The organism is Nocardia testacea NBRC 100365, assembly GCF_000308775.1.
Lineage (GTDB): Bacteria > Actinomycetota > Actinomycetes > Mycobacteriales > Mycobacteriaceae > Nocardia > Nocardia testacea.
Map to the genome: position 1 here is coordinate 1 of NZ_BAGJ01000114.1, position 47,908 is coordinate 47,908.

The window sequence follows — 47,908 nt, forward strand, 5'->3', positions numbered from 1 at the left end:
CGATCTCGACGATATGCCGGACCCCGGTGTCGTCGACCGCGATCACCAACTCCGCGCCGGGCATCCAGCGGCGCCGATCGATATCGTCCAGGGCGCCGGGCACGGGCTGCGGACAGCGCAGGTCGGTCAGCACCTCGGTGCTGCGGTGGCGGTGCACACCGGCGCGGCCACCCATATCCACCGCGAGCCGGATCCGGGTGCGCCAGCCACCGGTGCGATCGCCGGACCCGGTGATGGGTTCCACCTCGACCACGCGCTCGATACCGGTGATGCGGCGCAGCTGTTCGGTCACGACCGACGCCTTCAGCTGCCGCTGCGCCGCCGCGGTGGCATAGGAGAAATCGCAGCATCCGGCCCCGCCCGGGCCCGATACCGGGCAGGTGGCAGGGACCCGGTCCGGCGACGCCTCGATGATCTCCACGGCGTCGGCCCGGCAGAACGCACCACCGCGGTCCTCGGTGACCCGGGCCCGTACGAGCTCACCCGGCAGACCGTGCCGGACGAACACCACCCGGCCCTCATGGCGCGCCACACAGAACCCGCCGTGCCCGGGCGACCCGAGCCGGACCGACAGCACCCGATCACGCCACGAACTCATCGGGCCTCACCCATTGTCGCCGTAGCCACGCCGTACCGCGCCCGGCGCCGCGGGCTCACCCGCCGCGCGGGCGCGCGCCGAAGAGCTCAGCTGCCACGGCACGCTGGTCACCATCACGCCCGGTTCGAACAGCAACCGGCCCTTGAGCCGCAGCGCGCTCTGGTTGTGCAGGACCTGCTCCCACCAGTGCCCGACGACGTATTCGGGGATGAAGACGGTCACCACATCGCGCGGCGCGTCCTTGCGCACCCGCTTCACGTACTCGAGTACCGGTTTGGTGATCTCGCGGTAGGGCGATTCGATCACTTTCAACGGGACCGGGTTATCGCTCTTCTCCCATTCCCGCACCAGGGCCCGGGTGTCGTCCTCGTCGACGTTCACGGTGATCGCCTCGAGGGTGTCCGGCCGCCCGGCGCGCGCGTAGGCCAGTGCGCGGCGCGTCGGCAGGTGCAGTTTCGATACCAGGACGATCGAATGGGTCCGGCTCGGCAGCACCCCGTCCCATTCGTGTTCTTCCAGTTCCCGGGCCACCGAGTTGTAGTGGTGGTGGATCATCTTCATGATCACGAAGATCACCGCCATGGTCACGATGGCGATCCAGGCGCCGGCGAAGAACTTGGTCACCAGCACGATCACCAGGACCGCCCCGGTGGCCACCAGGCCGAGCGCGTTGATGGCCCGGGAGCGCATCATCCGGCGCCGTTCGGCGGGATCGGTCTCCCGGCTCAGCAACCGGCTCCAGTGCCGCAGCATGCCGGTCTGGCTGAGAGTGAACGAGACGAACACCCCGATGATGTAGAGCTGGATCAGCCGGGTCACTTCCGCGTCGAACGCCACCACGAACGCGATCGCGCCGATCGCCAGGAAGAGGATCCCGTTGCTGAAAGCGAGCCGGTCCCCGCGCGTGTGCAGCTGGCGGGGCAGGAAGCGCGCCTGGGCCAGAACCGAACCGAGCACCGGGAATCCGTTGAACGCGGTATTGGCGGCCAGTACCAGGATCACCGCGGTCACCACGGCCACGAAGTAGAACCCGGGCGTGAAACCGCTGAACACCGCGTGCGCGATCTGCGCGATCAAGGTCTTCTGCTGGTAGCCCTCGGGCGCGCCGACGAGCTGTTCTGGATGTTCGGCGAACACCACGTGTGCTTGGCGCGCGAGCACGATCATACCGAGCAGCAACACGATGGCGATCGCGCCGAGCATCAGCAGGGTCGTCGCGGCATTGCGCGATTTCGGTTTGCGGAAGGCCGGCACGCCGTTGCTGATCGCCTCGACACCGGTGAGCGCCGCACAGCCCGAGGAGAAGGCGCGGGCGAGCAGGAAGAGCAGGCCCAGGCCGGCCAGGTGCTCTTCCTCGGCCCGCAACTCGAAACCCGACGATTCGGCGCGCACTTCGTCGCCCAGGACGAAGATCCGGATCAGCCCCCAGGCGAGCATGGTGAACATACCGAACAGGAAGGCGTAGGACAGCAGCGCGAACAACCGGCCGGACTCCCGTACCCCGCGCAGGTTCATCGCGGTGATCAGCACGATGGCGGCCACCGCGAAGAGCACCTTGTGGGTCGCGACGAACGGGATCGCCGAGCCGATGGTGGACGCGGCCGAGGAGATCGAGACGGCGACGGTGAGCACGTAGTCCACCAGCAGCGCGCTACCCACCGTCAGACCGGCCGTGGGGCCCAGGTTCGTGGTGACCACCTCGAAGTCACCGCCGCCGGACGGGTAGGCGTGCACGTTCTGGCGGTAGCTGGTGACCACGATGACCAGCACCACCGCGACGGCGAATCCGAGCCACGGGGCGTAGGCGTAACCGGCCAGTCCGGACACCGACAGCACGAGAAAGATCTCCTCGGGCGCATAGGCGACCGAGGACATCGCGTCCGAGGCGAAAACCGGCAGCGCGATTCGTTTCGGCAGCAGGGTGTGGCCCAGGGAGTCACTACGGAATGGCCGCCCCAACACCAGGCGCTTGGTGGCGGTCGTCAACTTCGACACTGGACGGAGCATAAGCCCCCGCGTCCCGCCGCGCTGCGAGGCATCACCACTCGGCGGTGTTTGGCAACCTCCTGCGGGGGAACGTGGCTGGAGGCGAGAACCAGCGAGTACGGTTCGTTTTCGCGGCAGCCACACGGCTGTTCCACTTGCCACAGGGCAGACCGAGTCAGGAGCGAGGTTCACGGTGTACGTGGTGATCATGGGATGCGGCCGGGTGGGGGCGTCGCTGGCCCGCGCCCTGGTCCGGATAGGTCATGAGGTCGCCGTGATCGACCGCAATCCGGACGCGTTCCGGCGGCTCGGCCCGGATTTTCCCGGCACGCAGGTCGTGGGTGTCGGGTTCGACCGCGATGTCCTGCGCCGGGCGGGTATCGAACAGGCCGGCGCCTTCGCGGCCGTGTCCTCGGGCGACAACTCCAACATCATCTCCGCGCGGGTGGCGCGGGAAATGTTCGGTATCGAACGGGTGGTGGCCCGTATCTACGACGCCAAACGCGCCGCCGTCTACGAGCGGCTCGGCATCCCGACCATCGCCACCGTGCCCTGGACGACCGACCGGTTCTTGCACACACTGATCGGTGACGCGGGCACCACCACCTGGCGCGACCCCACCGGCACCGTTGCCGTCGCCCAGCTGATCCTGCACGAGGACTGGTACGGGCGCACGGTCAGCGAACTGGAGGACGCCACCGGCGCCCGGGTCGCGTTCGTCATCCGGTTCGGGCAGGGCATCCTCCCGGACGCCAAGACCGTCGTCCAGGCCGACGACATCGTCTACGTGGCCGCCACCTCCGGCTCCGCCGGGGAGGCCGTCGCGCTGGCCGCGAAACCTCCAGCTAGCAAGGACTGATCATGAAAGTGGCCATTGCCGGAGCCGGGGCCGTCGGCCGCTCCATCGCCCGCGAACTACTCCGGGCGGGGCACAGCGTCATGCTGCTCGAACGCCAGCTCGACCATATCGACCGCGATTCGGTCCCCGAGGCGATCTGGGTCCATGCCGACGCCTGCGAACTGCAATTGCTCGAGGACGCCGGGCTGGAGGGCTACGAGGTCGTCATCGCCGCCACCGGCGACGACAAGGCCAACCTGGTGCACAGCCTGCTGGCCAAGACCGAATTCGGGGTACGCCGGGTGGTCGCGCGGGTCAACGATCCGCGCAACGAATGGCTCTTCGACGGCTCCTGGGGTGTCGATGTGGCCGTCTCCACCCCGCGCCTGCTGGCCTCCCTGGTCGAGGAAGCGGTGTCGGTCGGCGATCTGGTCCGCCTGATGACCCTGCGGCAGGGTCAGGCCAACCTGGTAGAACTCACCCTGCCGCCGGATACGACGCTGGCCGGCAAACCGGTCCGCAATCTGACCCTGCCGCGGGATTCCGCGCTGGTCACCATTCTGCGCGGCGGGCGGGTCATCGTGCCGCAGCCCGACGACCCCTTCGAGGGCGACGACGAACTGCTGTTCGTGGTCTCCGCGGCCGCCGAGGAGGAATTGCGTGCGGTACTGGCACCGCACCGTGCTGCGCAGGCACCGGAGGGTGCGGAGCCGGCGACCGGCAGCACCACCGGCCTGACACCCGCGCAGGACGCCGAATACTGACCACCCGACAGCACTCGGTCCGTGCCCAAGGTCTCAGGCGGCGACGGGCTGCGCCGCCCGCGCGCGCAGCTTGTTCAACGCCCGGTACTGCATGACCCGGACCACGCCGGGGCTGGTGCCGATCGCCGCCGCGGTCTCGGCCGCACTCCAGCCCAGCACGATCCGCATCACCAGCACCTCCCGGTGCACGGGGTTGAGCTGCTGCATCAGTTCCCGGGCCAGGGCGCCGCGCTCGGCGGCCAGCGCCCATTCCTCGGGGCCGGCCGCGGTGGATACCGCCTCGGGGACCTCGGCCATGGGATAGGCCGGATGAACCTGGGCGCCGCGGAACGCGTCGGACACCTTGTTCGCCGCGATGCCGTACACGAAGGCGAGAAACGACTTCCCCTGATCCCTATAGCGGCCGATGGCCTGGACGGTGGCCATCAGCACCTCCTGCGCCACATCGTCGGCGGTGACATGCAGATGAGCGGCGGTGCCCAGGCGGGTCCGGCAGTAGCGCTGGACCAGGGGCTGGACCAGTCGCAGGATCTCGGCCACGGCGGCGCGGTCGCCGTCGGCCGCCGCCGGGACGAGAACCTCCAGTTCGGCGGACACCCGGCGGCTCCGGGAACGCACCGGATGTTCGGATCCCCGCTCGGGGCGGGTGATCGGGTGCTGCTCGGTTCGCATTCGCCAGTCCTCTCGGGGAGATCGTCTTCGGTAACGATCGTCCGATGAACGGCGCGCGCGGGATAGACACCAAAGGGTGGGTCCTGGTCCACCCTTTCGGATGATGCCGTCCCGGCCCTTCGGCTGATGTGACCGGATAGGAGCGTCAGGCCGGGCCTGCGGAATGCCGTCCGGAGCCGGCGGGCAGATGCCCGGCGCGGCGCACCGCCCAGACCGTCACCACCAGCGCGAGGGCGGTCAGCGGCCAGCCCATCCCGATCCGCGCGGCGGCGAGCCAGCCCGTGCTGTCGGTGTCGTAGAGGTGATTCTGTACCAGGTAGCGGGCCCCGAAGACGAGTACCCAGGCCACGGTCGCCAGATCGTAGAGGCGGACCACCCGCGGATCGGAGCGCCAGTCACCGCCGTGACCGTTGAGGACGCCCCACACCACCCCGACCAGGGGCCGCCGGAGGAGTATCGAGATCAGGAACGCGGCACCGTAGATCAGGCTGGTGTAGATCCCGAACAGGAAGAAACCCTTGGCCTCGCCGACCCGCCAGGCGATCAGCGCGCAGATACCCACGCCCACGAAACCGGAGACGGCGGGCTGGATCGGCTCGCGGCGCACCAGCCGCCAGACCAGGATCGCGGCCGCGACCCCGAGCGCGGCCCAGATCGCCGCGGTGAGCCCGAACAGGGTGTTCACCGGGACGAAGACCAGCACCGGCAGCGTCGAGTAGATCAGGCCGCCGAAACCGCCCAGTTGTTCCAGCAGTGTCTGCTTGTCCGGTTCCTCAGGAGTGTCGTCGGCGGAACCGGCCCGGGCGGCGGACGCGGATCCCGGGGTGGTCGCGGCCCGGGGCAGCGGTCTGGTGGCGTACTCGTCGCTCGATGGCATACGTCAGCTGTTTCCGCGCAATTCGTAGTAGGGGTTGTACATCACCTTGCGGCCTTCGCGTTCTCCCACCCGGCCGCGCACCATGATGCGCCGTCCCGATTCGATACCGGGAATCCGGCGTCGCCCGATCCACACCAGGGTGATGGCATCGGTACCGTCGAAGAACTCCGCCTGCATACTCGCACCCGAGGCCTGCGGACAGGAGTCGACACTGCGCAAACGGCCCAGCATCGTCGCCTCCTCACCGCGCCGGCACTCCGAGACCCGGCAGGCGCCCGAAGCGTCCGCCGTCTCCGCCAGCTCCTCGGCGTCGAGCTGATCGATATCCTCGGTCAATCTGCGGCCGAGCCTGCGAAAATATCCGGTCGCGGACTTGGCGCCCGCTTTTCTTCCTGCCGCGGAAGACATCGCCTGCTCTCCTGTGCGCGGATGACATGGGTCGCACGTCATCCGAATTTCCGTACTCCGGCCCGGCTGTGGCCGTACCCGCCACTGTAGATGGGTACCGGCGGCACCGCTACGCTCGGTCCGGTGTTCGATTCCCCACGTCCGGCCGTTGTCGTCGCCCTGCCCGGAACCGGTTCCGACGCACACTTCGCCCGCCGCGCGTTCGGCCCCGCATCCGCCGCCGCCGGAATCGATTTCGTCGCCGTGGAACCCGACCCGGCGGCGGTGATCGAGAGCTACCGTAGCGCCCTGGACGATGCCGCGACCCGCGGCCCGGTGCTGGCAGCGGGTATCTCGCTCGGGGCCGCCGTCGCCGTCGAATGGGCCGCGGCCCGGGAACCGGGCGAGGTCGCCGGGGTGGTGGCGGCACTGCCCGCGTGGACCGGCCCGGATACCGCCCACTGTCCTGCCACGCACAGTGCGGCGGTCACCGCGGCCCGCTTGCGCGCCGAGGGCCTGGAAGCGGTGATCGCCGGGATGCGGGCGAGCAGCCCCGGCTGGCTCGCCGACGCGCTCACCCGGTCGTGGCGCGGCCAGTGGCCGGGGCTGCCGGCAGCACTGGAGGAGGCGGCACAGTACAAATGGCCGGAACCGGCCCTGCTGGACGCTCTGCGCGTCCCGTTGGCGGTCGTCGCCGCGTCGGACGATCCGGTGCATCCGGTGGCCGTAGGGCGCGAATGGGCGCGCCGGGCGCCCCGGTCGGCGCTCACCGAGGTGACGCTGGACCGATTCGGCGCCGATCCCGGCATCGTGGGACGGCTGGCGCTCCGGTACTTCGGCTGACGCCCCACCACGCTTCTTTCGGCTCGCCGGGCCGGGAGGACCTGTTCCCCGCCGAAGGGCGCGGCCGTGCCGCCGCAGCAGCGATACGGCCGCCACCGTGCCCGATCGGCCGCCCGCGGAGCGTGCCCGGCACGGTCACGCTCCGCGGGCCGGCCCACGAGCACACGCCGTCCGGCCGTCCCGGAGCAGGACCGTGCGATCGCTCAGTTACGTCCGAGCTGCTGCATCGCCGACCCTTCGGCACCCCGCCGCGGCTGCTGTGGCTGCTGCGGCGGCAGCACCGCCGGCGTCGGCGAGGGCCGGGCGGCGGGCGGCGGGCTCGCCACCTGCTGATGGGCCTGCTGTTGCTGCTGATGGGCGGCGGTGAGCTGTTCGGCGAGCTGCTGGGGCAGCACCACCGGCAACGGTTCACGGACCGGCAGCGCGTCGGTGCCGCGCCGGATGATCGTCTCGCTGAGCACGGTGCGCGCCGCCACGGCCAGCGGTCCGCCCGCCGCGGTGGAACCCGAGGGTCCCGCCGCCACCAGCCGGATCATCCACCGGTAGCCGTCCACTCCGATGAAGCGCAGATCGGCGCCCTCGGTGACGGCCACCAGCTCCCGGCCCCACGGGCCCTTCTCCACCGAGACCCGGGCCCCGTCCTTGCGCAGCGATTCCGCCAGATCGGCCGCCACCGTGCGCCACTGTCCCTTGGATTTCGGCGCGGCGTAGGCCGCGACGGTGATACGCCCGTGTTCGGTGGCCAGATGCACCGCCTGCGGGGTGCCCTGCGGGGTCATCTCGACCTGCAGCTGCCCGCCCGGCGGCACCGGCAGGATCACCGAGCCCAGGTCCAGCCGGGTATCGGTGAAGTTCTCCAGGACCTCGGCGACATCGTCGTAGTCGTAGGGGCCGCGCCGCTGGGGCTCGGTATCGGGATCGTCGATGGCGGCGTCGTAGGCATCGCTGTAGGCGGCGCCGCCATACCCGTCGTCGTAGCTGTCGTCGTAGGGCTGGTCGTACTCGGCGCGGTGGTACCCGCCCTCGTCGTAGTCCTCGTAGTCGCCGGTTTCGTACTCGCCGGTGGTGTATTCACCGGTGTCGTGCTCGTCGCCGGATCTGCGTCCGCCGGATTTCCGTCGTCCGAACATGTCAGGCCTCCTTGCCGTCGGCGGCGTCCGCCCCGCCCGGCGTCAAACGCGCGTGTCCCCCACTGGATCCGTAACCGCCCGCGCCGCGCGCGGACTCGTCGAGCCGGTCCACCGCCACGAACTCGACCAGTTCCACCCGCTGCACCAGCAGCTGGGCGATCCGGTCACCGCGGCGCAATTCGATGGGCGTGCGCGGGTCGTGGTTGATCAGGCAGACCTTGATCTCACCCCGGTATCCGGCATCGATGGTTCCCGGCGTGTTCACCACGGATAGTCCGGCCTTGGCCGCCAGCCCGGAGCGGGGATGGATCAGGCCCACGGTGCCCACCGGCAGCGCGACAGCGATACCGGTACCGACCAGTACCCGCTCCCCCGGCTCCAGGACGACATCCTCGGCGGTGCACAGATCCACGCCCGCGTCGCCTTCGTGGGCGCGCGTCGGCATGGGAATCCCGGGGTCCAGCCGGAGCAGCGGTATCGGTGAGAGTGCGTTCACGTCCGACCAGCCTACGCGCAGGCCCGGCGCCGGTGTCGCTTAGTGTTGAGTCGTGTCCGACCAGCCTCGACCCACCGAAACCGAGCGTCCCGCGCGACCGGAACCGACCGCCTATCGCGAGCGCCTCTGGGTGCCGCTGTGGTGGTGGCCGGTGGGCTTCGCCCTCGCCGGTCTGCTCGCCGCGGAGATCCATATGGGAGCCCCCGGCCTGCGGGCCTGGCTGCCGTATGTGCTGTTGTTCCCGGTGCCCGTCTGGGTGCTGCTGTGGACGAGCCGGCATCGTCTCGAAGTCACCCCGGACACGACGGGCACTCCCGAACTGCGGGTGGACCGGGCCCATCTACCGGTGTCGTTCGTCGCCCGGGCGACCGTGGTGCCCAAGAGCGCCAAGAGTGCGGCGCTGGGCCGTCAGCTCGATCCCGCGGCCTACGTCCAGCACCGTCCGTGGATCGGCACCATGGTCCTGCTGGTTCTCGACGACCCGGACGATCCGACACCGTACTGGCTGGTCAGCACGCGCCGGCCCACAGCGGTCCTGGCCGCGCTCGGCCTGCCGAGCGCGGGATGACCTCACCTACCGCTCAGGCCGCGCAATCCATGCAGATCATCTGACCGCCTGCCTCGCTGGCGAGGCGGCTGCGGTGATGTACCAGGAAACAGCTCGAGCAGGTGAACTCGTCGGCCTGTTTCGGGATCACCCGAACCGTCAGCACTTCCTCGGACAGGTCCGCGCCGGGGAGCTCGAACGACTCCGCGGTATCGGATTCGTCGACATCCACGACGGCGGACTGGGCTTCGTTGCGACGAGCCTTCAGCTCCTCCAGCGAATCCTCCGACACATCGTCGGACTCGGTACGCCTCGGTGCGTCATAGTCGGTTGCCATGTCGTCTTCCCCTCGTCCTTACTCCGTATATCCGGATCGGCGCACGCCGTCTCTCGACCGCGCCCGCCGCCCCGCCGGTGGTGCACTTCACACCCGCACCGGTCCTCTATCAGGACGAATCCAGTGGACTCACCTCCGATAGCGTCCGGACAACGCATGAGTTGCCCTGCTTGTTCCCGCGACCGAACGCAGATTTACTCATAGTTATTTCGGTCTGGGCGGCCAGACAATAGCGGACGGTGCGGAAAATGTCGCAATCGAAACCCGGCCGTGTCGAAACCGCTGGGCAATCGATATGCCGCCCCGAGCGTGCCGTGACCGGCCCCGGTAACGCGCCCGGAGCGGCCCGGGTAATGCGCGGCGCGCGGGCGGGGGTACGTACAGTATCGACGTGGTTTCACTGATCACCGAAGGCAGTCCGACGGATGCAAAAGGCCGTCCCTACCCCCGTCGACGGCCGCGGCCCTGGCTGATTCTCGTCGTCGTTCTCCTGGTTGTTTGCGCAGGTCTGTGGATCAAGGCCCTGACCACCAACGATGACGACCACACGCCGATGGCGTGCAATTCGCCGACCCCGGCCACCGATCCCAAGGCCGCACCGCAGCCGCTGCCCGGCCAGCGGGTCGGGACGAGTCGCCTCGAGGATGTGGAGCCCGCACCGGTGGCGGGCACCCAGGTGCGTGTCCTGAACGCCAACGGACAGCGCGGTCAGGCCGCGCACGTCGCGGCCCAGCTCGGTGATCTGGGTTTCGGCAGCCCGCCGGGGGATCCATATGGTAACGATCCGGTATATGCCAACGGCGACCTGGAATGCACCGGCCAGATCCGGTTCGGCGAGAACGGCCGCCCGATAGCGGCCGCCGTGCAGCTGGCCGTACCGTGCGCCGAGCTCATCGAGGACAAACGCTCCGACAAGTCGGTCGATCTGGTGCTCGGCTCGCTGTTCGGCGGCGATCTGCAGCCCAACAACGACGCCGAAGAAGTACTCCGGTCACTGAAGAACCCGGTGAGCGGGGAGAGCCCGGCGATCGACCCGGATATGCTCGCGGCCGCCCGAACCGCCCGCTGCTGACCACGGGCCGCCCGGGCCGGAATCAGGCGTCCGGGATCGGCGCGGCGACGCCCAGACGGTCCAGCAGCGCGAAGAGTTCCTCGGCGATACCGGGCGCCGCGGCCACCACGAGGGCCCCCGCGGCGCCCGTCGTCGCCAGCGGGGGCAGCCGCAGTACCGCACCGGCCTCGGCCGCGATCAGCGCGCCCGCCGCCCAGTCCCACGGATTGAGCCCGTGCTCGTAGTGCGCGTCCACCCGCCCCTCGGCGACCATGCACAGATCCAGGGCGGCGGCGCCGATCCGGCGGATATCACGCACATGTGGCAGCAGCTCGGCGACGCAGGCCGCCTGCCGGGTACGCCGCGCGACGCCGTAGGCGAATCCGGTCGCGACCAGCGCCAGCCGCGCGGACCGCACCGGGTTGCATCGCAGGGGCGTATCGCGGCCGTCCGGGCCGATCCGCAACGCCCCGAGACCGGTTGCCGCGGTGTAGACGGTCGACGCGGCGACATCGGCGACCGCGCCCGCGACCGGGCGGCCGCCACGCACCGCGGCCACCGATACCGCGTACGCCGGAATCCCGTAGAGGAAGTTCACGGTGCCGTCGATCGGGTCGACCACCCAGATCACCTCGTCGTCGGCCGCTGCGGCCGGGTCACCGCCGCCCTCTTCGCCGAGGATGTGGTCGCCGGGGCGCAGCCGGGCGAGTTCGTCGCGGATCAGCTGTTCGGTTTCGGTATCGACGACCGTCACCGGGTCGGTCGGGGTGCTCTTGGTACGTACCGCGGCCTCGGCGGAGGCCGCGGAGGCGAAGACCTCGCGGCGGCGGACCCGGACGTGGGCGGCGGCGATACCGGCCAGATGGGTCGCGATCCGGCGTAGCACGGTGGCATCGGCGGGGGCGGGTTCGGTGGCAGCGGTGAGAGACCAAATCGATTCCGGCACGTCCTCCATCGGAGCACAGATCCTGCGAGGAGGTCGTCCGGGCCCGCGCATTACTCTTGTCGTGCACACCACACCGGCGGAGCGCGGCCGCGGAGGAGGCAGCGCGACGCGGGTGGCCGGCCGCCGCCGTCCGGATTCCCTCGCGCGCGGCCGGGCCCACCCGGAAACCGGTGCGACGCACCATGACATCAGCCAGCACAGGGAACGAGGAACCCGCATGTCCGTTGGACGGCACGCGTTCGGTATCGATATCGGCGGTAGCGGCGTCAAGGGCGCCGCGGTCGATCTGGATACCGGGGAGCTCGTGCACGAGCGCATCAAGATCGCGACCCCGCATCCGTCCACCCCGGATGCGGTCGCGGCGGCCGTGGCGAAGCTGATCGACACCGCGGCCTGGGCTGGGCCGGTGGGTCTCACCCTGCCGTGTGTGGTCCTCGACGGCGTCGCGCACACCGCCGCCAATGTCGACAAATCCTGGATCGGCACCGACGCCCGGGCCCTGTTCGCGGCGGCACTCGGCGGTCGCGAGGTGACCGTGCTCAACGACGCCGACGCGGCGGGACTCGCCGAGGACCGCTATGGCGCCGCCCGCGATATCCACGGCCTCGTGCTCCTGCTCACCTTCGGTACCGGTATCGGTTCGGCGCTGCTCAACAACGGCACCCTCGTCCCGAACACCGAACTCGGGCATCTCGAGATCGGCGGTATGGAAACCGAGCACCGGGCCGCCGCCTCGGTCAAGGAGCGGGAGAACCTCGACTATCCCGAATGGGCGGCGCGGGTCAGCACCGTGCTGAGCGGGCTGGAGGACCTTTTCTGGCCGACGGTCATCGTCGCCGGCGGCGGGATCAGCCGCGACGCCGACCAGTGGATTCCACTGCTGACCAACCGCACCCGCGTGGTCCCGGCGAACTTGAAGAACACAGCGGGTATCGTCGGCGCGGCCATGGCCGTCGACGCCGGGATCACCCCCTGAGGTTGTCCACGGCACGGGCCAGTGCACACTGGTCGGATCGTTACAATGGAAGCACCCGGCGGTGAGCCGGACCCCCGACCGGCGTTTTAGCCGGTAAACCCGACAGACCGCTCCGCCGGAATACTACTCTGGCGTGACGCCGCACGAGACCGTCACGAAAGGGCGTACGTGGTAGCCACGAATACCCGTCAGACAGCCGAATCGGCCGACGCCGAGGCCACGGAAGTTCCCGCGGCACGCCCGGCCCGGAAGGCCGTGGCCAAGAAGGCCCCGGCGAAGAAGGCCGCTGCCAAAAAGGCTCCGGCCAAAAAGGCCGCCGCCAAGAAGGGAGCCGCCAAGAAGGCCCCGGCCAAGAAGGCGGGGAGCGCGGGCGCCCCCGGCTCGGGCGAGGAACAGCTCGACGACGATTCGCTGGATGTGGCGGATCTGGGCGACCTGGAGGTCTCCGAGGACGATCTCACCGACGAGGGCGACGATCTCGTCGCCGAAGCCGTCGAGGAGGAAGCCGAGGGCGAGGCGGCCGAGGACGGCACCTCCGAGCCCACCGCGGCCGACAAGGCCTCCGGCGATTTCGTCTGGGACGAGGAGGAGTCCGAGGCGCTGCGCCAGGCGCGCAAGGACGCCGAGCTGACCGCGTCCGCGGATTCGGTGCGGGCCTACCTCAAACAGATCGGTAAGGTCGCGCTGCTCAATGCCGAGGAGGAGGTCGAACTCGCCAAGCGGATCGAGGCCGGGCTCTACGCGGCGGAGAAGATGCGCGAGTTCACCGAGGCCGGGGACAAGCTGCCCGTCGCCACCCGCCGCGATTTCAACTGGATCATCCGCGACGGCAACCGCGCCAAGAATCATCTGCTCGAGGCGAACCTGCGTCTGGTGGTATCGCTGGCCAAGCGCTACACCGGCCGCGGGATGGCGTTCCTGGACCTGATCCAGGAGGGCAACCTGGGCCTGATCCGCGCGGTCGAGAAATTCGACTACACCAAGGGCTACAAGTTCTCCACCTACGCCACCTGGTGGATCCGGCAGGCGATCACCCGCGCCATGGCCGATCAGGCCCGCACCATCCGCATCCCGGTGCATATGGTGGAGGTCATCAACAAGCTCGGCCGTATCCAGCGCGAGCTGCTCCAGGATCTGGGCCGCGAGCCCACCCCGGAGGAACTGGCCAAGGAAATGGACATCACCCCGGAGAAGGTGCTGGAAATCCAGCAGTACGCCCGGGAGCCCATTTCGCTGGATCAGACCATCGGCGACGAGGGCGACAGCCAGCTCGGTGATTTCATCGAGGACTCCGAGGCCGTGGTCGCGGTGGACGCGGTGAGCTTCACCCTGCTGCAGGATCAGCTGCAGTCGGTGCTGGAGACCCTGTCCGAGCGCGAGGCGGGTGTGGTCCGGCTGCGGTTCGGCCTGACCGACGGTCAGCCGCGCACCCTGGACGAGATCGGTCAGGTCTACGGGGTGACCCGCGAGCGGATCCGGCAGATCGAATCCAAGACCATGAGCAAGCTCCGGCACCCCAGCCGGTCGCAGGTCCTGCGCGACTACCTGGACTGAGCCCCGGAAGCAGTACGGCATCGGCCCCTGGACACTGCGGAACCATCGGATTCCGCGATGTCCAGGGGCCGTTGCGCGTCTACCCCGCCGCGCCGTCGGATAACCGCGCGGACGGCCCCGGCAGTGTCGGGTCCCGGGAGGTGTCCTTCAGCGGCACGCCGGAGCGGCCGAGCCGGCGGGCCCCGGCCACCAGGCCGGCGACGACCTCCGCCGCCCGCTGATACCCCGTCCCCTCGGGTGGATGGATATTCGATACGCAATTGCGGTCGGCGTCGGTGCGGCCGGGTCGCGGCCGGTGGGTGAGGTAGATGCCGAGGCTGTCGGCCACCGAGAGGCCCGGACGTTCACCGATCAGTACCAGCACGGTCGTCACCCCCAGCGCGGCCCCGATATGGTCGCCCAGCGCCACCCGGGCCTGCGTCGCCACCACCGGCGGCGCGATGGACCGGTGCGGGCGCAGCTCCTCGAGCAGCGCCGCGACCGTGGGTGGCCCGTGGGTGGTGAGTGCCCGGGCGGACAGGCCGTCGGCGAGCACCACGCCGATATCGGCGCCCGAGTGCGGGAGCCGGGCGAGCCCGTCGGCCGTCGCGTCCGGGGCGTCGGCCGGGAGCCGGCCGAGGTCGGGGCGCCGGAGATATTCGGCCCGGTCCCGGGCCCGGCTGCGGATATGGATCGGCTCGCCCATACCCAGTTCGGCGAGCCGTGCGCACAGCGCCGGCACTTCCAGCGGGATGTGCACGGCATCGCGGGCGGCGGCGTGCGCGGCGGCGAATTCCAGGACGTGCCGGGTGGGGAGCGCGTCACCGGCCCGGCCCAACCCGATACGCGCCTGGGTGAACGACCGCAAATCGTTCCAGAAGGCCTGGGAGTCCGCAGGTGTCATAGCCTCGTGGCTGCTCATCGGCCCCCTGTCAGCGCGCGCAACGGTGACGCGGCCGGCGCCACCGGCAGCACCCGGCCCGTCTCGTCCAGCATGCCGAGCCGGTCCAGCCAGTGCGCGAATTCCGGGGCGGGCCGCAGGCCCAGCACCCGGCGGGCGTAGAGCGCGTCGTGGAAACTCAGACTCTGGTAGCCCAGCATCACATCGTCGGCGCCGGGAACCGCGATCACGAAGGCGCATCCGGCGGCGCCGAGCAGGGTGAGCAGAGTGTCCATATCGTCCTGATCGGCTTCGGCGTGGTTGGTGTAGCAGACATCCACCCCCATGGGCAGGCCCAGCAGTTTGCCGCAGAAATGATCCTCGAGGCCCGCCCGCACGATCTGTTTGCCGTCGTACAGGTACTCCGGGCCGATGAACCCGACCACCGTATTCACCAGCAGCGGCCGCAGCTCCCGGGCCACGGCGTAGGCGCGCGCCTCCAGTGTCTGCTGATCCACCGGTCTCCCGCCCGTGCCCCGATGCGCGTCGGCCGACAGGGCCGACCCCTGACCGGTCTCCAGATACATCACATTGTCGCCGACGGTGCCGCGTCGCAGCGACCGCCCGGCATCGTCGGCTTCGCGTAACAGCGCCAGGTCCACACCGAACGCCGCATTGGCGGCCTGCGTCCCGGCGACGGACTGGAAGACCAGATCGACCGGCGCTCCGGCCTCGATCAAACCGATGGTGGTGGTGACATGGGCGAGCACGCACGACTGCGCCGGAATGTCGAAGCGGGTGCGGATATCGTCGAGCAGCGTCAGCAGATCCGCCGCGGCGCGCGGGGAGTCGGTGGCCGGGTTGACGCCGATGACGGCATCGCCGCAGCCCAGCAGCAGGCCGTCGAGAACGGCGGCGGCGATCCCGTCGCGATCGTCGGTGGGATGGTTGGGCTGTAACCGGGTGGCCAGTGTGCCGGGCGTCCCGATGGTGGTCCGGAACGCCGAACGCACGCGGGCCGTGTGCGCGACGGCGATGAGGTCCTGATTGCGCATGATCTTGCTGACCGCGGCGGCCATCTCCGGGGTCAGCCCGGGCGCGAGCGCACGCAGCGTGGCAGCCGGATCGGTGGTTCCGTCGCCGGCGGCGACCGCGAGCAGCCGGTCCCGGAGCCCACCGACCGTGAGCGCGGCGATCGGACCGAACGCGGCGCGATCGTGGGTGTCCAGGATCAGCCGGGTCACCTCGTCGGTTTCGTAGGGGACCACCGGTTGTTCGAGGAACTCGGTGAGCGGGATATCGGCGAGCACCCATTGCGCGGCCGCCCGTTCGGCATCGGTGCCCGCCGCGCAGCCGGCCAGTTCGTCGCCGCTGCGCCGGGGCGTGGCCTTGGCCAGCACGTCCACCAGGCCGTTGAAGTGGTAGTTCGTGCCGCCGAGGCGCTGGGTGTAGACCGTCATCCGGGTCCCATCCGTCCGGGCCGCTGTGCGCGCCCGGCCGATGGACGGTGTCCTGCGGACCGGGCGGTCGCGGCCGACATACACGGTGCCCCCGCAGATTACCGCCGCCGAGGGTTCCGTGCGCGGATGACGGACTCCGTGCCGGCCGAGGCCTCACCCGAGGTGAGCGACCGGCTTGCCCGGAGAAGCCCACCACGGGCCGCCCGGCCCTCCTCGATGCACCGGGTCGGCGGCCCGATCCGCGGCGTAACCACCGCGGTGCTCGATACGTGGCTGCGACCGGGTCGCCGGGGAACCGCGTCTCGGCAGGCCCGGCGATCGGGAAATGCGCACCGATCCCGGGCAGTCCCGCCGAACCGGGAATCCGGTCGCGCGCCGGGCACGGACGCACTCCATCACCGGCACCACGCAGATCTCCGGCCGCGACCGCGGACGAACGCCGGAGAACAGCGGCGGACCCGTATGCCCGGCAGACCGCGCCGGCAGGTCCGTAGTTCGTAGCGGTGCCGCTCATCACTTCGATGGATCCGGGCCGGCGGACCGGTGTGCTGAGATGAACGAATGCAGCGGTGGTCGGCGTTATCGGCGACGACACGGGACGTCGTCGTGGCGGGCGGATGGTTCCTGTTCGGCGTGCTGCTGTACCTGGCCGGCTTCCATATGATGTTCGCCCGCGAGGCACAGGCCGGCCCGCTGTGGCCACGGATCGCGATCCTCGCGCTGGCGAGTGCGGTATTGCTGGTGCGGCGGCGGGCACCGATCACGGCGATGGTGCTGGGACTGATACCGCTGATCATGGATCTGTCGCTCGGGCCCACGCTGCCGGTCTGGCTCGTGTACACCGATCTCATCTACGCGGCGGTGGTGTACGGCACGCGACGCCAGATGCAGGGCGCGGTCGTGGCCTGGCTGGCCCTCTCGGCGACCGCGGCGGGGGTGGTGCTGGCCATCACCGGCGACTGGCATCTGATGTCGCTGGCGCTCGTCCTGGCGGCGGCCTTCGTCGGCACCTCGCTGTGGTGGGGTCTGACCGTCCGCGCGCACAAGGAGACCGCCGACGCCGAACGTGCCCGCGCCCGCGCCCTGTCGCTGGTCGCCGAACTGGACCGGCAGGCGGCGGTGGCCGACGAACGCAAGGCCATGGCCCGCGATCTGCACGATGTGATCGCCGGGCATCTGTCGGCCATCGCCCTGCAATCCGAAGCGGCACTGGGCAGCCTCGACGGCGCCGCCGATCCGCGGCTGGCCGGGGTGCTCGGCGCGATCCGCACCAACAGCGTCGAAGCGCTGCGGGAGATGCGGACAATGATCGGCCTGCTGCGCCGCGAGGACGATGCCGAGCAGACGACCGCGCCGGGGCGCCTGGCCCAGCTGCCCGGGCTGGTCACGGCGGCCCGGCAGGCGGGCATGCCGGTACGGGTCCGGCTGGACCTGGGCGAGACCGCACCCGCCGGGGCGGTGGACCAGGCGGCCTACCGCATCGTCCAGGAAGCGGTGACCAATGTGATGAAACACGCCCCCGGGCAGGAGGTCGATATCGACGTGCACACCGAGTCCGCGGCACTGGTGCTGACGGTGCGTAACCCGCTGGGTGCCGGACCGCCCGCGCCGGAGACCACCACCGACCGGCGCGGACTGTCGAATATGCGCGAACGCGCGGCCGCCCTCGGCGGTACGTTGCGGGCGGGCCCGGAGGCCGGTGCCTGGTGGGTGCGCGCGCGGCTACCGCTGGCCGCGGTGCCGGAAGCCGCTGGAGAACCGCGGTGACGCTCCGGGTCCTCATCGCCGACGATCACGCCGCGATCCGCGCCGGACTGCGCATGATCCTGGACGCGGCCGGTGATATCGAGGTGGTCGGCGAGGCCGCCGACGGGGAGGTCGCGGTGGCGCAGGCGCGGGCGCTACGACCGGATGTGGTGCTGATGGATGTGCGTATGCCGGGGGTGGACGGCATCACCGCGACCGCCCGGGTGACCGGGGAGAGCCTGGCGCGGGTACTCGTCCTCACCACCTTCGATCTCGACGAGTACGTGTTCCGCAGCCTGCGCGCGGGTGCCTCCGGGTTCGTTCTCAAATCGGCGTCCGGACCCGCGCTCGTCGACGCAGTCCGCGCGGTCGCCGCGGGCGAGGGAGTGCTGGCTCCCGAGGTCACCCGCGCGGTGATCGACGCCTTCGCCGAGACACCGTCGGCCCGGGGACCCGAACCGCCACCGGGTATGGCCGAGCTCACCGGGCGGGAGAAAGAGGTGTTCGACTGTCTGGGCGGCGGGCTGTCCAACGCCCAGATCGCGGCGCGGCTGTTCATCAGCGAGACCACGGTGAAAACGCATGTGTCACGGGTGCTCACCAAACTGGGCATGCGGTCCCGGGTGCAGGCCGCGATCCTGGCGCGGGAACTCGGCGACGGCGCCACCGGGCAGCGGTAGCCGGAGCGGGCACGGGCACGGGCACGGGCACGGGCTCAGCCGATCAGCGGCGCGAAGCGTCCGTCGGTGCCGGGAAGGTAGCTGTCCACCCCGAGCACGGCCTCGACCGGTAGCGGGCCGTACAGATGTGGGAAACGCAACGCGGGATCGTCGCTGGGCGCCCCCGGTTCCCAGCGCACCGGCGCCCCGAGCCGCTCCGGGTCCAGCCGGAGGAGAAGAAGATCGCGCCGACCTGCGAAAAGCCGGTTCGCGGGCAGGTGCACCTGCTGTGGCGCGGAGAGATGAACGAACCCCTCCGTCCGCAGCGAATCCGGCCGATGCGCACCGCGTTCCCGGGCAAGTGCCCACTCACCGGGAGTACAGAGGTGAACAAGGGTGTGAGTGTCACAGGGCACGGGTAACCTCCGATACACAACTCGACAGTCGGTACGGAGCACCGGACGTACGTTTTCCACAGCCGCCCCGCGGTGTTCGCCACAGGCGAAAACCGCTGGTCGTGTTAGGGAAAACACACTGGTTCCCCAGTGGGAACAAACCCGATGCCCCGAACGTCTGACAGAGTAGTTACACCACTGCTGGGAAGTAGCGGAAGCGAGCCCGCGGAGTGACCACGGGCCTCACACCAGGTGAACGGTATTGTGCCGGAAGCCAGGACGGAGGAGTCATGCCAGGAACCCTGACAAGCACCCCACTGACCGCGGTCGATCGCTGCGATCGCTGCGGGGCGGCGGCGCGTGTGCGTGCCGTTCTGCCCGCAGGTGGCGAGTTGCTCTTCTGCCAGCACCACGCGAACGAACACATGGAACGACTGCGCGAACTCGACGCCGTGATCGACACGGAGTCCGCTCCCGCTCTCTGACCCGTCCTCGCGTCCGACACAACAGCATCGAACAACAGAACACCGTCTCCGTGGCGGGCGTCCGATCCGGTCGCCCGCCACGGTCGTATCACTCAGGCAGGATGCCGTCGATCAGGCGTCGCAGCCCGTAGTCGAAATCTCCGGCCGGGTCGCCGGGCGCCTGGTACAGCTCCCCGACGGCCGCGCCGACCCGGGTGGACAGCGGGAAGTCGGCGGCCGGCATGACCTGCTCGAGCACCGGGCCGTGCGCCTGCCACCAGTCGGCGTCGGATTGTTCCCGGACACTGCGGGCGGCGGCGAGCGCCGTCCGTGCGTTACCGGTCGCAAACTGCGACAGCACCGCGATCACCCGGTCCATCTCGATATCGTCGAGACCCGCCCCGTCCACGGCCGCCAGGTGTCGCTCGTAGCGTCGCAGCCGGCCGGGCCCCAGCACCATCCGCCAGGACGGCACGTCGAACAGCCACGGGTGGGCCAGGTATTCGTCCCGGATCTGCCGGGCAACGGCCACCAGCCGGTCGCGTACGGGCAGGTCGGCGGGGATCGGTGCGTCCTCCAGCGCGACGGTGTCGACCATCAGGACAGTGAGCGCGTCCTTGCTCGGCACGTAGGTGTACAGGCTCATCGGTCGCAGCCCCAGCTCCGCGGCGACCGCCCGGACCGACACCTTCTCGTAGCCCTCCCGGTCCGCGAGCCCGATAGCCGCCGCCACCACCTCGTCGACGCTTACAGTCTGCCGGGGGCCGCGGCCGCCCCGCCGGGGCGGCAGCTCGTGCCGCCACAGCAGTTCCAGCAGGGCGCGGGCAGGATCGGCCGCGCCGGTCATCTGCGCCCCCGACCTGCCGTGGCCGACCGAAGCCCGTCCCGCACCGGGAAGAACCGGGCCACGGCACGGTGGCGGGAAGCCGTGCCCGCGACCCGGCCGGCGGAAGCGGAACCCCCCTCCGCGCCACCGCGACCAGGACCCTCACCTGCGGTGAACCGGTCACCGGCGAGCGGCCGGCCACGTCCGCGGTCCCCGACGGTGACGGGATGGGCGCGCCGGCCGGAGTGGGCCACGTTCGGTAGCCGGCGGTGAGCACCGTCTCGGCCGGACCGGGCCGCCACCGTCGCGCCGTTGTCGCTCATAGCACTTCCTTCACCACTGAGAGATACCACTCGAACACCGAGCGGGACGTGCCGGAACAAATCCGGTACCGTACGCGTTGGCCTATTACTCCGTACACCATACGCCGATCATAGGGGTGCACCCTGCCCACCATCGAGACCACCTATCTGCCCGACCGTCACATGTTCGCCCTGTGGACCTGGACCGGCCGGGCGCCCGGCCCCGCGCCCGCGGGACTCGGCGACACCGCGACCCTCGCACTGGCCGTACCCGGCGGTACCCGCGCGCAGGCCCGCGCGGGAAGTATCGGCGTCCAGGTGACCCCGGTCGACTGCGCGCTGCTCGACCCCACCGATCTCGCGGGGTTCGCACCTGCCGAACCGGGCCGCTCCACCCACGCCTGGCAATCGATCCTCGCAGGCGGGCGGGCCGATCTTCCCCTCGCCGGACACGCGTTCCCGAATCCGACGGGGACAGCGATGCTCACCGGCGACCACGCGCGCTCGGTGTTCCACGACACCACCGCCGTCGCCGCCGGGCTGCGCGACGATCTGCGTGCCGACCTGCGGCCCTATCAAGCACGCGGGATCGGCTGGTTGCGCGACACCGTCGCCCGCCACGGCGGCGCGATCCTCGCCGACGAGATGGGCCTCGGCAAAACCGTGCAGACCATCGGCCTACTGCTCGGGCGCGCCACCCAGGGCGCGCAACTCGTGGTGTGCCCGACCTCACTGGTGGGCAACTGGGTACACGAGATACAGCGCTTCGCCCCCGCCCTGCGGCCGGTGGCCTGGCGCGGCGGCGAGTTCGGCACCGCGGCCGGCGATATCGTCGTGATCGGTTACCCCGGGCTGCGGCTACACGGTCACCGGCTCCTCGGAAACGACTGGGCGACCGTGGTGTTCGACGAGGCCCAGGCGCTGAAGAATCCGCGCACCCAGGTGTCGAAGGCGGCCCGGGCCCTCCGGGCCGCGGCCGTCGTCGCGCTGACCGGCACTCCGGTCGAGAACCACCTCGAGGAACTGTGGTCGCTGCTGCACCTCGTGGCGCCACGCCTGTTCGGGCATCGCGCCCAGTTCCGCCGGCGCTTCGTCAAACCCATCGAAGAGGGCTCGGCCACCGCGGCCGCACGTCTGCAGGACGCGATCGAACCGGTCCTGCTCGCCCGCCGCAAAATTCAGGTCGCCGCCGCGCTGCCGGCCAAGATCCACAACGATCTGCTGTGCGATCTCACGCCCGAACAGGAGAAACTCTACGATCAGTTGCTCGACCGCGCGGTCGCCGACGGCTTCGGTACCGGCACCGGGCGGCAGACCCGGGTACTGGCAGCGCTGACCGCGCTGAAACAGGTGTGCAACCACCCCGGCCTGGTGGACGGCGACCTGGGCGAACTGGGCGGCCGCTCCGGGAAACTCGACCTGTGCACCGATATCGTGGCCGCCAACCTCGACAACGGCGCACCGACATTGATCTTCACCCAGTACCGGGCCACCGGTGACCTCCTGGTGCGCCATCTCGCCGACCGGTTCGCCGTCACCGCGCCGTTCTTCCACGGCGGGTTGAGCCAGGCCGAACGCGCGGCGATCGTGACCCGGTTCCAATCTCCCGACGGTCCCCCGGTTCTGGTGCTCGGCCTCCGGGCGGCGGGGACCGGGCTCACCCTCACCCGCGCCGCCGATGTGATCCATTTCGACCGGTGGTGGAATCCCGCGGTCGAGGCACAGGCCTCCGACCGGGTGCACCGGATCGGGCAGACCCGCACGGTCACCGTCACCACCCTGACCTCGGCCACCACGGTCGAGGAACATATCGCCGGAATGCAGCGCCGCAAATCCGCCCTCACCGATCTCGGCGACGGCAGCGGTATCGCCGATCTCGCCCGGCTCGACGACGAACGGCTCCTGGAAGTACTGCGGCGGAAGCGGGAAAACTGATGGCGGACAACGAATTCGGCTACACCCGCTGGGGTATGGACTGGGTCCGGCTGGCCGAGCCGCTGCGGCAGACCCGTCCCGATCCGCTGCTTCCGCGGGCGCGCAGTATCGCCCGCAACGACGGTGTGCGGACCGAGGTGGAAGGACGGATCGTGCGTGCGCACATCCACCGCGGTGGCCAGGCCTCGGTCGTCCATCTCGAACTGGCGTCACTCCCCCGGACCGCCCTCACCGCACTGTCCGGGATCGTCGGCGCCGAACCCACCCTGCTCACCGACGAAATGCATACGGCGGCCGTCGCGGCGGGCATCTCGGTGGTCCCGGAACCCACGGCGATCGACTGCTCGTGCAGCGCGCGCACCGCTCGATGCCTCCATGTGCTGGCCACGTTCTACGCGCTCGCCCGCCGGGTCGACGAGGACCCGCGGCTGAGCCTCGACCTGCAGGGCTACGGGCACCCGGAGCACGGTTACGCACCGGGAGAGTCCGGCGGTGAGCCGGACGCACCGCGCTGGGTCCCACTTACCGCACTGGATCCCGCGATGTTCTTCGACGGGTGACCCGGACCACGGCGGATGGGGCCCTCTCCCGCCGGAACGGCGCGGAAGCAGGAGTCGAGCACGGGCGCCGCCGGAACACGTTCGCGGATCCGCCTCGGCCGTTCACATCCGGCGCAGCGCCGCGATCCGCTCGCCGAGCTGGTCGGCGGTGGCCAGTGCGGTGGGTGGCCCGCCGCACTGGCGCCGGAGCTCGCCGTGGATCACCCCGTGCGGTTTCCCGGTGCGATGGTGGTGCATCGCGACCAGACTGTTCAGCTCGCGCCGCAGTTCACCCAGTTTGTCGGCGGTCGCCACCCGCTCGGCGGCATTGCCCGCCGCGGGCGAAGCGGGTGCCGGTGCCTGGGGTTCGGCCTTGGACCTGTCGGCGATCTGCCGGGCCTGGCGCTCCCGGAGCAGCGCGCGCATTTGATCGGCATCGAGCAGACCGGGAATGCCCAGGTAGTCGGCCTCTTCGGCGCTCCCGGCGAAGGTCGCGGTGCCGAACGAGGACCCGTCGTAGATCACCTGGTCCAATTCGGCGTCGGCGGCCAGCGGTACGAACGCCTTCTCTTCCTCACCCGGCTCGTCCTGCTGTTTGTTCGCCTCGGTGAGCAGGTCGTCGTCGAGTCCGTCCTTCTCACGGTGCGGTTTGCCGATGACATGGTCGCGCTGCACCTCGAGCTGCGCGGCCAGGTCCAGCAGCACCGGAACCGAGGGCAGGAACACACTCGCCGTCTCACCGGGCCGCCGAGCGCGAACGAATCGGCCGATGGCCTGGGCGAAATACAGCGGCGTCGAGGCGCTGGTGGCGTACACGCCCACCGCCAGCCGCGGGACGTCCACACCCTCGGAAACCATCCGCACCGCGACCATCCACGGCTGGGTGCCCGCACTGAATTCACCGATCCGGGCCGATGAGGTCGGATCGTCGGAGAGCACGAGCACCGGCCGGTTACCGGTGAGATGCTCGATCAGTTCGGCATAGGCGCGGGCCCGCTCCTGATCGGAGGCGATCACCAGGCCGCCGGCATCGTGCATACCGCCCTCGCGCAACTGGGCCAGTCGCATATCCGCCGCGCGCAGCACCGCGTAGATCCAGTCTCCCGCCGGATCCAGGGCGGTACGCCATGCCCGGGCGGTCTGTTCGGCGTTCAACGGCTCACCGAGCCGGGCGGTGTACTCCTCGCCCGCGCTGTCGCGCCAGTGCGCTTCGCCGGAGTAGGCGAGGAACACCACCGGCCGCACGACGCCGTCGGCCAGCGCCTCGGTGTAGCCGTAGCTGTGATCGGCCCGGGACCGCGGTAGGCCCGCCTCGTCGGGTTCGTAGGTGATGAACGGGATCTGACTGTCGTCGCTGCGGAACGGGGTACCGGTGAGCGCCAGGCGGCGGGTGGCGTCACCGAACGCCTCGGCCACGGCGTCACCCCAGCTCTTCGAATCCCCGGCGTGATGGATCTCGTCCAAGATCACCAGGGTGCGCCGGTTCTCCGTACGCACGCGGTGCTTGAACGGGTGCGCGGCGACCTGGGCGTAGGTGACCACCACGCCGTGATAGTCACCCGAGGTGCCGCCGGTGGTGTTGGAGAAGTTCGAATCCAGCGCCAGTCCCGAGCGCGCCCCCGAGGCGGCCCACTGATGCTTCAGATGTTCGGTCGGCGCGACCACGGTGACCTGGTCGACCGTACGATCGGCCAGCAGTTCCGCCGCGACCCGCAGCGCGAAGGTCGTCTTACCGGCCCCGGGCGTCGCCACAGCGAGGAAATCACGGGGTTTGGTCGCCAGGTACCGGGTGAGCGCGCGCCGCTGCCACGCGCGCAGGGATGCGCCCGGAACCTCCGTCGCAATAGCACCGCTCGCATCGGTCACGGAGACAAACACTAGCGGCCGTGGCGGCGATGGCGCCAAACCGGCGCGAAGCGCGCGACGGGTGTCACACACCGTACGGGCCGGTTTCCGGGTGTGCTCGGTAACCGGCGATTCACCGATCACCCCCCGACACGTTGCCCGCTGCCGTACCGCTGGGCGTCCGGGTGCGCGATGCTGGACAGACCATGCACAGTTACGGACGCGAACCCGGCGCGGACCCGTCGGGTACCGCGTGGGTCCGCCGCGCGCTCGCCCAGAGCGGCCGGCTGGTCGTGCGGGTGGCCGTCAAGGCATGGGACGACTCGATTTTCGCGAAATCAGCGGCCGCCGCGTTCTGGCAGACCCTGTCGCTGGTGCCGCTGCTGTTCGGATTGCTGGGCGGGCTCGGTTACGTCAGCGGCCTCTTCGGGCCCGACACCGTGGAGATCGTGGAATCGAAAGCCCTCACGTTCAGTCGCGAGCTGTTCAGTCAGAGCGTGGTCACCGATCTGATCGAACCGACGATCCGCGATGTGCTCGGACGCGGCCGGGCGGCGTTCGTCTCGGTGGGTTTCGTGCTCTCGCTGTGGGCCGGGTCCTCGGCCATGGCGACCTTCGTCGACGCGATCGTGGAGGCGCACGGCCAGCAGGACGCCCGGAATCCGATCTGGCAGCGCATCTTCGCCCTGCTCCTCTACGTCCAGTTCCTGATCGCGGCGATCTTCATCCTGCCGCTCGTCGCGCTGGGCCCGGTGCTCATCGGGCGGATACTGCCGGATTCGTGGCTGGAACCGGGCCTACGCCTGGTCGATACCTTCTACTACCCCGCGGTGGGATTACTGCTCATCGTCGGGCTGGCCACCCTGTACAAACTCGCGCTGCACAGTTCGCTGCCCTACCACCGATTGTTCTGCGGGGCGCTGCTGGCGGCGGTGTTCTTCATGGCGGCCAGCGAGATCCTGCGCAGCTACCTGGCCCTGGTGACCCGGACGGGGGTCACCTACGGTGCGCTGGCCACCCCCATCGCCTTTCTGCTGTTCACGTTCTTCCTGGGTTTCGCGGTGATTCTCGGCGCGGAGTTCAACGCGGCGGTCCAGGAATTCTGGCCGGCCCGCGCCACCCGGATGGAGCAGTTCAAGGCCTGGCTGGCCAAACGCCGCAGCGCCGCACAGGGTGCGGAGCAGACCGATCCGGCGGATCCGAAGGCCCACCGGATCCCGCGCCGACGCGGCGCCCGACGCGGCGACGACAGCGGTCCGGAGGGTGGTCCCGCCGGCGGGCGGCCCAGTCCGCTGGTCACGCGCTGATCGGCGCCCGCCGCTTCGCGTATCGAAATCTTCGCGCCGAGCCGGGATCGCTCCGCGCGCCCTGGCGCCCGGCGACCCGCCGCCGAGCTTTGCCCACGATCGTCCGCGCGGGAGCCCCCGGCTCACCGCGAGGGCGATCGGGGGGTCAGTCGCCCTTGCGGAGGGTCTCGTAGACCTTCTTGCACTCGGGGCATACCGGCGAACCGGGCTTCGGCGAACGCGTCACCGGGAAGACTTCACCGCACAGCGCGACCACCATGGTGCCCATCACGGCACTCTCGGCGATCTTGTCCTTCTTCACATAGTGGAAGAACTTGGGGGTGTCGTCACCGGTGGTCTCGTCGGTGGTCGTATCGGGCCGGACCAGAGTATCGGTACTCACGCCCTCCATGATGCCGCATCATGACACCGGGCCCGCACGATCATCCCCGTGACCGGGGCCGTACCGGTGTGTGGCGAAGGCGACGCCCCGGGTTCCACCGGCCCGGGACGGCGGCGGATGGCGACGGGGAGGCGCGAAAAAGCGGTCGGTCCGACCAGGAGAAGACACGGAACCCGGGCTCACGGCCGACCACGATCCGGCACCATTCGAAGGGGCTCGAACCCGGCGTCGCGGCCGTCGCACACGGTGACCGGTGGACGCGTTGTACACGGTGGTGGCGATAGTGCAAGACTCGAAGGTATGCAGCAGCACGGCGAAGACTCCGAGCGCGGCTCGGAGCACCTCGACGCCGGTGCGAGCGGACCCGGTGCGCCTCCCGGCACACCGCGGCCGGCCCGTCCCTCTCGGTCGCGCGGATACTTTCCCGGCGACGACGCCAGACACGCGGCGCTGATCACGAAGGCCGCCCCGTCCTTCGAGGAGCAGCACCGGGCCCGGGTCCGCCGGTACACGATCATCATGGCGTTCCGGATCCCGGCGCTGATCCTGGCCGGGGTGGCCTACACGGTCTTCGGGAACGCCCTGATCTCGATTCTCATCATGGCGGCCTCGGTACCTCTGCCGTGGATCGCGGTACTCATCGCCAACGACCGGCCGCCACGGGACAAGAACGAACCCAGCCGCTGGGATCGCCCGCGTCCCGCGCTGGAGGAACGCCGGCACGACCAGATCGACGGCTAGACCGCTCCTCACCGGCAGTCCGGCCGCAGCGCCACGGCGGTGCGGCCATCCGAGCGAGTGCGGTGAGGTGGCAGAGTACCGCTGTGCCCACCTACGGATCGACCGTCCGATCACCGCTGACCGCCCTCTGCCCGAATCTGCGCACCGCGCTGACCAGGGTCGGGTACGACGCCGACACCCTGCTGGCCACGCTGGGCGACGAAGCGCACAGCGCCCTGGGCCGCGGGGAGCCGGTGCCGGTGCGCCGGGCCGCGCGCGCGGCCGGTGAACTCGGCGCCCTCGTCCGACTGCTGCTTCTCGGTGACGCGCTGGAGGAGCGTGTGGCCGCCGCGGCGCTGGCCCCGGTCCGGATCGATGACGCCGTGGCGGCGGGGTTGCTGACCCGCTCGGCCGGCGAGGTCCGCGCGGCGCTGGACCTGCGCCCGACCGATACCGGCGCGGGCAACCGCTGGATCCTGTCCGACCTCGACGATTCGATGCACCGCCGCACCTTGACCGAGGACCATGTGCTCGGGGTCGGCCACGCCTCGCTCTCCCTGCTGCGGGCCACCCCGACGGCACCGGTCGGCTCGGTGCTGGATCTGGGCACCGGCTGCGGTATCCAGGCCGTGCACGCCGCGGCCTACGCCCGCTCGGTCACCGCCACGGATGTGAACCCACGCGCGCTCTGGCTTGCCGAGGCCACCGCGGCGCTCAACGAGCTGGATATCGACCTGGTGCAGGGGTCGTGGTTCGACCCGGTCGCCGGGCGCCGGTTCGATCAGGTGGTGGCCAATCCGCCCTTCGTGGTCGGGCCCGCCCGGATCGAGCACACCTACCGTGATTCCGGGCTCGCCCTGGACGGCGCGAGCGAACTGGTGATCTCGGGTGTCCCCGAACTGCTGGCCCCCGGCGGGACCGCCGCGGTGCTGGCCGCCTGGGTGCACACCGAGACCCAGGACTGGCGGCAGCGTGTCTCGAGCTGGTTGCCCGCGCACGGTATCGACGCCTGGGTCGTCCAGCGCGATGTCGCCGACCCCGCGCTGTACGTGGGCACCTGGCTGCGCGACGCCGGTCTCGATCCGCGCACCCCCGAGGCCCAGCAGCGGGCCGAGGAATGGCTGACCGCGCTGGAGCAGGCCGGGGTGACCGGTATCGGTTTCGGCTTCGTCTACCTGCGCGCGGTGGACGCGCCGACCGAACTGCTGGCCGAGGACCTCACCCACGGCTTCGACGATCCGCTGGGCCCGGAAGCGCTGGCCTACTTCCGCCGATCCGCCTGGTTGCGCGATATCGCCGCGGACCCGGACCGGGCCCGGCGCTCGCGCTACCGGATCGACCCGGCGACCGCGCTCGAGCGGGTGTCGCTACCGGGTGAGCAGGGCTGGGAGCAGCAGGTGATCCGCCTGCACCGGGGCGACGGACCACGCTGGCAGCACGAAGTGGACGAGACGACGGTCTCCCTGCTGGCGGGAATGCGCTCCGACGGCCTGCCGTTGTACGAACTGATCGAACTGCTGGCACTGTCACAGGGAGCGGAGGAGGTCTCCCCCGAGTTCGCGGACGCCGCTCTCGGAGTGGTCACCGGTTTGGTGCGGCACGGGTTGATCCACCCGGTACCGCACTAGGGCCGCGACCCCACCGCGTGCTCCGCCGCCTGTCGAGGGGTTCTCGTTCTCAGGAACTTCTCAGAACGTCACAGTGAAAACCGCAGTTCAGAGCGGTTTATCCGTGCCCGGCGAGGGAACTTTCCCTATGTCGGGTCCGTTGTTCGGAGTGAGACACCACCGACAGGAGGCAAGTCATGACAAGCCCCGCCACCACTCGTGTGCGCCCCACCGATTCGGACCTCGACGCTCAGAGCCCCGCCGCCGACCTGGTACGTGTGTACCTGAACGGAATCGGCCGGACCGCGCTCCTCACAGCTGCCGACGAAGTCGAACTGGCCAAGCGCATCGAGGCGGGTCTCTACGCCCAGCACCTGCTGGAGACCGGCAAGCGTCTGTCGGCGACCCGCAAGCGTGATCTGGCCATGGTCGTCCGGGAGGGTCAGGCCGCGCGGTCGCACCTGCTGGAAGCCAACCTTCGCCTGGTCGTCTCGCTCGCCAAGCGGTACACGGGCCGCGGGATGCCGCTGCTGGATCTCATCCAGGAGGGCAATCTGGGCCTGATCCGCGCGATGGAGAAGTTCGACTACGCGAAGGGCTTCAAATTCTCGACCTACGCCACCTGGTGGATCCGGCAGGCGATCACCAGAGGTATGGCCGATCAGAGCCGCACCATCCGGCTGCCGGTCCATCTGGTCGAACAGGTCAACAAGCTCGCCCGGATCAAGCGCGAACTACATCAGCAGCTCGGCCGGGAGGCCACCGACGAGGAACTCGCGGCCGAATCGGGGATCGCGGTGGAGAAGATCGCCGATCTGCTCGACCACAGCCGCGATCCGGTGAGCCTGGACATGCCGGTGGGTAACGACGAAGAAGCCCCCCTGGGCGATTTCATCGAGGACTCCGAAGCCACCTCGGCCGAGAGCGCGGTCATCGCCGGCCTGCTGCATCACGATGTGCGCAGTGTGCTCAACACGCTCGACGAACGCGAACAGCAGGTGATCCGGCTGCGGTTCGGCCTGGACGACGGCCAGCCGCGCACCTTGGACCAGATCGGCAAGCTGTTCGGTCTGTCCCGGGAACGTGTCCGGCAGATCGAGCGCGAGGTGATGTCCAAACTCCGTAAGGGCGAGCGGGCGGACCGGCTGCGCGCCTACGCGAGCTGACACAGCACCCACCAGGAAATGTGACCGGCCGGTTTCGGCCGGTCACACCTGTATCCCGGGTGCACACCGTCTTTCCGAACCCGGGCGACGACCGCGAGGTCACGACCGAGAAGGCAACCAACGCACCCCCGCTGGCGGGACTTCACCGCCACCTTGCGGCGGCGTCGGCCCGTCCGAGCCCCAGGGACGAATGGGTGAACGAGGTCGCCGACTCCGGGTTCGCCCGTGGACAGCGAACGGGTGCCGACGCCCCCCGGTAGGTCTCGCGCCCTCCGCGGCCACCGTCCCCTCGCCACCGGCCGCGGAGGCGCCGGCCGGCAACAAGTGCCCGGCAACCTACCCCAATCGACGCGGCCCGGTGTCGAAGCGGCTCGGCTGCGGACCGACCCGGGCGCGGGCATAGAGGATCGCCGCCGATTCCGGGGCGGCCAGTACCGGCTCGAAAGAAAGTTCCCGCATTTCAGGGAGATCGTCGAACATCGCCGAGATACGCCGGGCGAGTTCGATGAGAGCCGCTTTGTCCACCCGGGGGCTGGCCGGTGTTCCGTTCAGCAACGGTGCGGCGCGCGGCGCATCGATCAGCGCGGCGGCTTCCTGCGCCGATAGCGGCAGTGCCCGATAGGCACGATCACCGAGGAGTTCGATGATCGGCCCGGACAGCCCGAATTCGATCACCGAACCGAACGCCGGGTCGTCCTGTACCTTCAGCACACAGCCGACTCCCTTGGGCGCCATCCGCTGGATGTGCAGCAGCGGATCACCGCACAGCTCCACCAGATCGCGATAGGCCTGGCGGACCGCGTCCGGGCGCCACAGGTCCAGCCGCACCCAGCTCATATCGGGGCGCCGCCGCCAGCTCTCGTTGGTCGCCTTCGCCGCCACCGGATAGCCCAGTTCCTCGGCCGCCGCCACGGCCGCCTCGGCATCGCGGACCGCCCGGAATTCCACCACGGAGATGCCATAGCAGTCGAGCAGCGCGACGGTCTCGTCATCGGTCAGCCACCGCCCGGCCGGATCGGTCATCCACTGTTCCATCAGGCGCACGGCCCGCTCGCTGTCGATACCTGCCGGCCGCCCGTTCTCGTCGCCGGTGTGCACGGTATCGGCGGCCGGGGACGCGGGCAGGTCGCGCCAGCGCGCGTAACGATGCACCCTGGCCAGCGCGCGGACCGCGCGCGCCGGATCGGGGAAGGACGGAATGGAACCGCGGATGGCGGCCGCACCGGGACCACGGACGGCCAGCAGGTTCGGAATGCCGTCACCGCTCGCGAAGGTGGTGAGGACCGGTTTGGTCGCGGCCACCGAGGCCACGGCCGCCCGGATCGCCTCGGCATATCCGGTCTGCGGCAGCGGAATCGGCGGCGCGAAGATGACGATCACGGCATCGGTGTTCTCGGCTTCGAGTGCCGCGGCGACAGCGATCCGGAAGTCCTCGGGCGTGGCCTGCGGACCGAGGTCCACCGGCTCCACCACGGTGAGCCCCTCACTGCGCGCCGCGTCGGAGGTCAGCCAGTTGAGAGCGGCGCTGTTGCCCACGACGGCCGGCCGGGGTCCGCGGGGCAGCGGCTGATAGCCCAGCAGAGCCGCGCAATCGAACATCTCGGATATCGAATCCGCCTGCACCACACCCGATTGCGCGAACAGATCGCGCACGATGGACCGATCCAGACCACCGTCCGACATCCCGGGCGCGGCCAACCGGCTGGGACTCACCGCGACGATCGGTTTGTTGCGGGCCACCCGGCGCGCGATACGGGAGAATTTGCGCGGATTACCGAAACTCTCCAGGTACAGCAGGATCACATCGGTGTCGGCGTCGGTGTCCCAGTACTGCAGCAGGTCGTTGCCGGAGACGTCGGCCCGGTTACCGGCGGAGACGAAGGTGGACAAGCCCAGGTTGCGGGTGGCGGCCTCGGCGAGGATCGCCACCCCGAGCGGCCCCGACTGACAGAAGAATCCGATCCGCCCGCGGCCCGGCAACAGAGTCGCCAGCGTGGCATTGAGACCGACCGCCGGATCGGTGTTCGCGATACCCAGCGCGCTCGGCCCGACCACGCGCATGCCGTGTCCCCGGGCGGCCGCGACCAGTTCGGCCTCCGCATTGCGACCCTGCTCCCCCGTCTCCCCGAACCCCGCCGACAGCACCAGCAGACCTTTGACGCCCTTGGCCATACAGTCGTCGAGAACCGAACCGATGGCGGCCGCGGGCACCGCGACGACGGCCAGGTCCACCTCGTCCGGGATATCGCGAACCGTCGGATACGCGTGGACACCACGGACCGAGCGCCGCTCGGGGTTCACCGGGTACACCGCTCCCTGGAACGTTCCGTCCAGCAGATTGGCCAGCACCACCCCGCCGACGCGGGCGGTGCTGGGCGTCGCGCCGATCACGGCCACCGAGCGCGGGGCCAGCAGATTGCCCACACTGCGCGCCTCCGAGGCCCGTTCCCGCGCGTCGCGCACCGAGCGCAGCGCCTCGGTGGGGTCGATGGCGAATTCCAGATGCAGCACCGAACCGTCCCGGCTGCGCTCCACCTGATAGCCCGCCTCACGGAACACGGTCACCATCACCGTGTTCTCGGCCAGTACCTCGGCGACGAAGGTGTCGATCCGGTTCTCCGCGGCCGCGCCGGCCAGATGTTCCAGCAGGATCGAGCCGAGCCCGCGTCCCTGATGCTCGTCGGCCACCACGAAGGCGACCTCCGCCGCGCGCGAGCCGGTGCGGTCCAGGATCTCGTACCGCCCGACCGCGATGATCGCGTCCCCCAAGACGACGACCAGCCCCACCCGGTCCCGATAGTCGAGGTGGGTGGTGCGGTGCAGATCCTTCGGCGATATTCGCGGATAGGGCCCGAAATACCGCAGGTAGCGGCTGCGCTCGGACAGGGCGGTGTGGAATCGCTGCAGTTCCTCGGCATCGGCCGGAATGATCGGGCGCACTCGCACCACACCGCCGTCGGAGGCCAGTACATCGGCCTGCCAGTGCAGCGGCGCCGGCGGCGGATCGTCGGGAACACGGTCGGTGAGGTCAGTCACGCGGATCCTCCGGGTCCAGGCCGAGCGGGCCGAAGCACGCTCGGCGGGTGGCGAGAACGGCCGTATCGACGGCGCGCTGGGCACGGTCGAATCGGGCGTCCCCCGTCTCGGCGGTGCCCCCGGGGCCGTCCCAGCGCCGGAAAGCGATGTCCACACCGTCGCCCATGGTGCGGGGCGGCGAGACCCGCGGCCGGTCGGTGTGCACGAGGTCGATCCAATCCTGCGGTATCGCGGTCGCCGGGTCCACCGGGCGGTCGAGCGCGATACCCAGAAGATGGGTCCAGGCCCGGGGCACCACCCGCACCAGGCCGTACCCGCCCCCGCCGACCGCCAACCACCGTCCCTCGGCGTACCGGTCGGCCAGCTGCCGCATCGCCAGGAAGGCCGCCCGTTGACCCTCGATACCCAGCTCCAGCTCCGCGAGCGGATCCTCCCGGTGGGTGTCCACGCCGCACTGGCTGACCACCAGCTGGGGCCGGAACGCCGCGACCGCGCCGGGAACCACCGCGTGGAAGGCGCGTAACCACTGCGGGTCGCGGGTCCCCGGCAGCAACGGGAGATTGATCACCGTGCCGTCTCCGGGGCCGCTGCCGGTCTCGTCCGGCCAGCCGGTGTTCGGCCACAGTGTGGCGGGGTGCTGGTGGATCGACACCGTGAGCACCCGCGGGTCCCGATAGAACGCGTGCTGTACCCCGTCGCCGTGGTGGACATCCACATCGAGGTAGGCGATCCGGTCGAAACCGTGGTCGAGCAGCCAGGAGATGGCCACCGCCACGTCGTTGTACACGCAGAAGCCGGCGGCCCGGCCGGGCATGGCGTGATGCATGCCACCGCCGATACTGACCGCCCGCCGGGTGGCGCCCGTGGCGATGGCCCGCGCCGCGGCCAGGGTGCCGCCGACGATCACCGACGCGGCGTCGTGCATGCGGGGGAACACCGGGTTGTCACTGGATCCGAGCCCGTAGGGCGGATCGATCGGCGGCTCACCCACCGTCTCCCGCGGCACCGCCGCGCGGACCGCCTCGACGTAGTCGCCGGTGTGTACCCGGAGCAACTCCTCGCGGCCGGCCGCACCGGGCTCCAGCAGTTCGATTCCGTCGAGTATCCCGAGTGAGCGCGCCAGCGCCATCGTGTACTGCAGACGGACCGGTTTCATCGGATGCTCGGGGGTCCACGAGTAGTCCAGGAAGCGGTCGGTCCACACGACGGTCCCCGGTTCCCCGGAGCCCGAGTTCACATCCGGCGGTGCAGTGGCCATGATCGCAACCGTATCGGGAAGGGTGAAACCCCATTGCACGTTGTCATGCAGTAGAAATACATGTATGCGCGACTGCGGCGTCGGGCCGCGCGCCGAATGTATTCCCATCGCGTCACGCGACCCGTTCGTTTCGACCGGGGGTTGCTGGTGCGCAGGTAGAATTCGTGCCGACGAAGGGGCAACAGTGAAGGATCTGGTCGACACCACGGAGATGTATCTCCGTACCATCTACGACCTCGAGGAGGAGGGCGTCGTACCCCTGCGCGCCCGGATCGCCGAGCGCCTCGAGCAGAGCGGCCCCACGGTCAGCCAGACCGTGGCCCGAATGGAACGCGACGGACTGCTGCTCGTCGCGGGTGACCGGCATCTCGAACTGACGGAGAAGGGCCGCAGTATGGCGGTCGCGGTCATGCGCAAACATCGCCTGGCCGAGCGATTGCTGGTGGACATCATCGGGCTGGACTGGCAGAACGTGCATGCCGAAGCCTGCCGCTGGGAACATGTGATGAGCGAGGATGTGGAACGGCGCCTGGTCGAGGTGCTGAACCATCCCACCACCTCTCCGTACGGCAACCCCATTCCCGGCCTGGACGAACTCGGTATCTCCGCGACCCAGTTGCTGGAGGAACCGCTCAAGCGGTTGTCCGAACTGCCGCAGGGTCGTACGCACGCGGTGGTGGTGCGGCGGCTGGCCGAACACATCCAGACCGATCCCGAGGTCATCGGCCGGCTGCGGGAGGCGGGCGTGGTGCCCGACGCCCGCGTCACCGTGGAGAGCAAACCGGGTGCCGTGATCATCACGGTGCCGGGCCACTCGGGTTACGAACTGCCCGACGAAATGGCCCACGCCGTTCAGGTGAAGCTGGTCTGATCGATGAAACTTCTGGTCACCGGCGGAGCCGGGTATGTGGGTGGCGTCTGCGCGCTGGTACTGCGGGAGCAGGGGCACGACGTGGTCGTCCTCGACGATCTGTCGACGGGTAATGCCGACGGCGTACCCGAGGGCGTGGAATTCGTCGAGGGCGATATCGCCGAGGCAGCGCCGGACCTGCTGCGCACGCGGCGATTCGACGGGGTGCTGCACTTCGCGGCGCAATCGCTGGTCGGCGAATCGGTCCAGCGGCCCGAGAAGTACTGGCACGGCAATGTGGTGAAAACACTCGCACTGCTGGAAGCGATGCGCGAAACCGATACGCGGCGGTTGGTCTTCTCTTCGACGGCAGCGGTGTATGGCGAGCCGGAAGAGGTCCCGATCACCGAGGACGCGCCTACTCGCCCCACCAACCCCTACGGTGCGTCGAAGCTGGCGATCGATCACGCCATCACCTCGTATGCCGTCGCCCACGGGCTGGCGGCCACCAGCCTGCGCTATTTCAATGTGGCCGGGGCCTACGGGGGCCTCGGTGAGAACCGGGTGGTGGAGACGCATCTGATCCCGCTGGTGCTGCAGGTGGCTGCGGGACACCGGGATTCCATTTCGGTGTTCGGCACCGATTGGCCGACCCATGACGGCACCGCGGTTCGCGACTACATCCACATCCTGGACCTGGCGCAGGCCCATCTGCTGGCACTGGAGACCGCCACCGCGGGTTCGCACCGGGTGTTCAATCTCGGCAGCGGGACGGGATTCTCGGTACGCGAGGTGATATCGGCGTGCGAACGGGTCACCGGCGGGCCCATCGCAGCGGTCGATGCCCCACGCCGCGCCGGCGACCCGGCCGTACTGATCGCCTCCAGCCGGCGCGCGATCGATGAGCTCGGCTGGAAGCCCGAGCACAACGACCTCGACGAGATCGTCTCCACCGCCTGGAGTTACCTGCGGGGCCTCGGCTCTCGCGCGCACAGCGCCCGCTGATCCGGCCGAGGCGGAGCTCAGCACACCGCGGCCGGGTCGACGCCGAGGGCGATCGCGGCGTCGCGGCCGCACCGCCCCAGATCGCGCAGGCGTTCGGGCCGCATACCGGCTTCCAGAGCGGTGTGCAGCAGGGCGGCCATCGAATGGCGCGGCTCGGCGTCCAGCGCCGCGTCCAGGGCGATTCCCGCGAACGGGCCGTCGCCCCGCACATAGGCGAAATAGCCCAGCAGGGTCGCCGCTTCGGCCCGGTCGGCACCGTCCAGCGCGCGGGTCAGTAGGGCCAATAGACTCTCCGCTGCTTCGGCGTGCACGGTATCGGCCACGGCGAAGAGCGAATCGCGGATCTCCCGGTCGCGCAGGGCCACCGCGATCTGGGCCAGCTCCCGCGCGTCGAGCGCCGGGCCGGATTCGGCGTGGGCGATGAACCAGAGCACGGTCGTCAATTCGCCGCGCAGATAACCGGCCGGATCGCCACGTTGCGCGGCGGCCACGTATCTGTCCTTCGCACGGTCCCGGGCCTCGTCCAGTTCGCTCGTCACCCGCGCGCGCAACACCGCGTCCGGGGCGACCAACGCGGTCAGTTCGTCGCGGCTGCGGCGGATCGGCCGGCCGTCCAGGACACGGCCGAACGTCACCGTCGAGGCCACCGGATCGGCGATCCTCCCCCGGCGCGGTGGGCCCGTCACACTCCACCACGGCTGCCCGGCCGCGATGGACCGCGCGGCCCAGGCTCCGCGCACCGGAACAGCACGGGACGCCAGCTGTCGGGTCAGTTCCGCGAAGACCGGGACCCGCTGCGGTGCAGCCGGTTCCCCGTCGCCGAGCTCGTCGTCCACCAGGACGGCGAGTACTCCGACCACTCCGGGCCGGGCGCAGACGCGCGCGGCCGCGGCAGCCACCGTCCCGGTATCGGAGGGGGCGCCGGTGCCGGGCTGCCGGAGATCGAACCGCACCACGAGATCGATGACCGCGCTCTCCGCGGTGGGCGCGGCGCACAGAACGGCCAGCACCAGCGAGCGCTCCGGACAGAAGCCGAGCATGGCGGGGAGCGCGGCGAGCAGATCACCCGGATCGTCGAGATGGGCGGGTCCGGTACGGAGGGGACGGTCGTACTCCTCACCGGCCCGGTCGGCGCAGCGTGCCTGTGGTGCCGCGGCGTACTCGTAGATCTCCCGCCCGGGGAAGTGCGAACCCGGCGCCCCGGGAGCCGGGGCCGGCCGTGGCCCGCCCCGGGCGGCCAGTGCCCGCGCCGTGGGACACCGTCCGGGGGCCCGGGCGGGACGGGATGGCGCGGAAGCCGGGCGACCGGGGCCACCGGCTCGGCCCGGGACCGATCGGGCGTCGGCGGAGGCGGGACGGGAGAACGGCGCAGCGGAAGTCATGGTTCGAGCATGCGGGACAGGAGCTCGCGCAGTAGGTGCGGTGAGCTGGGAAAACATCCGTTCTCACGAAGTCTGTGGACAACTCGGGGCTGGGGACAACTCCGGCCACCGGCCCGTCTCCGCGCCGATACCGGTTGCGGGCCCGGAAATGGGGTACATCCAGGAGCGGAGTGTGCCAGACTCCCCGGTGCGTTCACCGGCCACAAGACCACACCGACTCCCCGGCCCGTCCCCGCCGGCACCGGGGAATTCACCGGCGGCCACGGCTGTTGTCAGCACAGAGAGCCGATGTACGGCCGCGTGTGGCCCTACATCCGCATGGGGGACAATGAAGGGTGATTCGCGGCTCGCGGCGCGGCAGCGAATACCAGCAGTGTTGCTCGACCCGCCCGCCACGGATCGCGCAGGAAGGAGTACGCGATGGACTACGAGTCGCGAATGTACGAACTGGAGTTCCCCGCTCCGCAGCTGTCGTCCGACGACGGCTCGGGGCCGGTCCTGGTGCACGGCTTGGAGGGCTACTCCGACGCGGGCCATGCGGTCCGGCTGGCCACGACTCATCTACGGGAGAGCCTGGAGAGCGAACTCGTCGCCTCGTTCGATGTGGACGAGCTGCTGGACTACCGCTCCCGGCGCCCCTTGATGACCTTCAAAACCGATCATTTCTCCGAGTACGCCGAACCCGAGTTGAACCTGTGGGCCCTGCGCGATACCGCGGGCACCCCGTTCCTGCTGCTCGCGGGCATGGAACCGGATCTGCGCTGGGAGAAGTTCACCACCGCGGTGCGGTTGCTGGCCGAGCAGCTCGGTGTACGCCGCAGTATCGGCCTGAGCGCCATCCCGATGGCGGTCCCGCACACCCGGCCGCTGGGGCTCACCGCACATTCGTCGAACCGCGATCTCATTCCGGAAAACCAGCGCTGGCCCGGAGAACTGCAGGTACCGGCGAGCGCGGCGACGCTGCTGGAGTACCGCATGGCCCAGCACGGTCACGAATCGCTGGGCTTTTCGGTGCACGTCCCGCACTATCTGGCGCAGACCTCCTATCCGGAAGCCGCGCAGACCCTCCTCGAACACGTCGGTGAGAACGCGGGCCTCGAGTTCCCGCTCGCCGCGCTGGGTGAGGCAGCGGCCCGGGTGCGTGAGCAGGTCAACGAGCATATCGCCGGAAACGCCGAGGTGGAGACGGTGGTGCACGCGCTGGAACGCCAGTACGACACCTTCGTCAGTGCCCAGGAGCGGCAGTCCAGCCTGTTGGTCGGGGAGGGCGAGTTGCCCAGCGGCGACGAACTGGGCGCCGAATTCGAGCGTTTCCTCGCCGAACAGGGCGGCTACTCCGGCGACGACGACGAACGGGGCTGAAGCGCGGCGACACCGGCGGTACGGCACACGGCCACCGTGCCGGTGATCGGTACGCGACAGCCCGTAGGGTGTCCGGGGTGGATCTGACCGAACTGCTCGAGATACCGGGGACCGACGCCGACGCGCTGTACGAGTCGTTCGCGATATGGGCCGCCAAGCAGGGCACCGCTCTCTATCCGGCTCAGGACGAGGCGTTGCTGGAGCTGGCGGCCGGATCCCATGTCATTCTCGCCACTCCCACCGGTTCGGGGAAGTCACTGGTCGCCGTGGGGGCTCATCTCTTCGCACTGACCCGGGGGCTGCGCAGCTACTACACCGCGCCGATCAAGGCGCTGGTGAGCGAGAAATTCTTCGCACTCTGCGAGGTTTTCGGCGCCGAACGAGTGGGCATGGTGACCGGTGACGCGGCGGTGAACCCGACCGCACCCATCATCTGCGCCACCGCGGAGATCCTCGCCAACCTGGCCCTGCGGGAAGGCCCGGACGCCGATATCGGCCAGGTGGTGATGGACGAATTCCATTTCTATGCCGACCCCGACCGCGGTTGGGCCTGGCAGGTACCGCTGCTCGAATTGCCCCGCGCGCAATTCCTGCTGATGTCGGCCACTCTCGGCGAGGTCGATTTCTTCGCGACCGATCTCGAACGCCGCACCGGCCGAACCGCCGCGGTGGTCGCGGGTACCGAGCGCCCGGTACCGCTGCACTTCTCCTACGCGCGCACGCCGATCACCGAAACACTGACCGAGCTGGTCACCACCCATCAGGCTCCGGTGTATGTCGTTCATTTCACCCAGGCCGCGGCGCTGGAACGGGCGCAGGCGCTGACCAGCGCGAGTTTCGCCACCCGGGCCGAGAAGGATGCCATCGCGGAAGCGCTGGGCGAATTCCGTTTCTCGTCCGGTTTCGGGAAAACGCTGTCCCGCCTGATCCGGCACGGTATCGGCGTCCATCACGCCGGAATGCTGCCCAAATACCGGCGGTTGGTGGAGCGCCTCGCGCAGGACGGATTGCTGAAGGTCGTCTGCGGCACCGACACCCTGGGAGTCGGGATCAATGTCCCTATTCGCACCGTATTGCTGACCGGTCTCACCAAATTCGACGGGGTGCGCACCCGGCGGCTCAAGGCCCGGGAATTCCACCAGATCGCCGGACGGGCCGGGCGGGCCGGTTTCGACACCATGGGCACGGTGGTGGTGCAGGCACCCGAGCACGAGGTCGAGAACACCCGGTTGCTGGCCAAAGCCGGTAACGACCCGAAGAAGATGCGCAAAGTGCAGCGCCGCAAACCACCCGAGGGTTTCGTCTCGTGGAGTGAGGAGACCTTCGACCGGCTGGTCGCGGCAGCGCCCGAACCCATGGTGTCGCGATTCGCGGTCACCAACGCGATGCTGCTGAATGTGATCGCGCGACCGGGGAACTGCTTCCGGGCCATGCGCCATCTGCTCGAGGACAATCACGAACCGCGACCGGCGCAGCGGCGCCATATCCTGCGCGCCGTCCGGCTGTACCGGGCACTGCGGGACGCCGGTGTGGTGCAGCAGCTGCCCGAACCCGACGAGCACGGCCGCTACGCGCGGCTCACCGTGGACCTGCAGCGGGATTTCGCTCTGGACCAGCCGCTGTCGCCGTTCGCCCTGGCCGCATTCGAACTGCTCGACAGCGCGTCGCCGAGCTACGCCCTCGATATGGTGTCGCTGGTCGAGGCCACCCTCGAGGATCCCCGGCAACTGTTGATGGCGCAGCAGCACAAGGCACGCGGCGAGGCCGTGGCCGAGATGAAGGCCGAGGGAATCGACTACGACGAGCGGATGGAACTGCTCGAGGACATCACCTGGCCGAAACCGCTGGCGGAGCTGATCGAGGGTGCCTACGAGACCTACCGGGCCGGGCATCCGTGGTTGTCGGAGTTCGCGCCGTCACCGAAATCAGTGGTGCGCGACATGGTCGAGCGGGCCATGACCTTCACCGAACTGATCTCCTACTACGAACTCGCCCGTTCCGAAGGCGTGGTGCTGCGCTACCTCGCCGACGCCTACCGGGCCCTGCGCCGGACCGTGCCCGAGTCGGCGCGCACCGAGGAGCTCGACGATCTCACCGAATGGCTGGGCGAGCTGGTGCGGCAGGTGGATTCCAGTCTGCTCGACGAATGGGAGCAGCTGACCGGGGCGGGCGCGGAGACCGACGCCGAGCAGATCGCGTTCGGCGGGGAGAGCGTGCGCCCGGTCACGGCCAACGAGCGGGCGTTCCGGGTGATGGTGCGCAATGCCGTGTTCCGCCGGGTCGAGCTGGCCGCCCGGCAGCGCTGGGACGAACTGGCGGAGCTGTCCCCCGGTCCGGATTGGGCGGCCGATCTCGGCCCCTATTTCGACGAATACGACAGCATCGGCACCGGACCCGACGCGCGCGGTCCGCAATTGTTCCGGGTGGAGACGCGGCCCGGTTTCTGGCAGGTACGCCAGACCCTCGACGATCCGGCGGGCGATCACGGCTGGGCGCTGATCGCCACCGTCGACCTGGCCGAATCCGATGCGGCCGGTGATGTGGTGTTCGACGAGGTCACGGTGGTGTCGGGGTGAGCCCGGTTGCCGTGGCGAGCGAGTGAGGCCGAAGTGGCGGCGGAATTCAGCGGCCGGCATGTGCTGGCCGAGTTCGGTGGGGTGGACCCGGCGCTGTGCGACGATCTCGGACGACTCGAGGCCGCGCTGCGGCACGCGCTGACCGCGGCGGGCGTGACCGTGTGCGAGGTCGTCGGTAAACAGTTCGAGCCGCACGGGGTCACCGTCCTGGCCCTGCTGGCCGAATCGCATGCCTCCTTGCACACCTACCCCGAGACCGGTGACATCTTCGTCGATGTGTTCACCTGCGGTGGTGCCGCGGACAGTGCGGGTACGGTCGCGGAGCTGCTGCGCGTGGCGCTCGCTCCCGAACACGTGCGCATCTCGACCGTGCTGCGCGGCCGGGCCGCCGGGGGTCAGACCAGCAGCATGTAGGCCATACCCAGATCCATGATGAGGTGTGGCAGCACGGCCACGGGTAGTCCGCGGCCGGTGGTCGGCGCGACCGGATGCGCGGTCCACCAGCGTGCCCGCCCGGTACGCACCGACACCAGCACCACGACGGCGTCCACCAGGAACAGCGCGGCGAATACGGAGGCCGGTCCCGGGCCCGCGTTGTGCCCGCTTCCGCTGTGGCCCGACATCGTGAACAGCATCACCACGGCGGCGGCCAGGTGGTACCCGATGGCCGCGGCGCGCTGCCCGGCCCGCGGATAGGCGTCGCGATACCAGCGCACGAGCCGATCGGCCAGCAGCAGGGCGAACACCAGCGTCATCGCGAGCAGGATTCCGTGCAGGGCATGGGTGTGCACCCGGGTGGGGAACAACACCATCACCAGCATGACCGCACACATCAGCAGATGCGCGGCATCGGATTCACGATCATCGCCGTGGGCCGTGTCACCGCAGCCCGCGCCACCGCGCGCGGCCGCCCCCGTCGCGAGCACCGGCGCGGCGAACATCACCCGGGCCAGCACCACCAGCGCCGCCACGACGAACGCCAGCCCCACCAGGGCCCGCACCCCGGCCTGGTCGAGTACGAATCCGGCCATGCCGCACCGCCTTTCGCAAAAGCGCACCTCGTCCATACTCGCACGACCGATCGGCCGCGGGGCGGTCTTCGATTCGCCGGTTCCCATCCGCACCGCCGCCGGCCGTCGTGGCGGGCCGGGCCGCGACCCGGCGGGAGGCCGGGTTTCGATAGGCTGGTCGATGCAATGACCAGGACCGCAGTCACGCGCCGGGAGCTTCGTACCCGGTTGGCTTCCCTCACCCTCCGCGACGAACACCGGCTGCACCGGCAACTGGATCGGTTGCGCGGCGGTGACCTGTCCCGGATCGAGTCCGAGATCACGGCGGCCGAGGAACGTATCGCGGCCCGGCGGGCGGCGGTACCGGCGATCACCTATCCCGAGCAGCTGCCGGTCACCGGGCGCCGCGACGATATCGCCGCCGCCATCGCGGCGCACCAGGTCGTCGTGGTGGCCGGGGAGACCGGCTCGGGCAAGACCACCCAGATCCCGAAGATCTGCCTGGAGCTGGGCCGGGGTATCCGCGGGGCGATCGGGCACACCCAGCCCCGCCGGCTGGCGGCGCGCACGGTCGCCGAGCGGATCGCCACGGAACTGGGGACCGAACTGGGCGACGCGGTCGGCTATACCGTCCGGTTCACCGATCACGCCGCCGAACACACGCTGGTCAAATTGATGACCGACGGTATTCTGCTCGCCGAGATCCAACGGGACCGGCTACTGCGCGCCTACGACACGATCATCATCGACGAGGCCCACGAGCGCAGTCTCAATATCGATTTCCTCCTCGGCTACCTGAAGCAGCTGCTCCCCCGGCGGCCGGATCTCAAGATCGTCATCACCTCGGCCACCATCGACCCGGAACTGTTCGCCCGGCATTTCGCCGACGCCGCCGGCAACCCGGCGCCGATCGTGGAGGTCTCGGGCCGGTCGTATCCGGTGGAGATCCGGTACCGGCCACTGGTCCTGCCGGCGCCGGCGGAGGAGGACGAGGAAGAAGATCACCGGCCGGTCGACCGCGACCCGGTCGATGCGATCTGCGCCGCGGTCACCGAACTCTTCGCCGAAGGGGACGGCGATGTGCTGGTGTTCCTGTCCGGTGAACGGGAGATCCGCGATACCGCCGACGCGCTCGCGGACCTGAAACTCGCCCGGACCGAGATCCTGCCGCTGTACGCCCGGCTGTCCGCGGCCGAACAGCACCGGGTGTTCGCGCCGCACACCGGCCGACGGGTGGTACTGGCCACCAATGTCGCCGAGACCTCGCTCACCGTGCCCGGTATCCGCTACGTGGTCGACCCCGGCACCGCCCGCATCTCCCGCTATTCCATGCGGACGAAGGTGCAGCGACTGCCGATCGAACCGATCTCGCAGGCTTCGGCGCGGCAGCGGTCCGGTCGCTGCGGCCGCGTCGCCGACGGTATCTGCATCCGCCTGTACTCCGAGGACGATTTCGAATCCCGCCCCGCGTTCACCGATCCGGAGATCCTGCGTACCAACCTCGCCGCGGTCATCCTGCAGATGACCGCGCTCGGCCTGGGCGAAATGGAACGTTTCCCGTTCGTCGAGGCGCCGGACCAGCGCGCGGTCCGCGACGGCGTCGCCCTGCTGGAGGAACTGGGCGCCCTCACCCGCGGCGCACCGGCCACACGTCCGGCACAGCCCCGGGAGACAGTCCCGGAACCCGAGGCCGGGGAGGCGGATTCCGGGGCGCCCGAGGAGACAGCAGCCGGGCGTCGGCGCCGGTCCGAAACGGGCCCCGGCCTCACGCCGACGGGCCGGGAGATGGCGCGTCTACCAGTGGACCCGCGTATGGGCCGGATGCTCGTCGAAGCCCACCGCAACGGCTGTCTGGCCGAGATGCTGGTGATCGTGTCCGCCCTCTCGATCCAGGACGTCCGCGAACGGCCGGTCGACCAGCAGCAGGCGGCCGACGCGAAACATGCCCGTTTCACCGTGCCGAACTCGGATTTCCTGGCGTATCTGCGGCTGTGGGAGTACCTCACCGGTCAGCGACGGGCACTGTCGGCCAATCGTTTCCGGCGGATGTGCCGCGAGGAGTTCCTGCACTATCTGCGGATCCGCGAGTGGCAGGACCTGTACGGCCAGCTGCGCACCATCACCAAGGGTATGGGCTGGTCGCTGCACGAGCCGGCCGCCGGACCCGGGACGAAGGAGTCCCGCCCCGCACGCTCCGAGAACGCGGCGCGCCGCGGCCGCGGCGGTGCGAAGCCGGACCGGGAAGCCGCCGAACCGGCGCGCAGCGGCGCCCCGGCCCCCCGGCCGGTCGAGGAGATGACTCCGGACACCGATCCGTGGGACGCGACCGCCATACATCAGGCGCTGCTGTCGGGCATGCTGTCGCATATCGGGGTGCGGGAAGCCGAATCCCGCGAATTCCTCGGCGCCCGTAACGCCAAGTTCATGATCTTCCCGGGTTCCTCGCTGGCCAAGAAGCCGCCGCGCTGGGTGATGGCCGCGGAACTGGTGGAGACCTCACGACTGTGGGGCCGGATCGCCGCCCGCGTCGAACCCGAATGGGCCGAACGGCTCGCCGGGGATCTGGTCAAACGCGTGTATTCCGAACCGCACTGGTCGTCCAAACGCGGCGCCGCCCGGGCCTACGAACGCGTCACCCTCTACGGGGTCCCCCTGGTGACCGGCCGTCCGGTCGACTACGGGCGCATCGACCCCGAGGTCTCGCGGGAACTGTTCCTGCGGCACGCCCTGGTGCAGGGCGAATGGCAGACCCGACACGAGTTCTTCCACCGCAACCGGGCGCTGCTCGACGATATCGCCGATCTCGAGCACCGGGCCCGGCGCCGGGACATACTCGTCGACGACGAGGTGCTCTTCGAGTTCTACGACCGCCGGATACCCGCCGATATCGTCTCCGTCCGGCATTTCGACACCTGGTGGAAGACGGCCCGCCGCCAGGATCCCCACCAACTCGATTTCACGACCGAGACGGTGGTCAACGAGAACGCGAACCGGCTGGACCCCACGGACTTCCCGGACGTCTGGCGCCAGGGCGAGTTGTCCTTCCCGCTCACCTACCAATTCGAGCCGGGGCAGGCCGACGACGGTGTGACCGTGCGCATTCCGGTGGCGCAGCTGGCCCATGTCCGCGCGGTCGGGTTCGACTGGCTGGTGCCGGGGATGCGCGCGGAACTGGCCGCGGCACTGATCAAGACACTGCCGAAACAGTTGCGCCGCACGGTCGTGCCCGCGCCGGATTTCGCCGCCGCCGCGCTGCGCGCCCTGACCCCGCGCGCCGAACCGCTGCGGACCGGGCTGGCCCGGGAGCTGACCCGGCTGGCCGCCACGCCGATCGCTCCCGGCGATATGGACCCGGCCGCGCTACCCGAACATCTCCGGATGACCTTCGCGGCCACCGATACCGACGGCCGCGTCATCACCACCAGCAAGAGCCTGGCGCAGTTGCGGACCCGACTGGCCGATCAGGTGTCCGCCTCGGTGGCCGCCGCCACGGCGAACGCAGAACGCGCCCCCGCCACGGTGTGGACCTCGGAATCCCTGGGCACCCTGGACGCCACGGTGCGTCGGGAAGTGGGCGGTCAGACCATCACCGGTTATCCCGCGCTGGTCCCGGAGGACGGCGGAGTGGCGGTCCGGGTGCTCACCTCGCCCGCCGAGCAGGCCCGCGCCATGCGGGCCGGGACCCGGGCTCTGGTGCTCGAGGCCATCCCGACCTCGGTGCGCGCCGTCACCGCGGGGCTGTCCTCCGCGGACCGGCTGGTATTGAGCCAGAACCCGTACGGTTCGATCGACGCGCTGGTCGAGGACTGCCGCGCCGCGGCGGCCGACCAGCTCATCGGCGCCGCGGGTGGGCCCGTGCGCGACCCCGCGCAGTTCGAGCGCCTGGTCGCGGCGCTGCGGCCGAAACTCAACGATGTGGTGACCCGGATCGTCCGGCTGGTGGTTCCGGTGCTGGCCGCGGCGCACGACGTGTCGACCGCGTTGGCCGGCGTCCGGGAAGCCGATATCGCCCAGGACGTCCGGGATCAGCTGGCCGAGTTGCTGTTCGACGGGTTCGTCTCCGAATGGGGCCCGGCCCGCCTGCGGGAACTGCCCCGGTATCTGCGCGCGGCGCACGCCCGGCTGACGGCCCTGCCCGGATCCGCGGAGCGCGACCGCCGGGCCATGACGGAAGTGGACGCCGCGCTGGCAGCCTACGACCAGTTGCTGACCCGGTTACCGCAGGCGCGACGGGCTGCACCCGATGTCACCGAGATCTGGTGGATGATCCAGGAGTTGCGGGTGAGCCTGTTCGCCCAGAAGGTGGGCACCCCGTACCCCGTGTCGGTCAAGCGGATCCAGAAGGCGGTCGCGGCCGTACGCCGCTGACTCCGCCCGCTCAGTCCCCGGGGCCGACCGCCGCCCGGGCCTGCCGCATATCCCGGATCTCGCGTTCGAAATCCTCGGCGGAGGTGAACGATCGATAGACCGAGGCGAAACGCAGATACGCCACCTCGTCCAGTTCGCGTAGCGGCCCGAGAATCGCCAGGCCGACCTCATGGCTCGGCACTTCCGGCGACCCCTTGGCCCGGACCGCGTCCTCCACCTGCTGGGCCAGCAGGTTCAGTGCGTCGTCGTCGACCTCGCGGCCCTGGCAGGCGCGCCGGACCCCGCGGATCACCTTCTCCCGGCTGAACGGCTCGGTGACCCCGCTGCGTTTGACCACCGATAGGATCGCGGTCTCCACCGTGGTGAAACGGCGGCCGCATTCCGGGCAGGAGCGTCTGCGGCGAATCGCGGCGCCCTCGTCGGCCAGTCGCGAGTCGACGACCCGGGAGTCGGGGTGTCGGCAGTACGGGCAGTGCATCCGGGGTCCTTCGTCGCTGCGAACGCTCGCGGCCGAACCGGCGCCGGTCGCGGGTCCGGCGAGCGCGGGTACCGGGCCGATGCCCGGGTACGGGTGGGCCGGTCACACGCACCGGCTCGAGTGCATAACACATCGAGGATACCGGTACGGGGTGTGCCGTGCGCGCGCTCACCCCTGGTCCGGACACACGCGCCGCCGGCACGCTATCGGGACCCGGGCGCGCCGCCGGCCGGCGCAGGCACCGCAGCGGCCGGAATTCCGGGTGCGGCGGGCTCCGGCGCCGGCTCCGGAGCCCGCAGATGGGCCAGCGCGAGGAAGGCGATCACCACGGTCGCGGTGATCACGGCGGTCAGTGCCGTCGCCGCATAG

42 protein-coding genes are annotated in these 47,908 nt (G+C 70.0%); 22 read left to right on the forward strand and 20 right to left on the reverse strand.

What is annotated here, in order from left to right:
* Both ON38_RS16400 and ON38_RS16405 read right to left on the reverse strand, forming a co-directional pair.
* Positions 1-598, reverse strand: a 598-nt coding sequence (locus tag ON38_RS16400) for a TRAM domain-containing protein (RefSeq protein WP_039825718.1), incomplete at its 3' end; no start/stop codon positions are given.
* Between the two features lie 6 nt (positions 599-604).
* Positions 605-2,593 (reverse strand): APC family permease, encoded by a 1,989-nt coding sequence (locus ON38_RS16405; protein WP_039825683.1) that lies wholly within the window; start codon positions 2,591-2,593, stop codon positions 605-607.
* Positions 2,594-2,777: 184 nt separating this feature from the next.
* On the opposite strand from ON38_RS16405, the gene ON38_RS16410 reads away from it, so the two are divergent.
* Both ON38_RS16410 and ON38_RS16415 read left to right on the forward strand, forming a co-directional pair.
* Positions 2,778-3,443: a potassium channel family protein gene (locus ON38_RS16410; RefSeq protein ID WP_039825684.1), complete on the forward strand. Its 666-nt coding sequence runs from the start codon at positions 2,778-2,780 to the stop codon at positions 3,441-3,443.
* A gap of 2 nt (positions 3,444-3,445) precedes the next feature.
* The gene (locus ON38_RS16415) at positions 3,446-4,186 is read left to right on the forward strand and encodes a potassium channel family protein (protein WP_083872727.1); all 741 of its coding nucleotides are present in this window, start codon (positions 3,446-3,448) and stop codon (positions 4,184-4,186) included.
* Positions 4,187-4,219: 33 nt separating this feature from the next.
* On the opposite strand, the gene shbA is transcribed toward ON38_RS16415, so the two are convergent.
* From shbA to ON38_RS16430, 3 genes are all read right to left on the reverse strand, one after another.
* Positions 4,220-4,858 carry an RNA polymerase sigma factor ShbA gene (gene shbA / locus ON38_RS16420; protein ID WP_083872728.1) on the reverse strand — a complete coding sequence of 213 codons (639 nt, stop codon included), beginning with the start codon at positions 4,856-4,858 and terminating at the stop codon, positions 4,220-4,222.
* 145 nt (positions 4,859-5,003) lie between these two features.
* Positions 5,004-5,735: a DUF3159 domain-containing protein gene (locus ON38_RS16425; RefSeq protein WP_039825685.1), complete on the reverse strand. Its 732-nt coding sequence runs from the start codon at positions 5,733-5,735 to the stop codon at positions 5,004-5,006.
* Positions 5,736-5,738: 3 nt separating this feature from the next.
* On the reverse strand, positions 5,739-6,143 hold the full coding sequence (locus ON38_RS16430; RefSeq protein WP_039825686.1) for an OB-fold nucleic acid binding domain-containing protein: 405 nt from the start codon (positions 6,141-6,143) through the stop codon (positions 5,739-5,741).
* Positions 6,144-6,233: 90 nt separating this feature from the next.
* Between ON38_RS16430 and ON38_RS16435 the strand changes: the two genes are divergently transcribed.
* Positions 6,234-6,965, forward strand: coding sequence for an alpha/beta fold hydrolase (locus ON38_RS16435; RefSeq protein ID WP_051164869.1), 732 nt, complete (start codon positions 6,234-6,236; stop codon positions 6,963-6,965).
* Between the two features lie 203 nt (positions 6,966-7,168).
* Here the strand turns inward: ON38_RS16435 and ON38_RS16440 are convergent, their stop codons facing one another.
* Positions 7,169-8,095, reverse strand: coding sequence for a DUF3710 domain-containing protein (locus ON38_RS16440; RefSeq protein WP_039825687.1), 927 nt, complete (start codon positions 8,093-8,095; stop codon positions 7,169-7,171).
* A gap of 1 nt (position 8,096) precedes the next feature.
* Entirely contained in the window at positions 8,097-8,591 is a 495-nt protein-coding gene (gene dut / locus ON38_RS16445) for a dUTP diphosphatase (RefSeq protein ID WP_083872729.1), read from the reverse strand.
* Between the two features lie 52 nt (positions 8,592-8,643).
* Between dut and ON38_RS16450 the strand changes: the two genes are divergently transcribed.
* Positions 8,644-9,159, forward strand: a complete 516-nt coding sequence (locus ON38_RS16450; protein ID WP_051164870.1) for a DUF3093 domain-containing protein — start codon at positions 8,644-8,646, stop codon at positions 9,157-9,159.
* 13 nt (positions 9,160-9,172) lie between these two features.
* Here ON38_RS16450 and ON38_RS16455 read toward each other — a convergent pair whose 3' ends face one another.
* Positions 9,173-9,475: a DUF4193 domain-containing protein gene (locus tag ON38_RS16455; protein WP_030521610.1), complete on the reverse strand. Its 303-nt coding sequence runs from the start codon at positions 9,473-9,475 to the stop codon at positions 9,173-9,175.
* Between the two features lie 391 nt (positions 9,476-9,866).
* On the opposite strand from ON38_RS16455, the gene cei reads away from it, so the two are divergent.
* Positions 9,867-10,547: an envelope integrity protein Cei gene (gene cei / locus ON38_RS16460; protein ID WP_039825689.1), complete on the forward strand. Its 681-nt coding sequence runs from the start codon at positions 9,867-9,869 to the stop codon at positions 10,545-10,547.
* Between the two features lie 22 nt (positions 10,548-10,569).
* Here the strand turns inward: cei and ON38_RS16465 are convergent, their stop codons facing one another.
* On the reverse strand, positions 10,570-11,481 hold the full coding sequence (locus tag ON38_RS16465) for an inositol monophosphatase family protein (RefSeq protein ID WP_039825690.1): 912 nt from the start codon (positions 11,479-11,481) through the stop codon (positions 10,570-10,572).
* A 208-nt stretch (positions 11,482-11,689) separates the two neighbouring features.
* Here ON38_RS16465 and ppgK point away from each other — a divergent pair, with 208 nt between their 5' ends.
* Positions 11,690-12,448: a polyphosphate--glucose phosphotransferase gene (ppgK, locus tag ON38_RS16470; protein WP_083872733.1), complete on the forward strand. Its 759-nt coding sequence runs from the start codon at positions 11,690-11,692 to the stop codon at positions 12,446-12,448.
* A gap of 168 nt (positions 12,449-12,616) precedes the next feature.
* Positions 12,617-14,002: an RNA polymerase sigma factor gene (locus ON38_RS16475; RefSeq protein WP_039825691.1), complete on the forward strand. Its 1,386-nt coding sequence runs from the start codon at positions 12,617-12,619 to the stop codon at positions 14,000-14,002.
* A 79-nt stretch (positions 14,003-14,081) separates the two neighbouring features.
* On the opposite strand, the gene eutC is transcribed toward ON38_RS16475, so the two are convergent.
* Together eutC and ON38_RS16485 are read right to left on the reverse strand one after the other, a co-directional pair.
* Positions 14,082-14,903 (reverse strand): ethanolamine ammonia-lyase subunit EutC, encoded by an 822-nt coding sequence (eutC, locus tag ON38_RS16480; protein ID WP_373281224.1) that lies wholly within the window; start codon positions 14,901-14,903, stop codon positions 14,082-14,084.
* A complete protein-coding gene (locus ON38_RS16485; RefSeq protein ID WP_039825693.1) occupies positions 14,900-16,321 on the reverse strand; it encodes an ethanolamine ammonia-lyase subunit EutB in 1,422 nt (473 codons plus the stop codon). Before ON38_RS16485 ends, eutC begins: the two co-directional genes overlap by 4 nt.
* Positions 16,322-16,882: 561 nt before the next feature.
* On the opposite strand from ON38_RS16485, the gene ON38_RS16490 reads away from it, so the two are divergent.
* Both ON38_RS16490 and ON38_RS16495 read left to right on the forward strand, forming a co-directional pair.
* On the forward strand, positions 16,883-18,088 hold the full coding sequence (locus ON38_RS16490) for a sensor histidine kinase (protein WP_039825694.1): 1,206 nt from the start codon (positions 16,883-16,885) through the stop codon (positions 18,086-18,088).
* A complete protein-coding gene (locus ON38_RS16495; protein ID WP_039825695.1) occupies positions 18,085-18,747 on the forward strand; it encodes a response regulator in 663 nt (220 codons plus the stop codon). The genes ON38_RS16490 and ON38_RS16495 overlap by 4 nt, the downstream gene beginning before the upstream one ends.
* Before the next feature lie 35 nt (positions 18,748-18,782).
* Here the strand turns inward: ON38_RS16495 and ON38_RS16500 are convergent, their stop codons facing one another.
* Complete coding sequence (locus tag ON38_RS16500) at positions 18,783-19,142, reverse strand: DUF952 domain-containing protein (RefSeq protein ID WP_039825696.1); 360 nt, start codon at positions 19,140-19,142, stop codon at positions 18,783-18,785.
* Positions 19,143-19,411: 269 nt separating this feature from the next.
* Here ON38_RS16500 and ON38_RS16505 point away from each other — a divergent pair, with 269 nt between their 5' ends.
* Complete coding sequence (locus ON38_RS16505; RefSeq protein WP_030521621.1) at positions 19,412-19,606, forward strand: DUF7455 domain-containing protein; 195 nt, start codon at positions 19,412-19,414, stop codon at positions 19,604-19,606.
* Between the two features lie 88 nt (positions 19,607-19,694).
* Here the strand turns inward: ON38_RS16505 and ON38_RS16510 are convergent, their stop codons facing one another.
* Positions 19,695-20,432 carry a TetR/AcrR family transcriptional regulator gene (locus ON38_RS16510; protein WP_039825697.1) on the reverse strand — a complete coding sequence of 246 codons (738 nt, stop codon included), beginning with the start codon at positions 20,430-20,432 and terminating at the stop codon, positions 19,695-19,697.
* A gap of 464 nt (positions 20,433-20,896) precedes the next feature.
* Here ON38_RS16510 and ON38_RS16515 point away from each other — a divergent pair, with 464 nt between their 5' ends.
* A complete protein-coding gene (locus ON38_RS16515; RefSeq protein ID WP_039825698.1) occupies positions 20,897-22,648 on the forward strand; it encodes a DEAD/DEAH box helicase in 1,752 nt (583 codons plus the stop codon).
* Positions 22,648-23,208, forward strand: coding sequence for an SWIM zinc finger-containing protein (locus tag ON38_RS16520; RefSeq protein ID WP_039825700.1), 561 nt, complete (start codon positions 22,648-22,650; stop codon positions 23,206-23,208). The genes ON38_RS16515 and ON38_RS16520 overlap by 1 nt, the downstream gene beginning before the upstream one ends.
* 102 nt (positions 23,209-23,310) lie before the next feature.
* Here ON38_RS16520 and ON38_RS16525 read toward each other — a convergent pair whose 3' ends face one another.
* On the reverse strand, positions 23,311-25,053 hold the full coding sequence (locus ON38_RS16525) for a DEAD/DEAH box helicase (RefSeq protein ID WP_083872730.1): 1,743 nt from the start codon (positions 25,051-25,053) through the stop codon (positions 23,311-23,313).
* A 185-nt stretch (positions 25,054-25,238) separates the two neighbouring features.
* Here ON38_RS16525 and ON38_RS16530 point away from each other — a divergent pair, with 185 nt between their 5' ends.
* Complete coding sequence (locus ON38_RS16530; protein WP_083872731.1) at positions 25,239-26,339, forward strand: YihY/virulence factor BrkB family protein; 1,101 nt, start codon at positions 25,239-25,241, stop codon at positions 26,337-26,339.
* Positions 26,340-26,484: 145 nt separating this feature from the next.
* Here ON38_RS16530 and ON38_RS16535 read toward each other — a convergent pair whose 3' ends face one another.
* On the reverse strand, positions 26,485-26,721 hold the full coding sequence (locus tag ON38_RS16535) for a DUF3039 domain-containing protein (protein ID WP_039825726.1): 237 nt from the start codon (positions 26,719-26,721) through the stop codon (positions 26,485-26,487).
* 300 nt (positions 26,722-27,021) lie between these two features.
* On the opposite strand from ON38_RS16535, the gene ON38_RS16540 reads away from it, so the two are divergent.
* The 3 genes from ON38_RS16540 to ON38_RS16550 all read left to right on the forward strand — a co-directional run bounded on the left by ON38_RS16540 (position 27,022) and on the right by ON38_RS16550 (position 30,214).
* Positions 27,022-27,462 carry a DUF3099 domain-containing protein gene (locus ON38_RS16540; RefSeq protein ID WP_039825702.1) on the forward strand — a complete coding sequence of 147 codons (441 nt, stop codon included), beginning with the start codon at positions 27,022-27,024 and terminating at the stop codon, positions 27,460-27,462.
* A gap of 83 nt (positions 27,463-27,545) precedes the next feature.
* Positions 27,546-29,069, forward strand: coding sequence for a DUF7782 domain-containing protein (locus tag ON38_RS16545; RefSeq protein ID WP_051164872.1), 1,524 nt, complete (start codon positions 27,546-27,548; stop codon positions 29,067-29,069).
* Between the two features lie 176 nt (positions 29,070-29,245).
* Positions 29,246-30,214: a sigma-70 family RNA polymerase sigma factor gene (locus ON38_RS16550; protein WP_039825704.1), complete on the forward strand. Its 969-nt coding sequence runs from the start codon at positions 29,246-29,248 to the stop codon at positions 30,212-30,214.
* A 336-nt stretch (positions 30,215-30,550) separates the two neighbouring features.
* Here ON38_RS16550 and ON38_RS16555 read toward each other — a convergent pair whose 3' ends face one another.
* Positions 30,551-33,250: a bifunctional acetate--CoA ligase family protein/GNAT family N-acetyltransferase gene (locus tag ON38_RS16555; protein WP_039825706.1), complete on the reverse strand. Its 2,700-nt coding sequence runs from the start codon at positions 33,248-33,250 to the stop codon at positions 30,551-30,553.
* On the reverse strand, positions 33,243-34,508 hold the full coding sequence (locus ON38_RS16560; RefSeq protein WP_051164877.1) for an acetoin utilization protein AcuC: 1,266 nt from the start codon (positions 34,506-34,508) through the stop codon (positions 33,243-33,245). The genes ON38_RS16555 and ON38_RS16560 overlap by 8 nt, the downstream gene beginning before the upstream one ends.
* A 184-nt stretch (positions 34,509-34,692) precedes the next feature.
* Here ON38_RS16560 and ON38_RS16565 point away from each other — a divergent pair, with 184 nt between their 5' ends.
* Positions 34,693-35,379, forward strand: coding sequence for an iron-dependent transcriptional repressor DtxR (locus tag ON38_RS16565; RefSeq protein WP_039825708.1), 687 nt, complete (start codon positions 34,693-34,695; stop codon positions 35,377-35,379).
* Between the two features lie 3 nt (positions 35,380-35,382).
* Positions 35,383-36,363, forward strand: coding sequence for a UDP-glucose 4-epimerase GalE (galE, locus tag ON38_RS16570; protein WP_039825710.1), 981 nt, complete (start codon positions 35,383-35,385; stop codon positions 36,361-36,363).
* 17 nt (positions 36,364-36,380) lie between these two features.
* Here galE and ON38_RS16575 read toward each other — a convergent pair whose 3' ends face one another.
* Positions 36,381-37,745 (reverse strand): DUF4192 domain-containing protein, encoded by a 1,365-nt coding sequence (locus ON38_RS16575; RefSeq protein WP_051164873.1) that lies wholly within the window; start codon positions 37,743-37,745, stop codon positions 36,381-36,383.
* A 420-nt stretch (positions 37,746-38,165) separates the two neighbouring features.
* Between ON38_RS16575 and ON38_RS16580 the strand changes: the two genes are divergently transcribed.
* The 3 genes from ON38_RS16580 to speD all read left to right on the forward strand — a co-directional run bounded on the left by ON38_RS16580 (position 38,166) and on the right by speD (position 42,097).
* A complete protein-coding gene (locus ON38_RS16580; RefSeq protein WP_039825712.1) occupies positions 38,166-39,107 on the forward strand; it encodes a PAC2 family protein in 942 nt (313 codons plus the stop codon).
* A 101-nt stretch (positions 39,108-39,208) separates the two neighbouring features.
* Positions 39,209-41,683 (forward strand): DEAD/DEAH box helicase, encoded by a 2,475-nt coding sequence (locus ON38_RS16585; protein ID WP_373281225.1) that lies wholly within the window; start codon positions 39,209-39,211, stop codon positions 41,681-41,683.
* A 33-nt stretch (positions 41,684-41,716) separates the two neighbouring features.
* A complete protein-coding gene (gene speD / locus ON38_RS16590) occupies positions 41,717-42,097 on the forward strand; it encodes an adenosylmethionine decarboxylase (RefSeq protein ID WP_039825714.1) in 381 nt (126 codons plus the stop codon).
* Here the strand turns inward: speD and ON38_RS16595 are convergent.
* Positions 42,079-42,714, reverse strand: coding sequence for a DUF5134 domain-containing protein (locus tag ON38_RS16595; protein WP_157181792.1), 636 nt, complete (start codon positions 42,712-42,714; stop codon positions 42,079-42,081). The genes speD and ON38_RS16595 overlap by 19 nt on opposite strands.
* 165 nt (positions 42,715-42,879) lie before the next feature.
* On the opposite strand from ON38_RS16595, the gene hrpA reads away from it, so the two are divergent.
* Positions 42,880-47,061, forward strand: coding sequence for an ATP-dependent RNA helicase HrpA (hrpA, locus tag ON38_RS16600; RefSeq protein WP_039825716.1), 4,182 nt, complete (start codon positions 42,880-42,882; stop codon positions 47,059-47,061).
* A 10-nt stretch (positions 47,062-47,071) separates the two neighbouring features.
* On the opposite strand, the gene nrdR is transcribed toward hrpA, so the two are convergent.
* Positions 47,072-47,539 carry a transcriptional regulator NrdR gene (nrdR, locus tag ON38_RS16605; protein WP_039825717.1) on the reverse strand — a complete coding sequence of 156 codons (468 nt, stop codon included), beginning with the start codon at positions 47,537-47,539 and terminating at the stop codon, positions 47,072-47,074.
* Positions 47,540-47,908 lie beyond the last annotated feature (369 nt).

Excerpts from the sequence above, each read along its gene's own strand:
- ppgK (WP_083872733.1), top strand. The coding sequence starts at position 11,690 with ATGTCCGTTGGACGGCACGCGTTCGGTATCGATATCGGCGGTAGCGGC.
- ON38_RS16560 (WP_051164877.1), bottom strand. The coding sequence starts at position 34,508 with ATGGCCACTGCACCGCCGGATGTGAACTCGGGCTCCGGGGAACCGGGG.
- ON38_RS16550 (WP_039825704.1), top strand. The coding sequence starts at position 29,246 with ATGACAAGCCCCGCCACCACTCGTGTGCGCCCCACCGATTCGGACCTC.
- ON38_RS16425 (WP_039825685.1), bottom strand. The coding sequence starts at position 5,735 with ATGCCATCGAGCGACGAGTACGCCACCAGACCGCTGCCCCGGGCCGCG.
- ON38_RS16490 (WP_039825694.1), top strand. The coding sequence starts at position 16,883 with ATGCAGCGGTGGTCGGCGTTATCGGCGACGACACGGGACGTCGTCGTG.
- eutC (WP_373281224.1), bottom strand. The coding sequence starts at position 14,903 with ATGAGCAGCCACGAGGCTATGACACCTGCGGACTCCCAGGCCTTCTGG.
- ON38_RS16510 (WP_039825697.1), bottom strand. The coding sequence starts at position 20,432 with ATGACCGGCGCGGCCGATCCTGCCCGCGCCCTGCTGGAACTGCTGTGG.
- ON38_RS16440 (WP_039825687.1), bottom strand. The coding sequence starts at position 8,095 with ATGTTCGGACGACGGAAATCCGGCGGACGCAGATCCGGCGACGAGCAC.
- ON38_RS16530 (WP_083872731.1), top strand. The coding sequence starts at position 25,239 with ATGCACAGTTACGGACGCGAACCCGGCGCGGACCCGTCGGGTACCGCG.
- ON38_RS16520 (WP_039825700.1), top strand. The coding sequence starts at position 22,648 with ATGGCGGACAACGAATTCGGCTACACCCGCTGGGGTATGGACTGGGTC.
- shbA (WP_083872728.1), bottom strand. The coding sequence starts at position 4,858 with ATGCGAACCGAGCAGCACCCGATCACCCGCCCCGAGCGGGGATCCGAA.
- ON38_RS16485 (WP_039825693.1), bottom strand. The coding sequence starts at position 16,321 with ATGACGGTCTACACCCAGCGCCTCGGCGGCACGAACTACCACTTCAAC.
- ON38_RS16465 (WP_039825690.1), bottom strand. The coding sequence starts at position 11,481 with ATGGAGGACGTGCCGGAATCGATTTGGTCTCTCACCGCTGCCACCGAA.
- hrpA (WP_039825716.1), top strand. The coding sequence starts at position 42,880 with ATGACCAGGACCGCAGTCACGCGCCGGGAGCTTCGTACCCGGTTGGCT.
- ON38_RS16575 (WP_051164873.1), bottom strand. The coding sequence starts at position 37,745 with ATGACTTCCGCTGCGCCGTTCTCCCGTCCCGCCTCCGCCGACGCCCGA.
- ON38_RS16580 (WP_039825712.1), top strand. The coding sequence starts at position 38,166 with ATGGACTACGAGTCGCGAATGTACGAACTGGAGTTCCCCGCTCCGCAG.
- galE (WP_039825710.1), top strand. The coding sequence starts at position 35,383 with ATGAAACTTCTGGTCACCGGCGGAGCCGGGTATGTGGGTGGCGTCTGC.
- ON38_RS16455 (WP_030521610.1), bottom strand. The coding sequence starts at position 9,475 with ATGGCAACCGACTATGACGCACCGAGGCGTACCGAGTCCGACGATGTG.
- ON38_RS16515 (WP_039825698.1), top strand. The coding sequence starts at position 20,897 with ATGTTCGCCCTGTGGACCTGGACCGGCCGGGCGCCCGGCCCCGCGCCC.
- ON38_RS16415 (WP_083872727.1), top strand. The coding sequence starts at position 3,446 with ATGAAAGTGGCCATTGCCGGAGCCGGGGCCGTCGGCCGCTCCATCGCC.
- ON38_RS16540 (WP_039825702.1), top strand. The coding sequence starts at position 27,022 with ATGCAGCAGCACGGCGAAGACTCCGAGCGCGGCTCGGAGCACCTCGAC.
- ON38_RS16595 (WP_157181792.1), bottom strand. The coding sequence starts at position 42,714 with ATGGCCGGATTCGTACTCGACCAGGCCGGGGTGCGGGCCCTGGTGGGG.
- ON38_RS16430 (WP_039825686.1), bottom strand. The coding sequence starts at position 6,143 with ATGTCTTCCGCGGCAGGAAGAAAAGCGGGCGCCAAGTCCGCGACCGGA.
- ON38_RS16505 (WP_030521621.1), top strand. The coding sequence starts at position 19,412 with ATGCCAGGAACCCTGACAAGCACCCCACTGACCGCGGTCGATCGCTGC.
- ON38_RS16435 (WP_051164869.1), top strand. The coding sequence starts at position 6,234 with ATGGGTACCGGCGGCACCGCTACGCTCGGTCCGGTGTTCGATTCCCCA.
- nrdR (WP_039825717.1), bottom strand. The coding sequence starts at position 47,539 with ATGCACTGCCCGTACTGCCGACACCCCGACTCCCGGGTCGTCGACTCG.